The 56172-nt window shown below is 66.1% G+C and carries 52 protein-coding genes and 8 tRNA genes (1 of these 60 only partly in view); 41 read left to right on the top strand and 19 right to left on the bottom strand.

What is annotated here, in order from left to right; genetic code table 11:
• From ftsH to AB6730_RS16340, 7 genes are all read left to right on the top strand, one after another.
• Positions 1-796 carry the 3' portion of an ATP-dependent zinc metalloprotease FtsH gene (ftsH, locus tag AB6730_RS16370; protein WP_371024667.1) on the top strand. 1139 nt of this gene lie to the left of the window's left edge, so 796 of the gene's 1935 nt are visible here — the last part of the coding sequence; the start codon falls outside the window, past its left edge; the stop codon is at positions 794-796.
• A 184-nt stretch (positions 797-980) separates the two neighbouring features.
• A tRNA-Arg gene (locus AB6730_RS16365) sits at positions 981-1057 on the top strand.
• 144 nt (positions 1058-1201) lie between these two features.
• Positions 1202-1278 (top strand) — tRNA-Pro (locus AB6730_RS16360).
• Between the two features lie 24 nt (positions 1279-1302).
• Positions 1303-1379 (top strand) — tRNA-Arg (locus AB6730_RS16355).
• Between the two features lie 14 nt (positions 1380-1393).
• Positions 1394-1470 (top strand) — tRNA-His (locus tag AB6730_RS16350).
• Between the two features lie 26 nt (positions 1471-1496).
• Positions 1497-1572: transfer RNA gene (locus AB6730_RS16345), tRNA-Lys, on the top strand.
• 56 nt (positions 1573-1628) lie between these two features.
• Positions 1629-1713: transfer RNA gene (locus AB6730_RS16340), tRNA-Leu, on the top strand.
• 175 nt (positions 1714-1888) lie between these two features.
• Here the strand turns inward: AB6730_RS16340 and AB6730_RS16335 are convergent.
• Together AB6730_RS16335 and AB6730_RS16330 are read right to left on the bottom strand one after the other, a co-directional pair.
• Positions 1889-2047, bottom strand: a complete 159-nt coding sequence (locus AB6730_RS16335) for a hypothetical protein (protein WP_371024666.1) — start codon at positions 2045-2047, stop codon at positions 1889-1891.
• 123 nt (positions 2048-2170) lie between these two features.
• Positions 2171-2779: a LysE family translocator gene (locus tag AB6730_RS16330; protein WP_371024665.1), complete on the bottom strand. Its 609-nt coding sequence runs from the start codon at positions 2777-2779 to the stop codon at positions 2171-2173.
• A gap of 55 nt (positions 2780-2834) precedes the next feature.
• Between AB6730_RS16330 and AB6730_RS16325 the strand changes: the two genes are divergently transcribed.
• On the top strand, positions 2835-3443 hold the full coding sequence (locus AB6730_RS16325) for a helix-turn-helix domain-containing protein (protein WP_371024664.1): 609 nt from the start codon (positions 2835-2837) through the stop codon (positions 3441-3443).
• 26 nt (positions 3444-3469) lie between these two features.
• Here the strand turns inward: AB6730_RS16325 and AB6730_RS16320 are convergent, their stop codons facing one another.
• Positions 3470-3688, bottom strand: coding sequence for a hypothetical protein (locus AB6730_RS16320; RefSeq protein ID WP_371024663.1), 219 nt, complete (start codon positions 3686-3688; stop codon positions 3470-3472).
• Between the two features lie 183 nt (positions 3689-3871).
• On the bottom strand, positions 3872-5245 hold the full coding sequence (locus AB6730_RS16315) for an MFS transporter (protein ID WP_371024704.1): 1374 nt from the start codon (positions 5243-5245) through the stop codon (positions 3872-3874).
• Positions 5246-5343: 98 nt separating this feature from the next.
• Here AB6730_RS16315 and soxR point away from each other — a divergent pair, with 98 nt between their 5' ends.
• The 9 genes from soxR (at position 5344) to AB6730_RS16270 (ending at position 14808) form a co-directional block, all read left to right on the top strand.
• The gene (gene soxR / locus AB6730_RS16310) at positions 5344-5778 is read left to right on the top strand and encodes a redox-sensitive transcriptional activator SoxR (RefSeq protein WP_371024662.1); all 435 of its coding nucleotides are present in this window, start codon (positions 5344-5346) and stop codon (positions 5776-5778) included.
• 177 nt (positions 5779-5955) lie between these two features.
• On the top strand, positions 5956-7248 hold the full coding sequence (gene tig / locus AB6730_RS16305) for a trigger factor (protein WP_371024661.1): 1293 nt from the start codon (positions 5956-5958) through the stop codon (positions 7246-7248).
• Between the two features lie 68 nt (positions 7249-7316).
• On the top strand, positions 7317-7943 hold the full coding sequence (gene clpP, locus AB6730_RS16300; protein ID WP_371024703.1) for an ATP-dependent Clp endopeptidase proteolytic subunit ClpP: 627 nt from the start codon (positions 7317-7319) through the stop codon (positions 7941-7943).
• A gap of 104 nt (positions 7944-8047) precedes the next feature.
• On the top strand, positions 8048-9343 hold the full coding sequence (gene clpX / locus AB6730_RS16295; protein ID WP_371024660.1) for an ATP-dependent Clp protease ATP-binding subunit ClpX: 1296 nt from the start codon (positions 8048-8050) through the stop codon (positions 9341-9343).
• A gap of 172 nt (positions 9344-9515) precedes the next feature.
• Positions 9516-12026, top strand: a complete 2511-nt coding sequence (gene lon, locus AB6730_RS16290) for an endopeptidase La (RefSeq protein WP_371024659.1) — start codon at positions 9516-9518, stop codon at positions 12024-12026.
• 336 nt (positions 12027-12362) lie between these two features.
• A complete protein-coding gene (locus tag AB6730_RS16285) occupies positions 12363-12635 on the top strand; it encodes an HU family DNA-binding protein (RefSeq protein ID WP_371024658.1) in 273 nt (90 codons plus the stop codon).
• A gap of 17 nt (positions 12636-12652) precedes the next feature.
• Positions 12653-12727 (top strand) — tRNA-Val (locus AB6730_RS16280).
• 9 nt (positions 12728-12736) lie between these two features.
• Positions 12737-12813 (top strand) — tRNA-Asp (locus tag AB6730_RS16275).
• 84 nt (positions 12814-12897) lie between these two features.
• Positions 12898-14808: a SurA N-terminal domain-containing protein gene (locus AB6730_RS16270; RefSeq protein ID WP_371024657.1), complete on the top strand. Its 1911-nt coding sequence runs from the start codon at positions 12898-12900 to the stop codon at positions 14806-14808.
• A 607-nt stretch (positions 14809-15415) separates the two neighbouring features.
• Here the strand turns inward: AB6730_RS16270 and secF are convergent.
• The 4 genes from secF to tgt all read right to left on the bottom strand — a co-directional run bounded on the left by secF (position 15416) and on the right by tgt (position 19983).
• Positions 15416-16381, bottom strand: a complete 966-nt coding sequence (secF, locus tag AB6730_RS16265; RefSeq protein ID WP_371024656.1) for a protein translocase subunit SecF — start codon at positions 16379-16381, stop codon at positions 15416-15418.
• A gap of 13 nt (positions 16382-16394) precedes the next feature.
• On the bottom strand, positions 16395-18269 hold the full coding sequence (secD, locus tag AB6730_RS16260; protein ID WP_371024655.1) for a protein translocase subunit SecD: 1875 nt from the start codon (positions 18267-18269) through the stop codon (positions 16395-16397).
• A gap of 61 nt (positions 18270-18330) precedes the next feature.
• Positions 18331-18678 carry a preprotein translocase subunit YajC gene (yajC, locus tag AB6730_RS16255; RefSeq protein ID WP_306852036.1) on the bottom strand — a complete coding sequence of 116 codons (348 nt, stop codon included), beginning with the start codon at positions 18676-18678 and terminating at the stop codon, positions 18331-18333.
• 174 nt (positions 18679-18852) lie between these two features.
• Complete coding sequence (tgt, locus tag AB6730_RS16250; RefSeq protein ID WP_371024654.1) at positions 18853-19983, bottom strand: tRNA guanosine(34) transglycosylase Tgt; 1131 nt, start codon at positions 19981-19983, stop codon at positions 18853-18855.
• A gap of 148 nt (positions 19984-20131) precedes the next feature.
• Between tgt and AB6730_RS16245 the strand changes: the two genes are divergently transcribed.
• Together AB6730_RS16245 and AB6730_RS16240 are read left to right on the top strand one after the other, a co-directional pair.
• On the top strand, positions 20132-21289 hold the full coding sequence (locus AB6730_RS16245) for a flagellar hook-length control protein FliK (protein WP_371024653.1): 1158 nt from the start codon (positions 20132-20134) through the stop codon (positions 21287-21289).
• Positions 21286-21549, top strand: a complete 264-nt coding sequence (locus AB6730_RS16240; protein WP_371024652.1) for a flagellar biosynthesis protein — start codon at positions 21286-21288, stop codon at positions 21547-21549. The genes AB6730_RS16245 and AB6730_RS16240 overlap by 4 nt, the downstream gene beginning before the upstream one ends.
• A 137-nt stretch (positions 21550-21686) precedes the next feature.
• Here AB6730_RS16240 and murD read toward each other — a convergent pair whose 3' ends face one another.
• The 4 genes from murD to AB6730_RS16220 all read right to left on the bottom strand — a co-directional run bounded on the left by murD (position 21687) and on the right by AB6730_RS16220 (position 27838).
• Complete coding sequence (gene murD / locus AB6730_RS16235; RefSeq protein ID WP_371024651.1) at positions 21687-23039, bottom strand: UDP-N-acetylmuramoyl-L-alanine--D-glutamate ligase; 1353 nt, start codon at positions 23037-23039, stop codon at positions 21687-21689.
• Positions 23026-24375 carry a UDP-N-acetyl-alpha-D-muramoyl-L-alanyl-L-glutamate epimerase gene (gene murL, locus AB6730_RS16230; protein ID WP_371024650.1) on the bottom strand — a complete coding sequence of 450 codons (1350 nt, stop codon included), beginning with the start codon at positions 24373-24375 and terminating at the stop codon, positions 23026-23028. Before murL ends, murD begins: the two co-directional genes overlap by 14 nt.
• Positions 24372-26933, bottom strand: coding sequence for a bifunctional aspartate kinase/diaminopimelate decarboxylase (locus AB6730_RS16225; RefSeq protein WP_371024702.1), 2562 nt, complete (start codon positions 26931-26933; stop codon positions 24372-24374). The genes murL and AB6730_RS16225 overlap by 4 nt, the downstream gene beginning before the upstream one ends.
• Positions 26934-27070: 137 nt before the next feature.
• Positions 27071-27838 carry an RNA methyltransferase gene (locus AB6730_RS16220; protein WP_371024649.1) on the bottom strand — a complete coding sequence of 256 codons (768 nt, stop codon included), beginning with the start codon at positions 27836-27838 and terminating at the stop codon, positions 27071-27073.
• A 133-nt stretch (positions 27839-27971) separates the two neighbouring features.
• Here AB6730_RS16220 and AB6730_RS16215 point away from each other — a divergent pair, with 133 nt between their 5' ends.
• Entirely contained in the window at positions 27972-28775 is an 804-nt protein-coding gene (locus AB6730_RS16215) for an inositol monophosphatase family protein (RefSeq protein ID WP_371024648.1), read from the top strand.
• 153 nt (positions 28776-28928) lie between these two features.
• Positions 28929-29972: a metallophosphoesterase gene (locus tag AB6730_RS16210; protein ID WP_371024647.1), complete on the top strand. Its 1044-nt coding sequence runs from the start codon at positions 28929-28931 to the stop codon at positions 29970-29972.
• 2 nt (positions 29973-29974) lie between these two features.
• Here the strand turns inward: AB6730_RS16210 and hda are convergent, their stop codons facing one another.
• From hda to AB6730_RS16195, 3 genes are read right to left on the bottom strand one after another with little or no spacing between them, the layout of a single operon-like run.
• Positions 29975-30670 (bottom strand): DnaA regulatory inactivator Hda, encoded by a 696-nt coding sequence (gene hda / locus AB6730_RS16205; RefSeq protein ID WP_371024646.1) that lies wholly within the window; start codon positions 30668-30670, stop codon positions 29975-29977.
• Complete coding sequence (locus AB6730_RS16200; RefSeq protein WP_371024645.1) at positions 30667-31830, bottom strand: AI-2E family transporter; 1164 nt, start codon at positions 31828-31830, stop codon at positions 30667-30669. The genes hda and AB6730_RS16200 overlap by 4 nt, the downstream gene beginning before the upstream one ends.
• A gap of 25 nt (positions 31831-31855) precedes the next feature.
• Positions 31856-32842 carry a DUF2066 domain-containing protein gene (locus AB6730_RS16195; protein WP_371024644.1) on the bottom strand — a complete coding sequence of 329 codons (987 nt, stop codon included), beginning with the start codon at positions 32840-32842 and terminating at the stop codon, positions 31856-31858.
• Between the two features lie 137 nt (positions 32843-32979).
• Between AB6730_RS16195 and purM the strand changes: the two genes are divergently transcribed.
• From purM to AB6730_RS16180, 3 genes are all read left to right on the top strand, one after another.
• Positions 32980-34017, top strand: a complete 1038-nt coding sequence (purM, locus tag AB6730_RS16190; protein WP_371024643.1) for a phosphoribosylformylglycinamidine cyclo-ligase — start codon at positions 32980-32982, stop codon at positions 34015-34017.
• 8 nt (positions 34018-34025) lie between these two features.
• On the top strand, positions 34026-34673 hold the full coding sequence (purN, locus tag AB6730_RS16185) for a phosphoribosylglycinamide formyltransferase (RefSeq protein ID WP_371024642.1): 648 nt from the start codon (positions 34026-34028) through the stop codon (positions 34671-34673).
• A 223-nt stretch (positions 34674-34896) separates the two neighbouring features.
• Entirely contained in the window at positions 34897-35598 is a 702-nt protein-coding gene (locus tag AB6730_RS16180; protein WP_371024641.1) for a DUF3108 domain-containing protein, read from the top strand.
• Between the two features lie 12 nt (positions 35599-35610).
• On the opposite strand, the gene murA is transcribed toward AB6730_RS16180, so the two are convergent.
• Together murA and AB6730_RS16170 are read right to left on the bottom strand one after the other, a co-directional pair.
• The gene (murA, locus tag AB6730_RS16175) at positions 35611-36870 is read right to left on the bottom strand and encodes a UDP-N-acetylglucosamine 1-carboxyvinyltransferase (RefSeq protein ID WP_371024640.1); all 1260 of its coding nucleotides are present in this window, start codon (positions 36868-36870) and stop codon (positions 35611-35613) included.
• Between the two features lie 57 nt (positions 36871-36927).
• Positions 36928-37167, bottom strand: coding sequence for a BolA family protein (locus AB6730_RS16170; RefSeq protein WP_371024639.1), 240 nt, complete (start codon positions 37165-37167; stop codon positions 36928-36930).
• A 176-nt stretch (positions 37168-37343) separates the two neighbouring features.
• On the opposite strand from AB6730_RS16170, the gene AB6730_RS16165 reads away from it, so the two are divergent.
• The 12 genes from AB6730_RS16165 to ptsP all read left to right on the top strand — a co-directional run bounded on the left by AB6730_RS16165 (position 37344) and on the right by ptsP (position 47417).
• Entirely contained in the window at positions 37344-38357 is a 1014-nt protein-coding gene (locus AB6730_RS16165) for an SIS domain-containing protein (RefSeq protein WP_371024638.1), read from the top strand.
• A 55-nt stretch (positions 38358-38412) separates the two neighbouring features.
• On the top strand, positions 38413-38961 hold the full coding sequence (locus AB6730_RS16160; RefSeq protein WP_371024637.1) for a KdsC family phosphatase: 549 nt from the start codon (positions 38413-38415) through the stop codon (positions 38959-38961).
• The gene (lptC, locus tag AB6730_RS16155; RefSeq protein WP_306852078.1) at positions 38958-39557 is read left to right on the top strand and encodes an LPS export ABC transporter periplasmic protein LptC; all 600 of its coding nucleotides are present in this window, start codon (positions 38958-38960) and stop codon (positions 39555-39557) included. Before AB6730_RS16160 ends, lptC begins: the two co-directional genes overlap by 4 nt.
• Complete coding sequence (gene lptA / locus AB6730_RS16150; protein WP_371024636.1) at positions 39520-40101, top strand: lipopolysaccharide transport periplasmic protein LptA; 582 nt, start codon at positions 39520-39522, stop codon at positions 40099-40101. The genes lptC and lptA overlap by 38 nt, the downstream gene beginning before the upstream one ends.
• 4 nt (positions 40102-40105) lie before the next feature.
• Positions 40106-40825, top strand: coding sequence for an LPS export ABC transporter ATP-binding protein (gene lptB / locus AB6730_RS16145; RefSeq protein ID WP_371024635.1), 720 nt, complete (start codon positions 40106-40108; stop codon positions 40823-40825).
• A 99-nt stretch (positions 40826-40924) separates the two neighbouring features.
• Positions 40925-42406 (top strand): RNA polymerase factor sigma-54, encoded by a 1482-nt coding sequence (locus tag AB6730_RS16140; protein WP_371024634.1) that lies wholly within the window; start codon positions 40925-40927, stop codon positions 42404-42406.
• A 118-nt stretch (positions 42407-42524) separates the two neighbouring features.
• Positions 42525-42878, top strand: a complete 354-nt coding sequence (gene hpf, locus AB6730_RS16135; protein WP_371024633.1) for a ribosome hibernation-promoting factor, HPF/YfiA family — start codon at positions 42525-42527, stop codon at positions 42876-42878.
• Between the two features lie 208 nt (positions 42879-43086).
• Positions 43087-44037 carry an HPr(Ser) kinase/phosphatase gene (hprK, locus tag AB6730_RS16130; protein ID WP_371024632.1) on the top strand — a complete coding sequence of 317 codons (951 nt, stop codon included), beginning with the start codon at positions 43087-43089 and terminating at the stop codon, positions 44035-44037.
• A gap of 19 nt (positions 44038-44056) precedes the next feature.
• Positions 44057-44938, top strand: a complete 882-nt coding sequence (rapZ, locus tag AB6730_RS16125) for an RNase adapter RapZ (protein ID WP_371024701.1) — start codon at positions 44057-44059, stop codon at positions 44936-44938.
• A gap of 37 nt (positions 44939-44975) precedes the next feature.
• Positions 44976-45368 carry a PTS sugar transporter subunit IIA gene (locus tag AB6730_RS16120; RefSeq protein WP_371024631.1) on the top strand — a complete coding sequence of 131 codons (393 nt, stop codon included), beginning with the start codon at positions 44976-44978 and terminating at the stop codon, positions 45366-45368.
• Positions 45361-45630: an HPr family phosphocarrier protein gene (locus tag AB6730_RS16115; RefSeq protein WP_371024630.1), complete on the top strand. Its 270-nt coding sequence runs from the start codon at positions 45361-45363 to the stop codon at positions 45628-45630. The genes AB6730_RS16120 and AB6730_RS16115 overlap by 8 nt, the downstream gene beginning before the upstream one ends.
• Positions 45631-45662: 32 nt before the next feature.
• Positions 45663-47417, top strand: a complete 1755-nt coding sequence (gene ptsP / locus AB6730_RS16110; protein WP_371024629.1) for a phosphoenolpyruvate--protein phosphotransferase — start codon at positions 45663-45665, stop codon at positions 47415-47417.
• Between the two features lie 267 nt (positions 47418-47684).
• On the opposite strand, the gene AB6730_RS16105 is transcribed toward ptsP, so the two are convergent.
• Together AB6730_RS16105 and AB6730_RS16100 are read right to left on the bottom strand one after the other, a co-directional pair.
• Positions 47685-50156, bottom strand: a complete 2472-nt coding sequence (locus tag AB6730_RS16105) for an acyl-CoA dehydrogenase (protein ID WP_371024628.1) — start codon at positions 50154-50156, stop codon at positions 47685-47687.
• Positions 50157-50211: 55 nt separating this feature from the next.
• On the bottom strand, positions 50212-51090 hold the full coding sequence (locus AB6730_RS16100; protein ID WP_371024627.1) for an alpha/beta fold hydrolase: 879 nt from the start codon (positions 51088-51090) through the stop codon (positions 50212-50214).
• A 139-nt stretch (positions 51091-51229) separates the two neighbouring features.
• Here AB6730_RS16100 and AB6730_RS16095 point away from each other — a divergent pair, with 139 nt between their 5' ends.
• From AB6730_RS16095 to AB6730_RS16075, 5 genes are all read left to right on the top strand, one after another.
• Positions 51230-51820 (top strand): TetR/AcrR family transcriptional regulator, encoded by a 591-nt coding sequence (locus tag AB6730_RS16095; protein WP_306852103.1) that lies wholly within the window; start codon positions 51230-51232, stop codon positions 51818-51820.
• A gap of 98 nt (positions 51821-51918) precedes the next feature.
• The gene (locus AB6730_RS16090) at positions 51919-53712 is read left to right on the top strand and encodes a phosphoenolpyruvate carboxykinase (GTP) (protein ID WP_371024626.1); all 1794 of its coding nucleotides are present in this window, start codon (positions 51919-51921) and stop codon (positions 53710-53712) included.
• Between the two features lie 265 nt (positions 53713-53977).
• Positions 53978-54565, top strand: a complete 588-nt coding sequence (locus AB6730_RS16085; protein WP_371024625.1) for an RNA polymerase sigma factor — start codon at positions 53978-53980, stop codon at positions 54563-54565.
• Positions 54562-54981 (top strand): hypothetical protein, encoded by a 420-nt coding sequence (locus tag AB6730_RS16080; protein WP_371024624.1) that lies wholly within the window; start codon positions 54562-54564, stop codon positions 54979-54981. The genes AB6730_RS16085 and AB6730_RS16080 overlap by 4 nt, the downstream gene beginning before the upstream one ends.
• Before the next feature lie 24 nt (positions 54982-55005).
• Positions 55006-55914, top strand: a complete 909-nt coding sequence (locus tag AB6730_RS16075; protein WP_371024623.1) for a DUF4097 domain-containing protein — start codon at positions 55006-55008, stop codon at positions 55912-55914.
• The last annotated feature ends 258 nt before the right edge of the window (positions 55915-56172 follow it).

The raw sequence follows: 56172 nt of genomic DNA, 5'->3' as shown, positions 1-56172 counted from the left end.
GTTCGCCGCCCGCGAGAACGCGCGCGAAGTGCGCATGAGCCACCTCGACCGCGCACGCGACAAGATCCTCATGGGTTCCGAGCGCCGCTCGATGGCGATGAACGACGAAGAGAAGCGTCTCACCGCCTACCATGAGGCCGGCCACGCGATCATCGGCCGTCTCGTGCCCGAGCATGATCCGGTCTACAAGGTCACGATCATTCCCCGCGGCCGCGCGCTGGGTGTGACGATGTACCTGCCGGAAGGCGACCGCTACAGCATGAACAAGGTCGCGATCGAATCGCAGCTGTGCTCGCTGTACGGCGGCCGCGTCGCCGAGGAACTCATCTTCGGCCACGACAAAGTCACGACGGGTGCTTCCAACGACATCGAGCGTGCGACGAAGATGGCGCGCAACATGGCGACCAAGTGGGGCTTGTCCGATGAACTCGGGCCGGTGACCTATGGCGAGGAAGAAGACGAGGTCTTCATCGGCCGCTCCGTCACGCAGCACAAGAGCGTGTCCAATGAGACGGCGCGCAAGATCGACGAAGTGGTGCGCACCATCCTCGACCGCGCTTACGCGCGCAGCAAGGAGCTGCTCACCACCAATATCGACAAGCTGCACGTGATGGCCGAGGCGCTGCTGCAGTACGAGACGATCGACGCGCGCCAGATCGACGACATCATGAACAATCGCGAGCCGGGTCCGCCGGCCGACTGGCAGAAGCCGGGTTCGACGCCGCCGCCTCCGCCGCCCCGTGGCGACGCCGGCTCCGCGCCGGACAAGGTCGGCAAGCCGGCCACGCAGCTGTAAAGGGAAGGGCGGCCGAGGCCGCCCTTCCTTCGTTCGGACGGCTATTTACAGCGACTGTTACGAATCCGAGAAAAAAAGATGCACAAAAGTGTTGACGCGTGCGTCCGATATCTGAATAATTCCGCTTCTCGGCACGGCGCTAACGCTTCACGGCGATAGTCACCGGGTCTAAGGTTTCAAGTGTGCGCCCGTAGCTCAGCTGGATAGAGTACCAGGCTACGAACTTGGTGGTCGGGAGTTCGAATCTCTCCGGGCGCACCATTTTTTAAGCAGCAAAGCCGGCGCCTTCGTGCAACGGTCGCGGTAGTTGAAAGTGTGGTGTGTTCATACAGATTGACGGGCTTGAGTTTGACCCGTAACATTTGAAGGCTTCACCCCAGTGAATCGGGATAGTGCTTTAAGTTTCGGGGTATAGCTCAGTCTGGTAGAGCGCCAGCTTTGGGAGCTGGATGTCGGGGGTTCGAATCCCTCTGCCCCGACCAGTTGGCGTTCTACATACAGTGCCTGCGCCTGTAGCTCAATCGGATAGAGCATCGGCCTTCTAAGCCGACGGTTGCAGGTTCGATTCCTGTCGGGCGCGCCAAATGGTGTTTTATGGTGGGCGTAGCTCAGCTGGTTAGAGTACCGGATTGTGATTCCGGATGTCGTGGGTTCGAGTCCCATCGTCCACCCCACTTACAACGTAGCTGCAAGTTTTAACGGGCCGTTAGCTCAGTTGGTAGAGCAGTTGACTCTTAATCAATTGGTCGTAAGTTCGAATCTTACACGGCCCACCAATTCAAGACGCCGGTAGCTCCCGCTACCGGCGTTTTCTTTTAGAATGGCTCGCTGCGCGAGAGTGGCGGAATTGGTAGACGCACCAGATTTAGGTTCTGACGCCGCAAGGCGTGCGGGTTCGAGTCCCGCCTCTCGCACCATTCTGTTTCTCCTTGGCTCCCACAGGCTTTCTTTCCCGAGCGACGGTGTAACCGGAGCGACGAGGGCGGCGGCCGACGGCTCCGCCTACCGCGGTTCCCAGACTTCCGTGAAGAACCTATAAAAAACCCGCCTGTGCGGCGGGTTCGTCGAGGTGCGCGGGTACCGACCTGGGCGCTACAGGATGCCCATGAGCTTCACGAAGCCGACGGCGGCAGCAAACAGACCAGCGGTCGCGACGAAGGGATACCAGCGCGCTTCCGAGTTGATCTTCGCGGTCTCCGCCATGAGTTTGCCAATCTCGGCGCGGACTTTCTCCAGCTCGTCGGGTGTCATGGTTCTTGCTCGGGCTTCGGGGACATCACGCCTTCCTAGGTTGTCATTGTGACATGGTAGCGAAGGGGTCGAGGACTTCTGTGGGGGAAAGTTCGACTGCGGGTAAGCGATGCGCGCCGCTTTTTAACCCCTTGTGGCCACGAACAGCCCCAGCGCGATCATGACGACGCCCGACACGCGGGACAGCAGGCGCTCCCGCCGCGCCTTGGCGTCCGATGCGAGGAAGCGGCTGGCGGCGAATACCGCCACCAGGTCGGCGCTTGTATTGAGCAACACGCAGATCGTGCCGAGCAGGATGAACTGCGGTGCGAAAGCATGTCCCGGCAAGACGAATTGCGGAATGAACGCGATGAAGAACATGGCGGTCTTCACGTTCAACGCTTCGACGACGATGCCGTCCCTGAAGGCTTTTTTCGCTCCGGCGCGGGCCAGGTGAGGCACGTCGGTGGCCTTCGGCCGCGCGAGCAGTATCTTCAGGCCAAGGTAAAGCAGGTAGGCCGCTCCAAGGTATTTGATCGCGGCATACAGGACGGGCGATTCCGCGATGAGCAGGGACAAGCCCAGCGCCGACAGCACGACATGCACCATGCCACCGCCGGCCGTTCCCACCGATGACGCGACGCCCTCCGCCCGGCCACCCGCCACCGTGCGGGCCACCACGTAAGCGATGCCTGGACCGGGCACGATCGCCAGCGCCGTGGCGGCAAGCAGGAACGATATCGAAGGAAGCATGACAGGGACCGTCGCTGGGTTAATATATTGACCGCGTGGTTCAAGGTAACGACTAATGACCAAGAAAGTCAATATATCGACCGATCCGGATACGGGCCTCGATGGACTCAGCGCGGCGCTGTCGACGCGGATGAAGACCCTTCGTGCGAACGCGGGGCTGACGCTCGATGCCCTCTCCAAGCGCTCAGGCGTGAGCAAGGGCATGCTCGTGGAGATAGAGAAAGGAACTGCCAACCCGAGCATCGGTACGCTGTGCAAGGTCGCCGCGGCCTTTGGCATGTCGGTCGCGGATATCGTCAGCGTCGCCCAGGCCTCACCCGTCCGCCATGTCGCTGGTGGCGATATTCCGACGTTGTGGACCGGAAGCGAGGGAGGCAGCGCGCGGTTGCTTGCCGGTACCTCGGGCCCCGACATGATCGAGCTCTGGCGCTGGGTCATGCGCCCAGGTGAATCGTACGAGTCGCAGGGGCACCCTGCGGGAACGATGGAGTTGTTCCATGTGGAGAAGGGTGAGCTTCACCTGGTCGTGGGTGGCACGACGCTCGTGCTGCCGAAAGGCGACTCCGCGATCGCCCGCACCGATGTGCCGCACCGTTATGCGAACGAGGGAAAGACCGAACTCGTTTTCACGATGACGGTCGCGGAACTGCATCGGCGCGGATAGCTGGCCGCCGACGCACGCGGGGACGATCAGAACGCCAGTCTGATGAGGCAGGCGATGAGTGCCGTGACGCCGCCAAGGACACCAACCGCGAGGGTTCCCAGGGCGATCATCGGGTAATAACGGCTTTCGGCCTGAATCCTCGCCGTTTCCGCACTGAGCTTGCTCGTCTCCGCGGACAGCTTGCCCGCTTCGTGCACGAGCTTGATCAGGGTCGCGTCGATCAGGCGGTAATCGGTGTCGTTCACGCGTGTCCTTGCCGTGACTGTCCTTGGGAAAGGCATTGTACATGCGTGATTCGCGATGGCTTTGCTGATGCGGCCTGATCGCGCGCCAGCGCGCTTCCCACCCGACGGTAGGTGGGAACTCGCGTAAGAGCGAAGTCCATTAGGGTGGGAAGCGCGCTCGCGCGCGATCGCTCCGTAGCCCGATTACGCCCGAACGCGGCGCGCCACGACCAGTCCCAAAGCCGCCAGCACCACCGTGATAGCGAAATTGGCGGCGAACGCCGCGGTGTGCGAAACATCGAGCAAGGCGCCGAACAACGAGCCGCCGATCGCCAGCGTGGTCGCGACCATCAACGATTCGCACAACTGCAACGCGGAACTGTTCGTGCCTTGTTCGTGCTCGGCGGACATCGACAAGGCGAGCACGGCGACGGTGCCGTAGAGCATGCCCATGCCGAGGCCCGTAAGCAGCCAGCCGGCGACGGAGGCGGTGACCGGCATCCAGGCGAACGTGCTGAGCGACGCGACGATGACGCCGATCACCATCAGGACGGTGCCGCGATTCAGCAGCGCCTGCCGCGAGATCTTCGCGTAATGGCCCTGGTACCACGAACCCGAGAACCAGCCGATCGCGCCCACGCTGATGGCGATGCCAGCCCACATCGGCGACAGGCCGTGCTCACTCGAAAAGGCCAGTGGCAGGAAGGCTTCGGTGCCGAAGAACGCGGAAGCGGCGACGCCACGCAGGGCGACCACGGCGGGAAGGCCACGCGCCCCTCGCAAGGTGCCTGGCGGAAGCAGGCGCCGCCCACAGAAAAACAGCAGCGCGACGGCTGGCACGAACAACGCGGCGGCGAGCCAGCCGTGTTCCTGTCCGGCAACGAACAGCAGGCAGACGCCGAGGGAGGCGCCGAACGCGTTCATCATCCGCCCGGGTGTTTCGCTGGCGATGCCCGAGGGTTTGCCCAGCGAACGAAGCGCGCCCCGCAACCCCGCCGCGGCGGGAATCGCCAGCAGCGGTACACCGAGGAAAACCCAGCGCCAGCCGACATGTTCGACGATGGCACCGCTCACGGCGGGACCGATCAGCGCAGGCACGACCCAGCCCGCCGAGAAGGAGGCGAACACCTTCGGTCTCAGCGATTCCGGATACAGCCGGCCGACGATCACGTAAAGGGCAGGCGAGAGACAGCCAGCGCCCAGGCCCTGGATCAGGCGGCCGATCAGCAAGGTGGGCATGTCGTGGGCGAAGCCGGCGATGAGCAGGCCGACGACGAAGCCCGCCAGGCCGGTCCACATGGCGGGGGCGGGACCCCGGCGGTCGCTCCAGCGTCCGGACAAGGTCATGCCGATCACGCTGGTGGCCAGGACGCCACCGAAGGCGAGGGCGTAGGCCTTCAGTCCATGGAGGTCTCGCGCCACCGTGGGCATGGCCGTGGTGACCGCCAGGGCTTCGAAGGCGACCAGGGATATGAGGGCGACCATGCCGATGGTGGCCGCTCGGTAGGGGGGGGCGAGGATGCCGGGCGGGTGGGGCGTTCCGGTGGCGCTGTAGAGGTCTGGGTCCGACGTTCCCACGTTCATTCTGCTTCCTTGGGGAAAGGGGAGTTTCGCACGCTTGCGTGCTTTGCCCGGGAGGCGCAGCATGAGACCTCAACGTTTGTTGAGGTCAAGCGATGCGCGAACTGAGCGTGGGCGAGGCGGCGAAGCGGTCCGGCCTGGCCGTGTCGGCGCTGCATTTTTACGAGCGCAAGGGCCTGATCCGCAGCCTGCGGACGGCCGGCAACCAGCGCCGCTATGGGTCCGACGTGCTCCGCCGGCTCGCGGTGATCCGGGTCGCCCAGCGGGTAGGCGTGCCCCTGGAGGCCGTTCGCCGGGCTTTTTCCAGCTTGCCGGACGAGAGGACGCCTACGCGCGAGGAGTGGGCGAGGATGTCCGCCGCCTGGCGGGAGGAACTGGAGGAACGGATCGCCCTGCTGGTCAACCTGAAGGATCGGCTGACCGATTGCATCGGTTGTGGCTGCCTGTCCCTGACGGCCTGCGCCCTGGCCAATCCGGGCGATGCGCTGGCCGTGGAGGGTGGCGGCCCCAGGCGCTGGGAACCGGGTTGACGACGGTTGCGGCGGCAGGAGGCCAAAACGTAGAATGGGCAGTCATTTGCGGGGTTTTTCGCCGCCGGGGGGAAGGTCGCGGCGGCCGGCCCCGGATTCGCGGTGAATTCCTTTGTTTCGGTTACGGCGACGGATGTTCGCCATCGCGCCACGTCCGTGGTGGTTTCAGGAGAGGTCATGCAGGTTTCGGTTGAGAATGTCGGCAAGCTCGGGCGCAAGCTCACGGTGAAGTTCCCGGCGGAGCGTCTCGAGTCGCAGGTCAGCGAGCGCATCGCGGAAATGGGCCGTACGGTGCGGCTGAAGGGCTTCCGTCCGGGCAAGGTGCCTGCCAACGTGATCAAGCAGCGCTTCGGCGCGCAGGTCCGTGGCGAAGCCCTGTCCGAGCTCATCGGCAGCACGCTCCGCGATGCCGTCACGCAGGAAAAGCTGCAGCCGATCGCCAACCCGTCCGTCGATACCACGGGCAATGCCGAGAACGGCGAGATCGCCTACACGGCCACCTTCGAGGTGATGCCGGAGTTCCCGGCCGTCGACGTCTCCGCCCTCGAGATCGCCCGTCCGAAGGCCGAGGTCAAGGACACCGACATCGACAAGATGATCGAGACCCTGCGCACGCAGCGCCGCAGCTTCGACGAAGTGTCGCGTGCGTCGAAGGAAGGCGACTTCGTCATGTTCGAATACGCCGCCGAAGCGGGCGACTACCGCTTCCCGGCCGAAGGCCTCGAGCGCGCGGGCAGCGTGCTCGGCTCGGGCACCCTGTTCAAGGCGCTGGACGAGGCCCTGACCGGCCGTAGCGCCGGCGAGGACCTGGTCCAGGACGTGGCCTTCCCCGAAGACTTCCGCAACCCCGACCTGGCCGGCAAGACCGCCAAGGTCACTTTCAAGATCGTGAAGGTGCAGGAACCGAACCTGCCGGCCGTCGACGCCGAGTTCGTGAAGATGTTCGGCGTGGCCGATGGCGACATCGAGACCTTCCGCAAGGAAGTCCGCGCCAATCTCGAGCGCGAACTGAAGGCCACCCTGATGGCCCGCCTGAAGTCCGAAGTGGCGGAAAAGCTGGCCAATGCCTACCCGGGCCTCGACGTGCCGGAGCTCATGGCCAACGCCGAGGCCCACAGCCTCGCCGCCGGCAACCTGCCGCGCGGCCAGGAACCGAGCCCGGAGATGATCGCCGAGGCGGCGCCGTTCGCCCGCAAGCGCGTCATCGCCGCTCTCCTGATGGGTGAGATCGCCCGCAAGAACGAGCTCCGCCTCGATCGCAAGCGCATGAGCGAGATGCTCACGGCGATCGCCTCGACCTATGAGGAACCGGAAAAGGTCATTGAACTGTACAACGGTGACCCCCAACTGATGTCGGGACTGCAGAACCGCGTGATGGAAGACCAGGTGGCCGAGTGGGTGGCGGATAATGCCAAGACCACCGACCAGGAACTGAGCTTCGACGAGGTGATGCGACCGATCGGCGCGTAAGCTCCAACCAGAGCACGCCGACTCACTGGTAACAACCGGGCCCCACACGAAGGAGAGACCCCATGTCCATGGCTCCGATCCAGAATCTCAACCTGGTGCCCATCGTCGTCGAGCAGACCTCGCGTGGCGAGCGTTCGTACGATATCTACTCGCGTCTCCTCAAGGAGCGCGTGATCTTCGCCGTCGGCCCGGTCGACGATTACATGGCCAATGTGATCGTCGCCCAGCTGCTGTTCCTCGAGTCGGAGAACCCGGACAAGGACATCAGCCTGTACATCAACAGCCCGGGTGGCTCGGTCACCGCTGGCATGGCGATCTACGACACGATGCAGTTCGTGAAGCCGGACGTCAGCACGATGTGCATCGGCCAGGCCGCCTCCATGGGCGCCCTGCTGCTGGCCGCCGGCGCGGCGGGCAAGCGTTACTCGCTGCCGCATTCGCGCATCATGATCCACCAGCCCTGGGCTGGCGGTATCTCCGGCCAGGCCACGGACATCGAGATCCACGCCCGTGAGATCCTGACCATGCGCGAGCGGCTCAACGCGATCCTCGCCAACCACAGTGGCAAGACGGTGGAAGAGATCGCCCGTGACACCGAGCGTGACCGCTTCATGAGCGGCGCGGAAGCCCAGGCCTACGGCCTGATCGACTCGGTTCTCGACAAGCGTACGGTCGACACCGTCCGTTCAGCTTGATTGAACTTTTTCGCTTGTGAAAACCGGCACTTCGCCCCTGAGTCCAGGGGCGGAGGGCTGTGCTATTCTCAAAGCGCACCTGGATTCTCAGTAGGGCCCATAGCATGAGCGACGAGCGGCAAAGCCGTTCCAACGACGGCGGCAAGATCCTTTATTGCTCTTTCTGCGGCAAGAGCCAGCATGAAGTGCGCAAGCTGATCGCCGGCCCAAGCGTGTTCATCTGCGACGAATGCGTTGAGCTGTGCAACGACATCATTCGCGAGGAACTGGAAGAAAAGGCGGCCTCCGGTCGCACGCACCTTCCGAAGCCGCGCGAGATCATGGAAGCGCTCGACCAGTACGTGGTCGGCCAGACGCGCGCCAAGAAGGCGCTCTCCGTCGCGGTCTACAACCACTACAAGCGCATGGAATCGCGCCAGAAGAACGACGACATCGAGTTGGGCAAGTCCAACATCCTCCTGATCGGTCCGACCGGTTCGGGCAAGACGCTGCTGGCCGAAACGCTGGCGCGCCTGCTCAACGTGCCGTTCACGATCGCGGATGCCACCACGCTGACCGAAGCCGGCTACGTGGGCGAGGATGTCGAGAACATCATCCAGAAGCTCCTGCAGAAGTGCGACTACGACGTCGAGAAGGCGCAGAGCGGCATCGTCTATATCGATGAGATCGACAAGATTTCGCGCAAGAGCGAAAACCCGTCGATCACCCGCGACGTCTCCGGTGAAGGCGTGCAGCAGGCCCTGCTCAAGCTCATCGAGGGCACGCTCGCCTCGGTGCCGCCGCAGGGCGGCCGCAAGCATCCGCAGCAGGAGTTCCTGCAGGTCGACACGCGCAACATCCTCTTCATCTGCGGCGGCGCGTTCGCCGGGCTGGAGAAGGTGATCCAGCAGCGTTCCGAGACCACCGGCATCGGTTTCGGCGCCGAAGTACGCTCGAAGGAGCGCACGGAGAACGTCGGCAAGATGCTCTCGGAAGTCGAGCCGGCGGATCTGGTCCGTTTTGGTCTGATCCCCGAGTTCGTGGGCCGTCTGCCCGTGGTCGCCACGCTCGACGAACTCGACGAGGCGGCCCTGGTGCAGATTCTCACCGAGCCGAAGAACGCGGTGACCAAGCAGTTCCGCAAGCTGTTCGACATGGAAGGCGCCGAACTGGAATTCCGTCCGGAGGCCTTGTCCGCCATCGCCCGTCGCGCGCTCAAGCGCAAGACCGGCGCACGTGGACTGCGAACCATTCTCGAACAGGTATTGCTCGACACGATGTTCGAACTGCCTTCGCTGGAACATGTCAGCAAGGTCGTCGTGGACGACGCCGTGATCGACGGCCAGGCCGAGCCCTACCTGATCTACCGCGGCAACCTGCAACAGCAGCGGATCGCGGGCGAGGGCGGCGACGCGGCCTGATTCGTCCGGCAGAGCAAGTCATGGCGGCCCCGGCGTTCCACGACGCCGGGGCCGTTTTTCTTTGCACGCCCGGCTCTTGATCGACCCTCCGCGAACCACCACTTGACGTCTATGGCGGCTCCGGCGCAGTGTCGGGGCGAGGCCCAAATCTTCCGAGGGAAACCCCAAGCACATGGCGAAGAATCGCAGCCAAACCACGAGCGGATCCGAACTGGACCTGTTGCCGGTCCTGCCCCTGCGTGACGTCGTCGTCTACCCGCACATGGTCATCCCGCTCTTCGTCGGGCGCGACAAATCCATGCGTGCGCTGGAACGGGCGATGGAAGGCGAGCGGCAGATCCTGCTCGTCGCGCAGAAGAGCCCGGACATCGACGATCCCTCCATCGGCGACCTGCACCAGGTAGGTACGCTCGCTGGCGTCCTGCAATTGCTGAAACTGCCCGACGGCACCGTGAAGGTGCTGGTCGAAGGACAGTCGCGCGTGCAGATCGACGCCTTCGAGGACGAGGCCGGCATGATGAGTGGCCGTGCCCGCGTCATCGAGCCCATTTACACCAGCAACGAGCGCGAGCTCGACGTGGTCTCGCGTTCGCTCGTTTCCCTGTTCGAACAACTGGTGAAGCAGAGCCGCAAGCTGCCGCCGGAAATCCTGGCCACGCTTTCGGGGATCGACGATCCCTCGCGTCTCGCCGATTCCATCGCCGCGCACCTCTCCGTGCGCATGGGCGACAAGCAGAAGGTGCTCGAGACCGCCGACGTCGGCCAGCGCCTGGAGTTGCTCATCGGCCTGGTCGATGGCGAGATGGACCTGCAGCAGGTCGAGAAGCGCATCCGCGGCCGTGTGAAGTCGCAGATGGAGAAGAGCCAGCGCGAGTACTACCTCAACGAGCAGATGAAGGCCATCCAGAAGGAACTGGGTGACGGTGAGGAAGGCGCGAACGAGATCGAAGAGCTGCAGAAGAAGATCGACGCGGCCGGCATGCCGAAGGCGGTGCTCGCCAAGGCGCGCCAGGAATTCAACAAGCTCAAGCAGATGTCGCCGATGTCGGCCGAAGCCACGGTCGTGCGCAACTACCTCGACTGGGTGGTGGGCGTGCCGTGGAAGAAGCGCAGCAAGGTCCGCAAGGATCTCGCGCTGGCCCAGGAGACCCTCGACGCCGACCACTTCGGCCTCGAGAAGGTGAAGGAGCGCATCCTCGAATACCTCGCTGTCCAGCAGCGGGTGAACACGATGAAGGGCCCGATCCTGTGCCTCGTCGGTCCGCCCGGCGTGGGCAAGACCTCGCTGGGACAATCGATCGCCAAGGCGACCAACCGCAAGTTCGTGCGCATGAGCCTGGGCGGCGTGCGCGACGAGGCCGAGATCCGTGGCCATCGCCGCACCTACATCGGTTCCATGCCGGGCCGGATCGTGCAGAACCTCAACAAGATCGGCACGAAGAATCCGTTGTTCGTCCTCGACGAGATCGACAAGATGTCGATGGACTTCCGCGGCGATCCTTCGTCGGCGCTGCTCGAGGTGCTCGACCCGGAACAGAACAACGCGTTCAACGACCACTACCTGGAAGTCGACCTCGATCTCTCCGAGGTGATGTGGATCGCCACGGCCAACTCGTTGAACATCCCCGGGCCGCTGCTCGACCGCATGGAGGTGATCCGCATCCCGGGTTACACCGAGGACGAGAAGCTCAACATCGCGCAGAAATACCTGCTGCCGAAGCAACTCAAGGCCAATGGCTTGCGTGCCGAGGAACTGACGGTGGGCGAGGACGCGCTCCGCGACATCGTGCGCTACTACACGCGCGAGTCGGGCGTTCGCAACCTCGAGCGCGAGATCTCCAAGATCTGCCGCAAGGTGGTCAAGGAGATCGCGCTGGGGACCGTGCCGGCCAAGGCGAAGGCCAAGGTCAAGAAGGCACCCGCGAAGGCCGCCAAGGGTAAGGCGCTGGCGCCTGCCCAGGTCCGCGTCGACGGCGAGAACCTCGATCACTACCTCGGCGTGCGCCGCTTCGACTTCGGTCGCGCGGAGCAGCAGAACGAGGTGGGCCTGGTCACCGGCCTCGCCTGGACGCAGGTGGGTGGTGACCTGCTCAGCATCGAAGCCTCGGTCGTGCCAGGCAAGGGCAGGCTGGTCCACACCGGACAGCTCGGCGACGTGATGAAGGAATCGATCCAGGCGGCGCTCAGCGTCGTCAGGGCGCGCGTCGCGGCGCTCGGTATCGAGCCGGACTTCCACGAGAAGCTCGACATCCATATCCACGTGCCGGAAGGCGCCACGCCCAAGGACGGCCCGAGCGCGGGTATCGCGATGTGCACGGCCCTGGTCTCCGCACTGACCAAGGTGCCGGTGCGTTCGGAAGTGGCCATGACCGGTGAGATCACCTTGCGCGGCCGCGTGCTGCCCATCGGTGGCCTCAAGGAGAAGTTGCTCGCGGCCCATCGGGGTGGCATCACCACGGTGATCATCCCGGAGGAAAACAAGAAAGATCTCGTCGACCTTCCGGAGAACATCACGGGGTCGCTCGACATCCACGCGGTGAAGTGGATCGACGAGGTGCTCGATCTCGCACTGGAACGCCCGCTGAGCCCGAAGAAGACGGGTGAGGGTGGCGAGGACGTGGAGGTGCCGAGCCAGCCGGCCAAGCGTGGCAAGGGCAAGGCATCGCCGTCGCTCACGCACTGAAACGTTTCATCGTTCCTTCTCACGAACAAGGGCACACGTAAGTGTGCCCTTTTCGTTTTCGTCGTCCTGTCATGGCGCCCCCGCGATAATCGTTTTTCCCGCCGCGCGCAAGCCTCCAAAGACCATGCATATGTGCTGAAAGCCTTGGTATTGCTTGTATTGCGATGGTGGGAGGGCACTGGTATAAAGGCGACACCGCAATCGCTCGCGCCGCAAGGGCGCCATGGATAGCGGGGTCGGCGAACGACGCCATCGGGCTTCGATTCGACGATCTGCCGTCTTCTCGTACAGGATCGCTGTCCAGCGATTCGAATTACCTTTGAAGGGAGTTACGTAATGAATAAAACCGAACTGATCGCCGCCATTGCCGACAAGAGCAATCTGTCCAAGGCCGACGCCGGCAAGGCTCTCGAGGCGTTCATCGATGCGGTGAAGGACAGCCTCAAGCAGGGCGACGACGTGGCTCTCATCGGCTTCGGCACTTTCAAGCTGCGCAGCCGCGCCGCTCGCACCGGCCGCAACCCGCGCACCAATGCGGAAATCAAGATCCCGGCGTCCAAGGCTCCGGCCTTCACCGCTGGCAAGGCGCTGAAGGATCACGTAAACTAATCGGTTCTTACCGTAGGGGGTGCTTAGCTCAGCGGTAGAGCGTCGCCTTTACACGGCGCTGGTCGGGGGTTCGATCCCCTCAGCACCCACCAAACGTAAGTGGAGTGGTAGTTCAGTCGGTTAGAATGCTGGCCTGTCACGCCGGAGGTCGCGGGTTCGAGTCCCGTCCACTCCGCCATTGGTCCGCAAAGGCGCCCGCGTGGCGCCTTTGCTTTATCTACCGCCGGTAAGGGTTATCGGCGTCACCTTCGCGAGTCGCATCATGCTGCAAGCCCTGCGTAACAAGATCCATGGCTGGCCCGCCGCCATCGTGCTCGGTGTCTGTGTTTTCGCCGTCGCGTTCTTCGGTATCGAGTCGTACTTCGTGTCGCGAGTCGACACCTACGTCGCGAAGATCGGCGACCACGAGATCTCCCAGCAGGACTGGCAGCAGCGGCTCAACGAGCTCCGCCAGCAGGCAGCGCAGGACCCGCGCTCGCCGTTCACGGCCGCCGACCTCGAAAAGCCCGAGCTGAAACAGCGCGTGCTGGACGGCATGATCAGCCAGGCACTGTTGCAGCAGGCCAACACCGACCTCGGCCTCGTGGTCTCCGATGCGAGCGTGCGCTCGGCGATCGGCAGCGACCCCGGCTTCCAGGTCAACGGCCAGTTCAGCCCTGAAGCGTATCGCGCGATCCTCTCGATGCAGGGCATGAGCCCGGGCATGTACGAGGCCAAGGTGCGCGCCTCGCTCGCCACGCAGATCCTCCCGGAGGCCATCGCGAACACCACGCTGGTCAGCGACGCCGATGTCGACGCGTTCTTCCGTCTGCGTCTGCAGCAGCGCGACCTGCGCTTCGTCGAGCTGCCGCGCCCGTCGCTCACCGACGCCAGCGTCGCCGATGCCGACATCGACGCGTTCTACAAGTCGCACATCGCCGACTACACCACGCCGGAACAGGTTTCCGTGCAGTACCTCGAAGTGAAGCAGTCCGAGCTCAAGGTGGGCGAACCCACCGACGAGCAGTTGCACGCGTTCTACGACAAGTTCAAGCAGCGTTACGCCCAGCCGGAACAGCGCGAGGCGTCGCACATCCTGGTCAACGTGCCCAAGAACGCCACGCCGGAGCAGCAGAAGGCCGCGCTCGAGAAGGCGAAGAAGATCGCCGCCGAAGCCACGCCGGAGAACTTCGCCAAGCTCGCCGCCGAGAACTCCGACGACCTGGGTTCCAAGCGCAGCGGTGGCGACCTCGGCTGGTTGGAGAAGGGCGTCGCGAACGCCGCCTTCGACACGGCGTTGTTCGGCATGAAGAAGGGCGACATCACGAAGGAGCCCGTGCTTTCGCCGGAAGAGGGCTACCACATCATCTGGCTGCGCGATGCGCGCGAGGGCGACGCCAAGCCGTTCGCCGAGGTGCGTGCGCAGTTGGCCGCGGACTGGGCCAAGAACGAAGGCGAGCGTCTCTACAACGAGCGTGCCGGGCAGCTTGCAGATCTCGCCGACCGCAATCCCGGTTCGCTCGAGCCGGCGGCGAAGGAACTCGGCCTCGAGATCAAGACCTCTCCGCTGTTCGGCCGCGACGGGGGTCCCGGTATTCCGTCGGACCCGAAGTTCGTCGCCGCGGCCTTCGCCGACGACGTGCTCGCCCAAGGCAACAATTCGTCGCTGGTGCAGGTCGACAAGGGCGACGCGCTGGTGATGCACCTGGCCAAGCACAACGCCGCCGCACCGAAGCCGTTGGCCGAGGTCGCCGATGCCGTGCGCCAGCGCATCCTCGACGAGCGTGTCGACGCGTTGGCGAAGAAGCAGGCCGACGACCTCATCGCGCAGCTGGCCAAGGGCGGCGACATCGCCACCCTGGCGAAGGCTCCGGTACGCACGCTTGCCGGGCTGGAGCGCAGCAAGCTCGCCAGCATCAACGACGTGCCGCCGGCGATCCTGCAAGGCGCCTTCACCCTGCCTCATCCGGCCAACGGCAAGGCTGCGTGGACCACCGTGCAGACCGGCAACGGCGCCTACGCGCTGGTGGCGGTCGACAAGGTCACCGATGGCGATCCATCCAAGGTCGAGAAGGCACAGCGCGACGCCCTCCGCGGCCAGATGATGGACGCGATGGCCCAGGCCGCCACGCTGGAATACATCCAGGCGCTGAAGGCCCGCGGCGAGATCAAGATCGCCCAGGACCGCATGTAAGCACGGCGAGTACCGGCGCTTCGAGAAGCCCCTCTCCGGAGGGGCTTTTTTGTCCTCCGGGTGGAAGCCGCCCCTGGTGGGAGCCGCTTCAGCGGCGATCCCGCGGCAGCGGGCCGGGTTTATGCATGGCTCGGCTTCGCCTTCGCGTTGGGTGCGGCAAGTGACCAACGGCACGGCGAGCGGCATGCGGCATGCGGCACATCGCACGCGGCGAGCGTTGCTCTTCCCACCAACCCACCGCAGTGTGGAGAGAGCTGCCGGGCGCCACCCTCGGCGCGACATGAGGAGCCGAGGATGGGCGGGAGGACAAGGCCCGCAGGGGATCGGCCTGGACGGCCGATCGTTTTCGCTGAGGCAGGAGCCGAATCGAAAACCCCCGCCCGACCGTCCGAGCCCGAAGGGGCGCCAGCCATCAAACATGGCCGCGCAGCGGCTTCCCTTCCCAAGGGACGGCACCGCCTGTCGCGCCGAGGGTGGCGCCCGGCAGATCCCCCGCGACGCATACACCCCAATGCGAGGGCAAAGCCGAGCCTACTAAGAAAAAAGCCCCTCGATGACGAGGGGCTTTTTCAGTTTCACCTTCGACCTCGCAAGCGAGTTCCGAAAGTTACGGGCGGCGCTCCAGCGCCGGATCTTCTTTCGTGACCGGCATGAGGTCCTTCTTCGACACGCCGAGCCAGAGCAGGATCGGGCTGGCGACGAAGATCGAGGAAAGCGTGCCGACCAGGATGCCGATCAGCATCGTGATGGCGAAGCCGTGCACGACCGGGCCACCGATGAAGAACAGTGCGGCCATGGTGATGCCGGTGAACAGCGAAGTGATGATCGTGCGCGACAACGTGCTGTTGATCGAGCGGTTGAGCACTTCTTCCGGCGTGGCGTTACGACTGGAGCGGAACAGTTCGCGGACGCGGTCGAAGACGACGACCTTGTCGTTGATCGAGTAACCGACCACCGCCAGCACGGAGGCGAGCACGGTCAGGTCGAACTCGCGCTGGGTAAGCGCGAAGATGCCGAGGGTCACCAGCACGTCGTGGATTTCGGTCGCGAGCGCCGCGATGGCGAAGCGCTTCTCGAAGCGTATCCACAGGTAGCCCATGATGCCGACGATGACGAAGATCACCGCCACGATGCCGTCGCTGCGCAGTTCCTCGCCGACCTGCGGACCGACGAAGGACTTGCTCTTCATCGCCACGTCGGGACGGGACGCCTTCAGCGCCGCCATGATGTCGTTCGCCACCTTCGTGGCCGCCTCGTCGTTCGTGAGGTTGCCGGCGGCGGCGACGTCGCCCTTCGGCTGAAGACGGATGGTGAATTCGCGGGTGCCGCCGACGGCCTGCACGAGCGGGTTCTCCAGGTGCGCCTTCTCGAGCGCCGAGCGGACATCGGTGGGGTCCACCGGCGTCTTGTACTCCACCTGGACCGCCACGCCGCCGAGGAAGTCCTGCCCGTAGTTGAAGCCGCGGGTCATGATGAGGGCGATCGAGCCGATCATGAGCAGCACGGCGAGGCCGATGCTGAACTTGCGCAGGCCGAGGAAGTTGAAGTTCGAATTGTGGTTGAAGATTTCCATGGCGTCCCTCCCGTCAGACCGACAGGGTCTTGAGCTTGCGGCCGCCGTGGATCAGCGCCGTGATGGCATGGGTCACCGTCACCGATGTGAACATCGAGGTCAGGATACCGATGAACAGCGTGACGCCGAAGCCCTTGATCGGGCCCGAGCCCATGGTCATGAGGCCTAGCGCCGCGAGCAGATGGGTGACGTTGGCGTCGAGGATGGTCGCCCACGCCTTGTCGTAACCCGTACGGATGGAGGCCAACGGCGACGAGCCGTTGCGCAGTTCCTCGCGGATGCGTTCGCAGATCAGCACGTTGGCGTCGATCGCCATGCCGAGGGTGAGCACGATACCCGCGATGCCCGGCATCGTCAGCGTGACGCCGATCATCGACATCACGGCGACCAGCAACACGAGGTTGAAGAACAGCGCGATATCGGCAACCAGGCCGAACAGCTTGTAGTAGATGGCCGCGGCCACCAGCACGAGGCCGAGGCCGAGCATCACCGCCTTGAAGCCCTTGTCGATGTTGTCGGCACCGAGGCTGGGGCCGATCACGCTCTCGCCGACGATGTCGACCGGCGCGGCCAGCGAGCCGCCACGGAGCAACAGCGCGAGTTCCGATGCTTCGGTATCGCTGGGCAGGCCGTTGGTCGAGAACTGCTTGCCGAAGGGCGAGCTGATATTGGCGTAGTTGATCACTTCCTCGGTGATCTTCGGCGTCTTCACTTCCTTGCCGTCGACCATCTTGGTCTCGACCGTGCGCGTGATGTAGAGCACCGCCATCGGCTTGCCGACGTTGTCGTTGGTGAACTCCTGCATCTTGCGGGCACCGGCGCTGTTCAGCGAGACGCTGACGTTCGGCGTGCCGTTCTGCTGGTCGCGGCCGGACACCGCGCTGGTGAGTTCGTCACCCTTGGCGATGACCTTCTTGCTGAGCAGATAGGGGCGTCCGTCGCGGCCGTAATAGAGCTTGGCGTCGGGCGGTACGCTGCCCGAGCGTGCGGCATCCACGGCTTGCTGCGGCGTGTACAGGCCCGCGCGGTATTCGAGGGTCGCAGTGGCGCCGATCAGCTTCTTGGCCTCGGCGGTGTCCTGCACGCCGGCGAGTTCGACGATGATCTGGTTCGCACCCTGCTGCTGGATGAGCGGCTCGGACACGCCCAAGGCGTTCACGCGCTGGCGCAAGGTGGTGACGTTCTGGGTGATCGTGCTCTGCGCCAGTTCACGCAGCTTGGCCGGCTTCACCGTGGCATTGAGGATGAAGCGGCTGCCGGTGGCCGGGCCATCGGCCACGGTGAGATCCGGGTAGTCCGTGGCGATGAGGGACGCCGCCTGCTGGCGATCGGCATCCGAACGCAGCACCACGCTGACGCCCTGGCCGCGCGCGTTGCGGTTCACGGCATCGTAGGAGACGTTCTTGTCGCGCAACAACGAGCGAATGTCGTCGGCGTAGCGGGTTTCCTGCGCATCGATCACGGCGTTCTGGTCCACTTCCATGAGGAAGTGCACGCCGCCCTGCAGGTCGAGGCCCAGGGGCATCGAGTTCGCATTGATGGCACGCAGCCACGAAGGGACCGTCGAGGCGAGGTTCAACGCCACCGTGTAGCTGTCGCCGAGCCCCGCGCGCAGGACATCGGACGCCTTGGCCTGCGCATCGACATTGCCGAAGCGAGCCAACAGGCGCGTGGCCTTCGCATCAATCTCGACCGATGAAGGCGGCACCTTGGCCGCGGCAAGCATGCCCTCGACCTTTGTCTTCAGCGAAGCGTCGACCGCGGAGCCACGATTGCCCGAGATCTGCACGGCGGGCTGCGGCGGGAAGACGTTCGGCAACGCGTACACGATGCCGAACAGCAACACGATCACGACCAGCGCGTACTTCCAGCGTGGAAAATCACTCATGCCTTACATTCCATGAAAGCGGCCGTGCCGGCCGCGGCTGACGCTATGGCGGTGGGAAGCCTTACGACTTCTTCAGGCTGCCCTTCGGCAGCACCTGGGTGATCGAGCCCTTCTGCACCTGGACGACGGTACCCGGGGCGATCTCGACGCGGACGAACGACTCGCCCACCTCTTCGATGCGGCCGGCCAGACCGCCACCCATGACCACCTCGTCGCCCTTGGCGAGGGCGGCCAGCAGCGCGCGGTGCTCCTTCTGCCGCTTCATCTGCGGGCGGATCATCATGAAATAGAAGATGCCGAACAGCACCGCCATCATGATCAGCGGCGAAAAGCCCAGGGCGCCCTGTGGGGCGGCTCCGGCGGCGGGAGCGGTGGCCTGTGCAATGGCGGCGAACGTCGGAAGGCTCATCGGATTTCTCGCAAGTCATGGAACAGCCAAGGAAAAGCGGCCGTTCACGGAAAAAGATCGTGGATTATGCCACGCACCCCGGCGGTTATGTACCGCGCCGCCCCAAGGGCGGCGACACGGGACACCACGGCCCCGCCAAGGCATTTGGGGCGGTGGAGGACGCCCGCAAGGGGATCAGCCGTCGATCTCGGCCTTCCGCCGCGCCGAATAGAACGCCGCCACGAAGTCCTCCAGCCCGCCCGCCTCGATCGCCGCGCGCAGGCCGGCCATGAGCCGTTGATAGTGACGCAGGTTGTGCATGGTGGCCAACTGGCTGCCGAGAATCTCGTTGCAACGGTCCAGATGGCGCAGATAGGCGCGGGAGAAGCCGCCCGCGCAGGCATAGCAGTCGCAGCCTTCCTCGATCACGCGGGTGTCCATCGCGAACTTCGCGTTGCGGATACGCAGCGTCCCCTCGGCGGTGAACAGGAAGCCATTGCGGGCGTTACGCGTGGGCATGACGCAGTCGAACATGTCCACGCCACGGCGCACCGCCTCCACGATGTCTTCCGGCCGGCCCACGCCCATCAGGTAGCGGGGGCGATCCTTCGGCAGCATGGGCAGGGTGAAGTCCAGCGTGTGGTTGCGCTCGGCCTCGGGTTCGCCGACGGCGAGACCGCCGACCGCATAGCCGTCGAAGCCGATCTCGACCAGGCGTTCGGCCGAGCGTTGGCGAAGATTCTCAAAGGTGCTGCCCTGGACGATCCCAAACAGGGCATTGGGGTTCTTGAGGTCGTCGAACGCCCGCCGTGACCGCTCGGCCCAGCGCAGACTCAGTTCCATGGAGTCGGAGGCGACCTTTTCCGTGGCCGGATAGGGGGTGCACTCGTCGAAGATCATGGCGATGTCGGAATCCAGCACCTTCTGGATACGCATCGACTCCTCGGGCGAGAGAAAGACCTTCGAGCCATCCACGGGAGAGGCGAACGTAACGCCTTCTTCGGTGATCTTGCGCTTATGTGCCAGGGAAAAGACCTGAAACCCGCCGGAATCGGTCAGGATGGGCTTGTTCCAGCCAATGAATTTGTGCAGGCCGCCGAACTCCCCGACGATTTCCAGTCCCGGGCGCAGGAATAAGTGGAACGTGTTGCCGAGGATGATCTCCGCGCCGATGTCGAGGACATCGCGCGGGGTCATGGCCTTCACCGAGCCATAGGTGCCCACCGGCATGAAGGCGGGCGTTTCGACGGTGCCGCGGCCAAAGCAGAGACGGCCGCGCCGCGCCGCGCCATCGGTGGCGAGGAGTTCGAAGGGAAGCTGGGTCATCCCGCCATTCTACCTTGCGGGCCACCAACCTTGCCGGGAAAGCACCTCGTTCCCAGCCACCCCTGCCTAAAGTTTCGTAAGTTTCCGCCGATGTCCTGACTTACAGGAGCGTGCCCATTCGGGACGCCGGACGCCGGGAGGACATCCCTTGATCATCCAGCCAACCAGCCTCGCCGCCCAGCTATGGGCCGGCGCGGCCTCGGGTACGACCGCCGCCGCGGACAGCTGGCGAGTCGGCGCCCTGCTGTCGGCTCGGGTGATGGGCCAGAACGATGTCGGCAAACTACTCCTGGAGATCGGCGGGTTGACGGTGGAGGCCGATACGGCCGGCACGCAACTGCCCCAGCAATTCCAGGTGCGGGTCCTTACCCAGGGCGCACAGCCCCAGCTCGAGGTGGTGCTCGGCAACGCCGACGAGCGGGTGGCCATGCAAGGCCTGCGTGAGCGCCTGCCCCTCCAGAATGGGTACGCGCCCCTTCTTGGCGTACTTGCCGCCCTCGCGCGCCGGCCGATCGCCCGGGCGTTGCCGGCGCCGTTGCGGGCCGCCCTCGCCACGCTCGAAGCCACGATAAACAAGCCCGCCGAGGTCAGTTCGCCGCTGGGCATGAAGGAAGCGATCGCCAAGAGCGGAACCTTCCTCGAAGCCCATCTCGCCGAACCCAAACGGGAGACCCCGGCGGCCGATGATTTCAAGGCGGCCCTGCTTGCCCTGCGCCGCACGCTGGCCGAGATTCCGGCCGGCCGGCCGGGAGTTTCGACACTGTCACGACCGCTCAGCGATACGCCCCCGCCGCTGGCGCAGCGCTCGTTGGTGGCCCAACCGCGAGCCGCAGAACTGGCGGTGACCGAGGACGATGTCGACGGGCTGGTCAACCAGCTGCGCAGCGACACGCGTGCCGCACTGTCGCGCGTCGAAATCGCCCAACTCGAGTCGCAGCCACATGCTGGCCTGTGGATGATCGAGATCCCCGTCGCGGGCGTCCGTGGCTACGACGTACTTCAGTTGCGTATCGAGGAAGGCGAGCCTGCTCCCGGCGAGCAAGAGGGTCCATGGACGGTCGGCTTCGCCATCGATCCTCCGTCGCTCGGTGCGGTACAGGGTGAGATACAGCTACGCACACCACGTGTGTCGGTACGCCTGTGGGCCCAGCACGCGGAGACCGTCAGCCGCCTCGAAAACGAATTCATGTCGTTGCGCCGGCTGCTCGAGAAAAGTGGACTCGTGCTCGACCATTTCGCCTGCATGCACGGCCTGCCCGCATCGACCAGCGCCTATAGCGCGGTGCTGCTGGAAGCGCGCGCGTGACACAGTCGCTGCCCTCGCCTCGCCGTAGCGTCACGCTACGCCTCGCATCGCCGACCAGCAGCGGGACGAACCAGCGTGTGGACGCGGACGCCGTGAAGGCGATGCTGGAGCGTGCGCAGGCGCTGGGGCTGGCGCCGCAACTCGACCCGCAGATCGCCACGCTGCTCGCGGCGGTGCGCCTGCGCGACGATATACCGCCGGAGTTGTATGCGGCGTTGGCGGCGGTGGTGGGGACGTTGCTGGCTGCGACGGACGAGTAGGTTTTCGCGCGCCAATCGCCGACAAGTCGGCTCCCACAAGAGCAACAATCGCCGACAGGGTCGGCTCCCACCAGGGCGGCCCCGACCTTTGTCTGGAATGAGCTTGCTCTTGTGGGAGCCGACTTGTCGGCGATTGGCTAGCCGATGCCGAGGCCCTGGATGCTCGCCACGCGCGGTTCGAAACCCGCCAACGCCGCGAAGAACTTGCCACGCTCGGTGTAGTCGCGAAACTGATCGAAGCTCGGCGCGCCCGGCGACAGCACTACGCAGCCTTCCCCACCGAGGGCGACACGCGCGGCGGCCACGGCGGCGCCAAGATCCGTGGCGCGGTAGACGTTCGCGATACCGGCCGCCTCCAGCGCATCCGCGATACGCGGACCGTTGCCGCCCTGGCAAATGATCGCTTCCGGCTCGTGCCCGTGCATCGCCTCGACGAACGGCGTCCAGTCGAGGCCACGGTCGTGGCCACCGACGATCAGCGCCGTGCGTTTCGCCCCCACGCTTTCCAGCGCGGCCAGGCTCGCCAGCGGCGTCGTGCTGATGGAGTCGTTGATCCAGGCGAGCCCGTCGCGCTCGCCGAGCGGTTGCAACCGGTGCGGCAAGGGCACGAAGGTCGACAGCGCGGGCGCGGCCGCACGTGCGTCGTAACCCAGGATCTCCAGCGCGGCCAGCGCCGCGCAGGCGTTCACCGCGTTGTGCAGCCCGGGAGCGGACACCCGCTCGGCACGAATGACGTCTTCGCCGTCACGCCGAATCCAGCCGTCGGCCACGTGCCACCCGGTGAGATCGCCGAACGTGTTCAATCCGGGATGATCGGCGGCACGCGACAGCAAGGCGGGCTGTGCCGCGTTCACGAGCACCCGTTCGGATGCCGCGAGCAACTTGAGCTTGTCGTCGACATAGCGCTCGCGCGAGCCGTGCCAGTCGAGATGTTCCTCGTACAGGCTGGTGACGACGCCGAGGGACACGCCCGTCGCCTCGCCGGTCTGGAAACTCGACAGTTCGATCACCCACAGATCGGCACGGGCTTCGTCGAGTTCCAGCAAGGGCAAGCCGATGTTTCCCGCCAGCGCGGTACGTACGCCCAGCGAACGCGCCAGGTGGGCGAGCAAGGCGGACGTCGTGCTTTTGCCCTTGGTGCCGGTGACGGCGATCGTACGCGCGTCGCCATGCGCCGCGAACCACAACGCCGTACCCGAGGTGAAGCGCGTGCCGCGTGCCTTGGCGTCCAGCAATTCCGGCTTGTAGGCGGAAATGCCGGGAGACTTGACGACGACATCGAACGCGGCCAGCGCATCGGCATCGGGTGCGGCACCGTGCACACGCACCGAAGGAAAGGCGGCTTTTGCCGCGTCCACCTCGTCAGCCGCGCAATAGAGTTCGATCGCCTGGCCCGGCAGGCGCCGCGCCAGCGCATTCAGCGCCGCGCGACCTTCCCGGCCGAACCCCCAGACGGCTATCCGCCGGCCTTCGAGTTCAGCCCAGCGCATCCAGCGCTCCGAGCAGGCGCTGCGGCACCAGATGCGACGCACCGGATTTGAGCCAGGGTTCGAGTGCCAGCTCGGAACGATCGAGCTGGGGAAGGATTTCGCTGCGGAAGCGCGCGACCAGCGCGTCCTCGCGCCATTCCGGCCGTTCGGCCAGCGCGGCCATGGCGGCGCGTGCCTCGGCACCCTCGCCGACGCACTCGAACGGCTTGTGGTCCTTGTATTCCAACAGCGCATCGAACGCGCCTGCCAGCTCTTCGTCATCGAGCAGGTTGCGACCGAAGATCGACAGCAACCGCGGCTTGGCCATGAAGGGCGCCAACGCCAGGAAAACGAAATGGCACTTCGGACACTGCCCGCACCAGCGATCGGCGGGTTTCGGCCCGAGGATGCGGAAATTGCGGTTGCAGCTGGAGAAGACGTTGAAGTACTCGCCACCCAGCCGGGCGAACGCGCTGGTCACGGCCAGCTCCGACCACGGACGCAGCAGCGAGCAGTAATCGAGATCGGCGGCCACGTGCGTGTGCAGGTAGTCGTGCAAGGTCTTCTCGAAGCCGAAGCCCTTGCTCCACTGGTGGTTCACTTCCTGGCCTTCGTATTCCAGCGTGGCCACCGAGGCGGAACGTTCGTTGGCGAAGACGATGGAGTCGTACCCATAGAGGATCGCCGCCACCACGAGGATCACCGAGTTGATCGCGGTGACGGGGATATGCCCGTTCCACGCGCCAAGGCGGTTCAACTCGAAAAGGCCGGGCGCGAGTTCGCGCGAGATATTCAACGTGGGAAGACCCGTGCGCGCCGCGCACTCCGCGATCAGCGGCGAGTTACCCACCCATACAGCGGCGGCTTCGGCACCGACGGACTTGACCGCTTCGACCGCCACCACCGAATCCTTGCCGCCACCTATCGGAAGCAACGAACGCTTCGGAAGACCGATAGCCGGGGCGGCCACGCGACCCTTGCGCTCGAAGGGAAACGCGATACGCCCGCGCAGGTCCAGGCGGTTGCGATAGGCGAACTCGGCCAGGCCGTGCAGGTACAACGCATCGAGCATCGCTGCGCCGTCCTCGTCGAGCGCCTCGCCCTCGACGACGATCGCAGGAGGAATGCCCGCCTTGTAGTAGCTGACGCCGGCGACCAGGTGAAGCAGGCGCAGGGCCGCGGCGAACGCCGCCTCGCTACCCGCCGGCACCGCGGGGGCACCGGGAAAGGTCACGCGTTCGATCAGCTCCGGACCGCCGTCGAAGGCGTAGACCAGTTCGGCCACGCCATCGACGAACGCATGCCGGACGAAACGAAAACGCTCGCTCGCGCGCGGATCGGTAAGCGTGGCGGTCACGGCAGCAAGACCTCGTCGGCTTCGTCGCGAAGGTTGTAACGGGAGGACATCGCGGCGCCGTATGCGCCACCCTGGGCGATGAGGATCACGTCGTTTTCCTTCGACTCGGGCAGGCGGCGATCGGAACCGAGGATGTCGCCCGACTCGCAGATCGGACCCACCACCTGGTACATCGTGGTCGCGGGCTCGCCGAACCGGGAAAGGTTGGCGATCTCGTGCCAGGCATCGTAAAGCGCCGGGCGGATCAGGCTGTTCATGCCGGTATCGAGGCCGAGGTAGCGCACGTTCGCGCCCTTCTCCTTCTCCTGCGTGACCTTCGCCAGCAAGACACCGGCATCGGCCACCAGGTAACGGCCCGGCTCCATCCACAACTGGAATTGCGGGTACGCCTGGTGCACCGAGGTGAGCACTCGGTCGAGCGCGGCCATGTCCAGTGCCGTCTCGCCAGGATGCGACGGCACGCCGAGGCCACCGCCGATGTTGAGCACCGAGATCGTGCCGATGCGTTCGGCCAGCGCGGCGAGCTGCGAATAGACCTCGCCCCAGTGCGCCGCGTCGAGGATGCCGGAGCCCAGGTGCGCATGCAGGCCGATCACCCGCGCACCCGCCGCGTCGGAGAGGCGCAGGAAGCGATCCAGGTGCTCGATCGGCACGCCGAACTTGCTGCCGGTACCGCCGGTCTTCACCTTCTCGTGGTGGCCCAGGCCGCGACCCAGGTCGACGCGCAGCATGATGTCGCGCCCGGCGAACATATCGCCCCAATGCTCGATCGGATGCAGCGCGTCGATGGTGATCGTCGCCCGTGTCTGCAAGGCGGCCTCGAAATCGCGGCGGGCCGCGAAGTTCGGGGTGAACAACAGTGGCACGTCGTCCGGTACCGCGGCCGAAACCGCCGCCAGTTCACCCGGCGAAACGCATTCGAAGGCGAAGCCTTCCTCCGCCAGCACCTTGAGAATGCCCGGATGAGTGTTCGCCTTCACCGCGTAGTGCGCGCGATCGACGGCCTTCAACGACTTCACGCGGCGTGCCTGCGCGCGCACCGTCGGCAAGTGGTAGACGTAGCGGGGGGTGCGTTCCTGGGCCAGCCGCATCAAGGCGGGCCGTTCGCCCTGCCACCATGCGGCGCTCGGCAATACCTGTTCACCGGCACCGTAGAGCGCCTGCCAGGAGGGACCGAAGACGACGCTGTCGTCCGTACGCAGCGCACCGGCGCCGATCAGCAGTTCGTGCAGGCGAGGCAGCATGTCATCCACCACATCCTCGTCGACGACGAAGGTCAGGTTGAGGTTGTTCGACGACTGCGAGATCAGGTGCACGCGTAACTGGCCGAACTCGGCCAGTACGCCCGACAGCTTGTGCAGCATCGAACGCATCCCGCGGCCGACGAGGGTGATGGCCGCGCACGGCGCGATCACCTTCACCCGGCAGACGCGGGCCAGATCCGCCGCCAGCGCGGCGATCGCATCGGAATCGAGCAGGTTTTCGGTCGGGTCGAGCGATACCGTGACGTTGGTTTCCGCCGAGCCGATCAGGTCCACCGACAGGCCATGGCGCTTGAAAGCGTCGAACACGTCGGCGAGGAAGCCGACCTGCTGCCACATGCCGACCGATTCCATCGACACCAGGGTGATGCCCTTGCGCGCGCTGATCGCCTTGATGCTCGGCGCGTGCTCGCGCACTTCGGGGCCGATCGAGGTGCCTTCCAGCTCGGGCCGGTTGGTATCCTTGATCAGCAGCGGGACGCGCGGTTCGCGCAGTGGGGACAGGCAGCGCGGGTGCAGGACCTTGGCGCCGGTGGAGGCGATTTCCTGCGCCTCTTCGTAGTCGAGCCGCTGCAACAGGCGCGCGCCGGCGACCTGGCGCGGGTTCGCGCTGAACATGCCGGCCACGTCGGTCCATATTTCCACGCGCGACGCCGCCAGCAGCGCACCGAAATAGGCGGCCGACGTATCCGAACCGCCGCGTCCGAGCAGGACCGTGCGTCCGCTTTCGTCCTGCGCGATGAAGCCCTGCGTGATGAACACGTCACCGCGTTCCGCCAGCGCCGCGGCAATCGCCGCATCGTGGTGCGGCTCCACCATGGCCGAAAGCAGGCGCGTGCGTTCGTTCTGGTTGGGCAACACCACCGAACGCAGGCACTCGCGGGCGTCGACCCAGGTGGTCGCCAACCCGTTGGCGGAGAGGAAGGCCGCGCCGAGCGCGCTGGACATCAGCTCGCCATGCGCCTGCACTCGCGCCTGCCAGGCCAGTTCGCCAAGATCCGCGGCACCGGCCTCGGCGAGCAGCGCCAGGTCGGCAAGCCGGGCACCGAGCGTTTGCGGCATCGCCAGCGACATCTCGGCAAGCAGGGCATGGTGGCGATCGGCCAGTGCGGCGGCCGCATCCGAGCGGCGTTTGGGTTCCGTGTGCGTGCAAAGCTGTTTCAGGCCGTCGGTGATGCCGGACAGGGCCGAGACCACGATCAGCACGCGCGCGCCTTCGGCGCGGCGGCTGGCGGCCAGTTCAAGGATATTGCGCCAGCGCGCGGCGGTGGCCACGGAGGTGCCGCCGAACTTCATGACGATCCAGGGCGCGTTGAGGGGCAACGGCGCGTTTGCGTTTTCGCTCACGGGACTCTTTGGGCTGGTGGGGAAAGCGTTGGCCGGCCAAACCGGCAAATCCCCCGAAGTGTTGCGCCGCAACGGCAAAAACGCAATCAATCGCCCTTGTGCGCGATCTGGGCCATGCGCTGGGCATCGGCGAGGATGCCGTGCAGGATGCGCAGCTCGCGCGGCTCGGGGCGGGCACGCAGGAAGAGCTTGCGCAGCTTCAGCATGATCGTCGTCGGCGAGCGGCCCTTGTGGAACTCGATGTCGTCGAGCGCCTGGCCCAGGTGGGTGAAGAACCGCTCCATCTGCTCGGCATCCGCCGGCGCCTCGTCGGGATCGACTTCGGCCACGACCGGCACCCCCGGTTCCTCCGCCAACAGCGCCGTACGCAGTTCATAGGCCACCACCTGCACCGCCTGCGACAGGTTCAACGAACTGAAATCGTCGACGCTCGGAATCCGCACCATGGCATGGCAACGCGCCAGTTCGTCGTTTTCGAGTCCCGTTCGCTCGTTGCCGAATACCAGCGCCACCTGCTCGCCCCGGCGGGCGGCGGCGATCGCCTGGGCCGCTCCTTCGCGCGGGTCCAGTTCCGGCAGGTTCACGCCGCGGCGGCGGGCGGACAGGCCGAGGGCGAAGGTGGCACCCGCGAGGCCGCCGACCAGGTCGTCGTGGATCGCCGCATGGTCCAGGACGTCGTCCGCACCGGCCGCCAACGCCGTCGCCTCGGGGTCCGGGAAGCGGTGCGGCGCCACCAGGGTCAGCCGGTCGAACCCCATCGTGCGGATCGCGCGCGCGGCCGAGCCGATATTCCCCGAGTGGGAGGTGCGGACGAGGACGAAACGAAGGCGGTCATGGAGATCGGAAAGGGCCATGGGTGGCGGACGATTGGCGGGAGGACCGGAAAGTCTACAACGGCAATGACTTGGGCGAGGCGCGACAGGGTGGTAAACTCTGCGGCCGATGCGGCTTCGACCGCCTCCCATGTTCTTTTACCAAGCCGATCCCATGCCCAGACCCGCCGTCAATGTCGCGGCGCGCGCCGCGCGCTCCGCAGGAAACATCATCCTGCGCTATATGAATCGCATCGAAGGCCTTGCGGTCGTCGAAAAGCAGCGTATGGACTTCGCCTCCGAGGTCGACCGCCTCGCCGAAGCCGAGATCGTCAAGGAACTTCGCCGTGCCTATCCCACCCATGCCATCCTGGGTGAAGAGTCCGGGCAGATCGGCAAGGGGCCGCTGACCTGGGTCATCGATCCGCTCGACGGCACGCACAACTACCTGCGCGGCATCCCCCACTTCTGCGTCTCGATCGCCCTGGTCGAGAAGGGTGAACCCGTCTATGGCGTGGTCTTCGACCCGTTGCGCGATGAACTGTTCACGGCGAGCAAGGGCGATGGTGCCTACCTCAACGACCGTCGCATCCGCGTCGGCAAGCGCGAAGGCCTCGCCGGGGCGCTGATCGCCACGGGCTACCCCTACCGGGCGCGCAACCACCTCGACGCGCAGCTGTCCATGACGGCCGCCCTGCTCAAGGACGCCGAGGACATCCGCCGCATGGGCTCGGCCGCGCTCGATCTGGCCTACGTGGCCGCCGGCCGCGTCGACGGTTTCTTCGAGCCCGGGCTCAACGTGTGGGATATCGCCGCGGGCGCCCTGCTCGTGCGCGAGGCCGGCGGCGTCTATGGCGATTTCGCCGGCCGCGAAGGCCTGCCGGAGAGCGGCAACATCATCGCCGCCAATCACAAGGTGGCCGCCGCCATGACCGAGGTCATCGGCGCCAACGCCACGCCCCGTCTCCTCGGCGTGTAGTCAGAAGGCGTGTAGTCGGAAGGCCGGCGCCACGGGATAAACCCTCGCGCTGGCCCCTTCCCCGCGCCTACATACTCACGTGGGCACCGCCTCCTAATCTGTCGCTGGCGAACCGGATGTTCGCTTCCCCTACGACGGATCAAGGAAAAACCCGTGCCATCCCCCACTCAAAACCTCGGCCGCCTGTCGGCCGTGCTTTCGCTCGCCCTCGCTTCGACCTGTCTCGCCCCGACGGCCATGGCCGAGGTACGCACGATGATCGTCACGTCCGATCCCCAATATCCCTGGACGGCGAAGACGGACGCCCGCATACCCCAGGACGATGCCGAACGCGACGCGGAATCCCAGGCATTGATCGAAGAGCAATACCGCAGCATCGTCGCTTACCGCGCGGCCCGCCCGGGCCAGGACATCCCCGTGTTCGTCAATGGCGATCTCACCGCCTATGGCCACGGGGCGCAGCGCGCCACGATGGAGCGCTTGCTGAAGATCCTCGGCGACAACGTCCACCTCGGCCTCGGCAACCACGATTACGAGAACAACATACGCAACGACCAGGGCGAAGGCTGCTACAACAACGGCTGCGCGCGGGACAGCATCACCGACCTCGTTCGCCATGTGACGAAGAAGCGGGGCGTCGTCTCGTTCGACTTCGCGGTCCAGCCGGGCGCGTTCAGCACCCGCTACGTGGGCAGCCTCGCCTACGCCGTGCGCACGCCGGGACTCGACCGCGTGCTGCACATGCAACTCAACAACCGCCCGACCTACGCGGTTTCGTTCGACACGACCGAAGGCATCGTCCCTGCACGGTACGACATCGAATCCTCGGTGCCATGGCTGTACAACCTGCTTGGCGAACACCTGAGCGTGCCGCCCTTCGGCACGCCCTCGGATCGTGCCTATGACTTCGCCATCGTCCACATGCACAACCCCGATGCGTTCAACGGCGACTTCGCCCGCACCGTGTCAGGCGTCGACGTGGCGGCCATCTTTGCCGGCCACTTGCACCGTAACTTCGGGTATTACAGGAACATCGGCAGCGTGCCGGTCTATCTCAGCGGCTCCGCTTCGCAGCGTACGTACCTGGTGGTGGAACACGATACCGACGAGGCGGTGCTTCGGGTATACGGCGTGCGCGACAACGATCCGGAGCGCAAGACGCTGATCGACACCGTGCCCACCCGGCGTGCGGGCTGAACTCAGTCGTCCTTGAGCAGGTTGCGCAGGAAAGGCACCGTCACTCGCCGCTGCGCGGCGAGTGACGCGCGGTCCAGTGTATCGAGCAGGTCCAGCAAGGTACCCAGGTCTCGCGCGTGATGCGCGAAAAGCCAGTCCAGCACCACGTCGTCCAGCTCGATGCCACGCGCCGCGGCTTGCTCGCGCAGCACGCCGCGGCGTTCCGCGTCGGCCAGCGGTTTCAGCACCGCCTGGGTCAACGAACCCAGCCTCGAACGCAGGTCGGGCAAGGCGATATCCAGCGATACCGGCGCACCCGCCGCCGAGAACAGCAGGGTGCATCCGTCCGCACGATACCGGTTGAACGTGTCGAACAACGCATGCTCCGCATCGTCCTCGCCGGCGATGGAATCGATGTCGTCGATCGCCAGCACATCGCTGCCCGCCATGCCGCGAATCGCCACCGCGCGCGATCCCCGCAAACCGGCCAGCGGCAGGTACTGGGCCGTGCGGCCAGCGTCGATCGCCGCCTGGCATGCGGCGATCAAGAGGTGGGTACGGCCACTGCCCAAGGGGCCGGCCAGGAACACCCATGGCGCGGAGCGGTCCACCGCCGCGGCGCGAACGGCTTCCACGGCCACCGCGTTATCGCCAGGATGGAAGTGCTCGAAGCGCTGGCGTCGCGGCCAGCGCAATGCGAGGGGAAGCTGGGCCGTCATGGATGGCCGTCGCCGGGCAACGGAGGCTGGTCATGCCGCGTATTCACGGTGACATCGACATCCACATCGACTTCCACCTGTTCGGTGGACGCGTCCGCGGCGGGTTCCATGTAGAGGTCGCTCTCACGGTAACGCGCGAAGACATAGCGCATCAGCACCACCACCACGGAGGCGGCGGGCAGCGCCAGCAGCACACCGAGGAACCCGAAGAGGTGGCCACCCGCCAGCACGGCGAAGATCACCGCCACCGGATGCAGGCCGATCTTGCCGCCAACCAGGCGTGGCACGAGTACGTAGCCTTCGAGCAACTGGCCGATGGTGAACACCACTCCGACGAGGATCACGTGCGTCCAGTCGCCGTATTGCACCAGCGCCGCGATCAGCGCCGCGACGAAGCCGATCATGAACCCCAGGTAGGGAACGAAGCTGAGCAGGCCCGCGACCATGCCGATCAGTGGACCGATGGAGATACCCACCAGGGTGAGGCCCAGTCCGTAGAACACGCCCAGCGCCAGCATCACCAGCAGCTGGCCGCGGACGAAGGCACCGAGCACCTGGTCCGATTCGCGCGACAGGTGGACGACGGTCGGCTCGATCGAGCGCGGCAGCAGGCGCTGGATGTGCGCGATCATCGTGTCCCAGTCGCGCAGGAGGTAGAACGCCACGACGGGAATCAGCACGGCGTTGGTGATCCAGGTGACCACGCCCATGCCCGACTGGGTGACCTTGGCGACCGCCTTGGCGGCGATGCTCCCCACCGAGCCGATATGCTCGCGGATCGTCGCCAGCAGGCTGTCGGTATCGAACACGTTCGGGTCCAGCCGCAGGCGTGTCTGGATCCACGGCAGGGCCGTGCCGCGCACCCAGTCCACGTAGTGCGGGAGGTTCTCGGCGAGGTTCTCGAACTGGTGCTGGATCAGCGGGATGAGCAGGAGCACCACGCCGACGAAGACCAGCGAGATCACGGTGAACACGATGCTCACCGCCCAGGTGCGGCCCATGCCCAGCCGCTGCAGGCGATCGGCGAGCGGGTCGCCGAGGTAGGCGAGCATGGCCGCGATGGCGAACGGCATCAGCACCGGTGCCAGCAACCAGATCACGAAGATGATGACGGCGGTGATCGCAAGCAGTTGCCAGCGGCGCGAGGTGTCGTGGTTCATGCGAATCCTGATTCGTCGTAGGGGGTCACGGGACCCAGCGCACGGCGAGGTCGGCGCCATCGTGTGCATCGGCCGCCAGTATGTGGCCACCGGCCGCGTAGGCCGCCACCAGGCGTGCCAACGGCGCGCTGGCGTTCACATTGAGCAGCACGCCGTCGGCCGTGGCACCGACGGGTGCCACCGACTTGACCGAAGGATCGTTCTGGAAGGTCGCCAGCAAACCGGCGTAATCGGCCGCCGAACGCAGGCCGGTCACCCAGACCTTGCCGCTGGAACTGCCACCCTGGGTGGCCGCGAACTGCCGGTCGAGCTTGTCGGCCATGGCATTCGCGCCATTGGCGAGCAGCGCGGCGCGGGCCTCGCCACTGTCTTTCCAGGTGCCGGTGCGGCCGGCGGAAACGAGGGTCCAGTCGGCCTGGTCATCACCGATCTTGCCGACCAGGACCATGGCGGTGTTGTACCGGCGGGCGACGGTCGCCACGGCACCGGGATCGCCCTGGGCGATGGCCGCCGGATCGGGGAGCGAGTCGGCCTTGGGCACGACGATCTGGTAACCACGGGTATCGGCCATCTGCGCCAACGGCACCAGGTCCTGCTGGCCGAGAAGCTTGCCGCTCGCATCGCGGGCGATCACCAGGACGGGCGGCTTCGGCGCCGCGACCGACGCGTCGCCTACCGCCAGCACCCGGCGGATCGCGCCGGGATCGAAGACGATATCGAGACTCAACGGGGCCCCATTGGCACCGCCGGTGCGTGCGTACTGATACTGCTGGACGAGCCCACCAGGCTGCTTCATGGCCTCCGCATAGCCGGGTTTCCCCCGGGGATCGGCCCCGTTGGAAGCCCGGGCGAGCACCTGGGTGAGCCCCGTGGCGAAGGCCTGGTCGCGTACGGCGGCGCTGGTATCGGCCACCGGCACCGTCACCGTGTAGATCGATGTCTGCGCCAAGGCGGAGCCGGCGCAGGCCACCACGATGAGCATCCATAAAGCGAGGAAACGGGCTGGGCGCATGGTCGTGGCATCCCTTTGTGAAGGCGGGAAGTCTGCCCAAACCTTGGCATGGCGTCCATCCAGGCCATGTGCAGGAGCCGGCCGCACCACCGCTTGCTGCTATCATGCGCGGTTTCCAATACGTGCCGGAACCGCTTATGTCCTCCGACCAGGGCTCCCTCACCTACCGCGACGCGGGCGTCGACATCGATGCCGGCAACGCCCTCGTCGAGCGCATCAAGCCGATGGTCAAGCGGACCTTCCGGCCCGAGGTGATGGGCGGACTCGGTGGCTTCGGCGGGCTGTTCGACCTGTCCGGCCGCTACAAGGAACCGGTGCTGGTCTCGGGCACGGACGGCGTAGGCACCAAGCTCAAGCTCGCCCAGCAACTCGGCCGCCACGACACCATCGGCATCGACCTCGTCGGCATGTGCGTCAACGACGTGCTCGTGCAAGGGGCCGAACCGCTTTTCTTCCTCGACTACTTCGCCACCGGCAAGCTCGACGTCGACACGGCCGCCTCGGTCATCAGCGGCATCGCCCGTGGTTGCGAACTGGCGGGATGCGCCTTGATCGGCGGTGAAACGGCCGAAATGCCGGACATGTATCCGCCCGGCGAGTACGACCTCGCGGGTTTCACCGTCGGCGCCGTGGAAAAGTCCGCGATGAACGACGGTTCGTCCATCGTCGCGGGCGACGTCGTCCTCGGCGTGGCCTCGTCCGGTCCGCATTCGAACGGCTACTCGCTGATCCGCCGGATCCTCGAGCGCGCCGGTTCGCCGCTGGACGCCGAGGTCGGTGGCGTGAAACTGGTCGATGCGCTCATGGCGCCGACCACGATCTACGTGAAGCCCATGCTCGAGTTGATCGCCAAGGTGGACGTGCACGGCATGGCCCACGTCACCGGTGGTGGGCTCAAGGAAAACATCATCCGCGTGGTGCCCGACGGCCTCGGCCTGTCGATCGACGCTTCCTCCTGGGAACTGCCGCCGGTGTTCCAGTGGCTGCAGCGCGAGGGCAACGTGGCGTCCGAGGAAATGTGGCGCACGTTCAACTGCGGCATCGGCTTCACGGTGCTGCTCGCGCAGGACCAGGTGGCGGCGGCGAAGGCATTGCTTGCCGGTCACGGCCTGGACACCTGGGTCATCGGTTCGGTCGTCGCCGCTTCGGGCGACGAGCGCGTCCACATCGCCTGACACCTCGCGTGGAACGCCGTCTGCGCATCGCCGCGCTCGCCTCCGGACGCGGCAGCAACCTTGCCGCGCTCATCGCCGCCCGTGACGCCGGCCGGTTGCCGGTGGAGTTCACCCTCGTGGGCAGCGACAAGGCGCAAGCCGGCGCGTTGCGTGTCGCCGCGGCGGCGGGCATCCCCTCGGTCGCGCTGAATCCCAAGGACTATGCCAGCCGCGCGGACTTCGACGCCGCCCTGTTCGGCCGCGTGGCCGACAGCGGGGCCGAATTGCTCGTTCTCGCCGGTTACATGCGGATCGTCGATGCCGCGGTCGTGGACGCCTGGGAAGGCCGGGCGATCAACGTCCATCCTTCCCTGCTGCCCAAATATCGCGGCCTGCACACGCATCGCCGCTGCCTCGAGGCGGGCGACGTGGAGCACGGCGCCAGCGTGCACTTCGTCACCGCCGAGCTGGACGGTGGTCCGGTGGTCGCCCAGGCGCGCATTCCGGTGCATCCGGGCGATAGCGAGACCGATCTCGCCGAACGCCTGCTGGTCGAGGAACACCTTCTGCTACCCGCCGTGGTCGGCGCGATCGCCTCCGGCCGCCTGCGCTGGGACCGCGGCCCCGTGTTCGACGGCGCGCCCCTGACCCAGCCCCTGGCCCTGACGGACCTCTGACACCCCGCCAGGGGTAAGACCAGAGGTAGGACCCATGTTGGCAAGGCCCATGTGGGAGCCGATTCATCGGCGATGGGTGCTTGCTCCAGCCTGGCCCGCCGCCGCGGGATCGCCGATGAATCGGCTCCCACAGTAAAAATCGGGCTCCCCTTGATCGCCGGGAGCTCCCTCCGACCGCCAGGCTGTCGCCCCGCATTCAGCCGCCCCGGCTAAACTCGGTGGCATGACGACCAAGACCCTTCTCCGCGCCGGCCTCGCGCTGGCCTTCGCCCTGCCCGCCGCCGCTTTCGCCGCCGACGTGCCGCAGTCGTTCACCGCTACGTATCAGGTGCTCAAGGATGGCGGCCCGCTGGGCGAAGCCACCGTCACGCTGAAACCGGCGGGCAACGGGCAGTTCGAGTATTCGAACCAGACCAAGGGCACCTCGGGCCTCGCCGCCATGCTCGGTGCCAATGTGGCGGAGACCTCGCGCTTCACGTGGGCCGGACAGGTGCCCCAGGCGGTGAGCTACCACTACCAACTGGACGCCGCGGTGAAGTCGAAGACCCGCGACCTCACCGTGCAGGGCGGTACCGTGCAGGTGCAGGACAACAAGAAGAGCTTCAGCTATGCCGCCGTGCCGGGCATGGTCGAACGCAATACCTTGCCGCTCGCGCTCGGGCTCGCGCTACGTTCGGGCCAGCAACAGGTAGCGCTGCCGGTGGCGGTGAAGCAGGCGGTGGAGAACCAGCAGTTCAAGGTGTCGGGCAAGGAAAAGGTCACCGTGCCCGCCGGCTCGTTCGACGCCGTCCGCGTGGATCGCACCGATGCGGACCGCGGTTTCAACGCGTGGTACGTGCCCGCCAAATTCCCGGTTCCGGTGAAGCTGGCGCAGAAGGACGGCGGCGACCTCACCATGGAACTGGTGAAGTTCGAGGGCCGCTGATCGCCGACAGGGTCAGCTCGGCAGGCGACGAATCTTCGCGCCCAGCACGCCGAGCTTTTCCTCGATGTTCTCGTAGCCGCGATCGATGTGGTACACGCGATCGACCGTGGTGTCGCCCTCGGCGACGAGGCCGGCCAGCACCAGGCACGCCGAGGCGCGCAGGTCGGTGGCCATGATCGGCGCGCCGCTCATCTTCGGCACGCCGGTGATGATCGCGGTGTTGCCTTCGAGGCGGATATCCGCGCCCAGGCGCTGCAGTTCCAGCGCATGCATGAAGCGGTTCTCGAACACCGTCTCGGTGATCACGCCCACGCCTTCGGCCACGCAGTTGAGCGCGGTGAACTGCGCCTGCATGTCGGTGGGAAACGCCGGGTAAGGCGCGGTCACCAGGTTCACGGCCTTCGGCCGGCGCCCCTGCATGTCGAGTTCGATCCAGTCCTTGCCCGTGCTGATGTGCGCGCCCGCTTCCTCGAGCTTTTGCAGCACGGCATCCATGGTGTCGGCACGTGCGCCACGTGCACGGACCTTGCCGCCGGTCATCGCGGCGCCGACCAGGAAGGTGCCGGTCTCGATGCGGTCGGGCAGGACCTCGTAGTGGGCGCCGTGAAGGCGCTCGACGCCTTCCACGATGAGCGTGGAGGTACCGATGCCGTCGATCTTCGCGCCCATCGCGATCAGGCAGTGCGCCAGGTCGACGACCTCGGGCTCCTGCGCCGCGTTCTCGATGACCGTGGTGCCTTCCGCGAGCGTCGCGGCCATCAGGATGTTCTCGGTACCGGTGACGGTGACCATGTCCATGACGATGCGCGCGCCCTTCAGGCGGCCGGCCCGCGCCTTGATGTAGCCGTTCTCCACGGTGACCTCGGCGCCGAGCGCCTGCAAGCCGCGGATGTGCTGGTCGACCGGACGCGAGCCGATGGCGCAGCCACCCGGCAGCGAGACCTCGGCCTTGCCGTGCCGCGCGACCAGCGGGCCGAGCACGAGGATCGACGCACGCATGGTGCGGACGAGTTCGTACGGGGCGACGCAGGAATTCTCCGGGCGCGGATCGATGTGCATCTTCATGCGGTCGTCGAGGACCACGCGCACGCCCATGCGGCCGAGCAGCTCGATGAAGGTGGTGACGTCGTGCAGGTGCGGCACGTTGCCGATGCTGACCGGTTCGTCGGCGAGCAGGCAGGAAGCGAGGATGGGCAGGACGGCGTTCTTGGCGCCGGAAATGCTCACCTCACCGTTGAGCGGCTGGCCGCCGCTGATAAGGATCTTGGCCATGGAGGGGGAATGCCTTGGGAAAGGAAACGGGCGGAGGATGGCGCCCGGCGCGCTGGTTCAGCGGCGGCCGGCGGCTTCTTCGGGGGTGAGGGTCTTCAGGCCCAGGGCGTGGATGGCACCGCCCATGAGGTCGCCGAGGGTGGCGTAAACGAGGCGGTGGCGGGCCAAGGGCAGCTTGCCGGCGAACTGTTCCGAGACCACGTCGGCTTCGAAATGGACGCCGTCGTCGCCACGAACTTCTACCCGCGCGCCGGGCAGGCCGGCTTCGATCAATGCCTGGATGCGCGCAGCGTCCATGGAGTCTCCGGTGATGGGGGGTCGCCGCGCCGGTGAGGGTTCCGAAACGGACCCTGAACCACCCGTCGATGGCAGCGACTATAAAATGAGAATATGTAATGGTAATGGAAATCCGGTGTCGCAGAAATGGACATCCCGGGTAACCAGGGACTGCCCCACCCGGACAATGAGGTCACATGAACGCCCGCACCGCCCCACCCGCCGACGCCCTCCATGTGAACGCAGACACCGTCATCCGTAGCGCCCGCAACGTCATCAAGACCGAGGCGGCGGCCATCCGTGCCCTGGAAGCGAAGGTCGATGCCGCCTTCGTCCAGGCCTGCCAGATGATCCTGGCCTGCAAGGGACGGGTCGTGGTCTCGGGCATGGGCAAGTCGGGCCATATCGCACGGAAGATCGCCGCGACGCTCGCGTCCACCGGCACCCCGTCCTTCTTCGTCCACCCTGGCGAGGCCAGCCACGGCGACCTCGGGATGATCCAGCCGGACGACATCCTGCTCGGCATCTCCTATTCGGGCGAGACCGACGAACTCCTCTACATCCTTCCGGCGATCAAGCGGCAGGGCATCGGCCTGATCTCGATCACTGGCAATCCCCGGTCGTCGCTGGCCACCCAGGCCGACCTCAACCTCGACGCCAACGTCGCCTCGGAAGCCTGTCCCCACGGCCTGGCCCCGACCGCCAGCACCACCGCCGCCCTGGTCATGGGCGACGCGCTGGCCGTGGCGTTGCTCGAAGCACGCGGCTTCACCTCGGACGATTTCGCCCGCTCGCATCCGGCCGGCAGCCTGGGCCGCCGCCTGCTCCTGCACATCGCCGACGTGATGCACTCGGGCGACGACGTACCTCGCGTGCGCCTGGAAGCCACGTTGAGCGAGGCGCTGGTCGAGATGTCGCGCAAGCACCTGGGCATGACCGCCGTGGTCGATGCGGAGAACCGCCTGCTGGGCGTGTTCACCGACGGCGACCTGCGCCGCGCGCTGGACGACGACGACGTCGACCTGCGCAGCGCCTCCGTGGCCCAGCTCATGACCCGCGGGCCCAAGACGATCGGTTCCGACAAGCTCGCCGTCGAGGCCGCCCAACTGATGGAAAAGCACCAGATCAACGCCCTGCTGGTGGTGGATGCCGACGGCCGCGCCGTCGGCGCGCTGAACATCCACGACCTGCTTCGTGCCCGCGTCGTCTGAACGACCGGGCCCCGGCGCGCTCCCGTCGCGCCGCATCGTCCCCATATAGCGAACCATGGCCTACACCCATTACACCGAGATTCCCGCCGACGTGGCCGAGCGCGCCTCCCGCGTGCGCGTGGTCGTGTTCGACGTCGACGGCACGCTCACCGACGGACGCCTCTGGTACGCCGAGGACGGCCGTGAGACCAAGGTCTTCCACGTACACGATGGCCTCGGCCTGAAGGCGCTGGAGCGCAACGGCGTGAAGGTCGCGATCATCACGGCCCGGATCAGCCATCCCGTGTCGCTGCGCGCCGAGGAACTGGGCATCGCCCACGTCTACCAGGGCCAGAAGGACAAGCGCGCCTGCCTGACCGGCCTGCTCGAGGCATTGCGCCTGTCGCCGGAGGAATCCGCCTTCGTCGGCGACGACCTGCCCGACCTCCCGGCCATGGGCATCGCCGGGCTCGCCGTGGCCACCGCCAACGCCCATCCCTGGGTGGCCGAGCGCGCCCATTGGCGTACGCGCCTTTCGGGCGGCTATGGGGCCGCACGCGAGGTGGCCGACATGATCCTCGCCGCCCAGGGCAAGGCCGAGGCGGAAAGGGATCGCTGGCTGTGAGCGTGTTCAACCTGCTGAAGGACCGCGGTGCGACGGGCACGGCCGGCATCCTCGCCGTCGTCCTCGGCGCCAGCGTATTGCTTTACTACTGGGCGGCGCCGGAGAAGAAGGTCCAGGATTTCGTGGGGCCGCCACGTTCCGGCTACGTGCTGACCAATTTCGACCTCGATTCGTACAACGAGGAAGGCAAGCCGGCCTTCAAGCTGATCGCGCCCCACCTCGAGCGGCGCGAGGGCGACGATTCGCTCTACATCAACGCCCCGGATTTCGTCCTTCCTTCGACCAAGGAAGCCGATATCCCGCCGTGGAAGGGCCACTCCCAGTACGGATGGGTGAACAAGGATGGAAGCCTGCTGAAGCTGCAGGGCAAGGTCCACATGGAGCGACCTGCCTTCGGCACCACCCAGGCCGCCAGCATCGATACCTCCGAAGTCACCGCGTGGCCCAAGGAGAACCGCCTGGAGACCGCCGAGGCGGCGCGGATCGTGCAGGGAAGCTCTACAATGGATGGCGTTGGCATGCGCGCCAATCTCGACACCAAGCACCTGGAGCTCCTCGATGCAGTCCATAGCACGTACCTGCCGCGCAAGCGCTAAGGCCGCCCTGTTCGCGGTGCTCGGCATGGCACTCGTGGCCAGCCTGCCCGTCGTGGCGAAGCAATCCGACCGCAACGAGCCGGTCGACGTCCATTCGAAGTCGTTCGACGGTTCGCAGCAGCCGGCCGGCAAGGTCATCTGGACCACCAACGTGATCCTCACCCAGGGCACGCTGAAGATCACCGGCGACAAGGCCACCGGCTACCTGGATGCCGACAACAACATCACCCGCGTGGTGGTCGACGGCAAGCCGGCCACCATTCACCAGCTCGACGAGCAGAACGAGCCGATGGACGGCCAGGCGCTGAACATCGACTACAAGGTCGACCAGGACTTCGCCGTCCTCACGGGCAACGCGAAGGTCAAGCAGCCGGCCAAGGGCAGCGCCGAAGGCGACAAGCTCACCTACAACACCAAGGACAGCACGATGACCGGCGAGAGCAATGGCGCCGCCCCCGTGCACATGACCTTCCAGCCGAAGAACAAGCCGGCCGCCGCACCGGCGACGCCCGCGACGCCGGCACCCGACACGAAGAAGCCCTGACCCGATGCTTTCAGCCCAAGGCCTGCAGAAGCGCTTCCGCGCGCGCCAGGTGGTTCGCGATTTCGCCTTTTCCATCCGTGAAGGCGAGGTGGTCGGCCTGCTCGGCCCCAACGGCGCCGGCAAGACCACCTGCTTCTACATGGTGGTAGGCCTCATCCAGGCCGACGCCGGCTCGATCAAGCTCGACCAGCAAGACATCACCGGCCTGCCGATGCATGCGCGCGCCAAGCTGGGTATCGGCTACCTGCCACAGGAAGCCTCGGTGTTCCGGCGGCTCAGCGTGTCGGACAACATCCTGGCCGTGCTGGAATTGCGTGAAGGCATGACCCAGAAGCAGCGCGAGGACGAGTTGGAGAGCCTGCTGGACGAGCTCAAGATCTCGCATATCGCCGAGCAGAAAGGCATCAGCCTTTCCGGCGGCGAGCGTCGCCGCGTGGAGATCGCCCGCGCCCTCGCCGCGCGTCCTCGCTACATGCTGCTCGACGAACCGTTCGCGGGTGTCGACCCCATCTCGGTGGGCGAGATCCAGCGCATCGTCCGCCACCTGAAGGAGCGCGGGATCGGCGTGCTGATCACCGACCACAACGTGCGCGAGACCCTCGGCATCTGCGATCGCGCGTACATCCTGAACGACGGCGAGGTGCTGGCCCGCGGGACGCCGCAGCACATCCTCGCCGATGAAAAGGTACGGGAAGTGTATCTGGGTCGTGAATTCCGCATTTGACCGGCCATCCGTCAGGCTGGTGGGCATAGCTCGCTTCGCCGCTGGTTTGCGGAGCCCGTAAGGGGTTACGATGGATCGGGAACCCCAAGCGTCGAAGGCATGAAACCCGGACTCCAGTTTCGCCTCCATCAGCAGCTCACGCTGACGCCGCAGTTGCAGCAGGCCATCCGCCTTCTGCAACTGTCACAGCTTGAGCTCGAGGCCGAACTCCGCCAGATCGCGGAAAGCAACCCCTTGCTCGAGTTCGCGGAAGACGCCGAGTCCGAAGCCGAGACCGCGGACGACGCCGGATACGAAGCACCCGAGTTCCCATCCCGCGAAGAGATTCCGGTGAAGGCGTCGAAGGAGGATGAGGAATCCACCGTCACGCCGTCCGAGGAACTCGCTCCGGAATGGGACGACGACCGGTTCCACGGCGATGCCGGCGACTATGCCGGTGCGTCGTCCCGCAGTGGCAGTCTCGACGAAGACGGCTTCGAGCCACAGAACGCCGCGCCGGAAAGCCTCCAGCAGCACCTGGAGTGGCAGCTCAACCTGTCGCAGTTCTCGCCGCGCGACCATGCCATCGCCACCGCGATCATCCACGCGCTCGACGAGGACGGTTACCTGCGCGATGGCGTGGAAGCGGTGGAAGCCGCCTTGCCCAACGAATTGCATGCGACCGCGGCGGAGATCGAGGCCGTGCGCCAGCGCGTGCAACGCTTCGACCCCACCGGCATCGCCAGCCTCGACCTGCGCGACTGCCTGTTCTGCCAGCTTTCCCAGTTCTCGCTCGACACGCCGCATCGCGAACTCGCGATCCGCATCGTGAACGAGGAACTGGAGCTGCTGGCACGCAACGACGCCGCCAAGATCGCCCGCCGGCTCAAGGCGCCCGAGGCCCACGTGGCCGCCGCGGCGGGCCTCATACGCAGCCTCGACCCCCGCCCCGGCGCCGCGCTGGATGCCACGCCCGTGGAATACGTGGCGCCCGACGTCTATGCCCGGCGCGAGAACGGGCGCTGGCAGGTCAGCCTCAATCCCGACTCCCAGCCCCGGCTGGGTCTCAACCAGCACTATTGCAACCTCATCGCGCGCGCCCGTGGCGACGACGCCACCTGGATGAAAGGCCAGCTGCAGGAAGCGCGCTGGCTGCTCAAGAGCCTGCAGTCCAGGGCCGAGACCTTGCAGAAGGTGGCCGATGTGATCGTCCGCCGGCAAAGCGCGTTCCTCGACTATGGCCCCGAGGCCATGCACCCGCTGGTGTTGCGCGAAGTGGCCGAGGAAGTGGGCATGCACGAGTCCACGATCTCCCGGGTGACCACGCGCAAATACATGCATACGCCGCGCGGCACCTTCGAACTGAAACATTTCTTCTCCAGCGGCGTGGCCACCGAGGATGGCGGCACCGCGTCCGCCACCGCGATCCAGGCCATGCTGCGCAAGCTCATCACGGCCGAGGACGCGCGCCGGCCCCTGTCCGACCAGGCCCTGGCGGAGGAACTGCATCGACGCGGTATTCAGGTGGCGCGACGTACGGTGGCCAAGTACCGCGAGGCCATGCGTATCCCCAGTTCCAGCGAACGCGTCCGCGCCAGTTGACGCGCACGGAACCCCACCGGAGGTCTACGGTCCCATAGGTTCAAGGCTAGAGGAACGGTACCTCGCCGTTCCGATCTCGTCGCCACAAGGCGGCACCCTCAGCAAGAAGGAGGCGTCAATGCAAATCCAGATCAGCGGCCAGCACATCCATATCACCCCCGCCCTGCGTGAGCGCGTGGAACAGCAAGTCGGCCGCTTCGAACGCCTTTTCGACAACATCAAAGCCCTCGACGTGGTCCTTTCCGTCGACAAGAACGAGCACAAGGCCGGTGGCACCCTGCACTGCGCGGGCACCCGCCTACACGCCGACGGCATCGCCCGCCTCGAGGACGACAACAAGAACGACACGATGTACACCGCGATCGACGCGATGATCGCCAAGCTGGCCGACCAGCTGAAGAAACACAAGGAAAAGCTGAAGGACCACCACAACCACGAGGTCCGCGACGGCCGCGTCGCCAGCAGCAGCTGACAAGGCTCCGGGCGGGAAGCCCGCCGGTGGGAAGCGCGCTGGCGCGCGAAAAGGCTTGCCGCAGCCCCCATCGCGGCCCAGGCCGCTTCCCACCCCCTTACGGGGCGCTACAAGCCCCTCCTGGCCGGGGCGCTTTCCACCCTTGTGGCACAATATAAGCAAGCCGGCCCGCCCCGCGGGCCGGCTTTTCTCTTTGAAGGGACCAAGCGTGGACCGGCTTACCGCCAGACAACTCTTCGACGGGGTACACGAGCGCATGGCCCTGCGCTGGGCCGCCGGCATGCGCGGCGAATCGCGCGTGCTCGAGCCCAATACCAAGCAGAGCCGCCGGCCCTCCCTGGTCGGTTATCTCAACGTGATCTACCCCAACAAGGTGCAGATCATCGGCACGGAGGAACTCAATTTCCTCGACGGGCTCGACTCGCGCCAGCGTTGGGAAGTCATCCACAAGATCGCCGCCTACCAGCCCGCCGCCCTGATCGTCACCAAGGAACAGTCCATCCCCGCCGACCTGCGCGAAGTCGCCGAGGAAACGGACACGCCGCTGTGGCAGAGCACCAAGCGCGGCCATGAATTGCTCACCTACCTGCAATACCACCTGGCCCGCACCCTGGCGCCGCGGGTCACCCTGCACGGCGTGTTCCTGGAAGTGTTCTCCATCGGCGTGCTGATCACCGGCGAGCCTGCCTCGGGCAAGAGCGAACTGGCCCTGGAACTGATCAGCCGCGGTCACCGCCTGGTGGCCGACGACGCCACCGAATTCACCCTCATCGCCCCCGATGTCATCGACGGCGCCTGCCCTGAACTGCTGCAGGACCTCCTGGAGGTGCGCGGCCTGGGCGTGCTGAACATCCGCGAGATGTTCGGCCATACCGCGGTGAAACCGTCCAAGTACCTGCGCCTGGTCATCCACCTCAAGCCGCTGCGCGAGGGCGAGGAAACCGACGCCATGACCCGCCTCACCGGCGATGTGAGCCGGCGCAACGTACTCGACGTCGACGTGCCCAAGATCACCATTCCCGTCGCGCCGGGCCGCAACCTGGCGGTGCTGGTCGAGGCCGCGGTGCGCAACCACGTGCTGAAGGCCAAGGGCATCGACCCCGCGCAGACCTTCATCGACCGCCAGGCGCACCAGATGCGCCGTTTCTCCCCGTGGTGACCCCGTGAGCGACGAAGTCATGAGCCCCATCGTCGAGCCCGATGCCATCCACCTGGTGGTGCTGACCGGCATGTCCGGTGGCGGCAAGACCGTCGCGCTGCGCGCGCTGGAGGACCTCGAGTTCTATTGCGTCGACAACATGCCGGCGGAGCTGATCCCGCAGCTGGTCGCCGCCGTGAGCCAGGGCGAGCACGGGCCGCGCAAGCGCATCGCCGTGGGCGTGGACGTGCGCAACCGCCGTATCGATCTCTCGCGCATGCCGCACGTCTTGTCGGAGCTCTCTTCGGCCGGCGTGCACGTGCACCTGATCTTCCTCGACAGCCGCGACGATGTCCTCATCAAGCGCTATTCCGAGACGCGCCGGCGCCATCCGCTGGCGGCCGAGAAGCTGTCGCTGGCCGATTCCATCGCCCAGGAACGCAAGCTGCTTCGCCCGCTGGTCTCGATCGCCGAGAAGGTCATCGACTCCAGCGACCTGAACGTGCACCAGCTGCGCCGCCTCTTCGCCACCGGCTACGCCGCCGCCTCCGACGGCACGACGCTGCTGTTCGAGTCCTTCGCCTACCGGCGCGGGCTCCCTTCCGATGCCGATTTCGTCTTCGATGCGCGCTGCCTGCCCAACCCCCACTGGGACCCGCGGCTGCGTCCCTTCTCGGGCAAGGACCTCCCGGTCCGGGAATTCCTCGACGCGAACCCCCTGGTAGGCGAATACTATGCCGACGTCGCCCGCTGGCTCGACACCTGGTTGCCGCGCTTCGAGGGCGAAGACAGAAGCTATGTCACGGTTTCCATCGGCTGTACCGGCGGTCGTCATCGCTCGGTCTACCTGGTGGAGAAACTGGCCCAGCATTTCCGCTCGGAACGCGGCAACGTACTGACTTTCCATCGCGAGCTCGAGTGACCATGACCCAGCCGAAGCCATCACGAGACACCGGGCGATGAGCGTCGGTGTCCTCCTCATGACCCACGAAGCCGTCGGCAAGGCGCTGATCTCGGCGGCGCGGCACGTCATGCCCAAGCTGCCACTGGACATCGACGCCGTCGAGGTGCCGCCCAGCGCGGACCCCGACGTCATGCGCACGCTCACCGCCAAGCACGCCCGCGACCTCGACCACGGCGAGGGCGTGCTCGTCCTGGCCGATCTCTACGGCGCCACTCCCTGCAATATCGGCCTGTCCCTGGGCGAACTCGGCGTCCACCTTCGCTGTGTCTCGGGCCTCAACCTGCCCATGCTGCTGCGGGTTCTCAATTATTCGGAAAAATCGTTGCCCGAACTGGCCGAGATCGCGGCCAGCGGTGGCCGCGGAGGGATCTTCATCGACCATGCTTGAACGAGACATCGTGGTATCCAACCGGCTGGGCCTGCACGCGCGCGCATCAGCCAAGCTCGTCCAGCTGGTTTCAGGTTTCAAGTCGACGGTCTGGCTCGTCAGCAAGGGGCGCGAAGTGAACGCGCAAAGCATCATGGGCGTCATGATGCTGGCCGCCGGCATGGGCACGGCGCTGACGGTGCGTGCCGAAGGTGCGGACGAAGAAGCCGCCCTCGCCGCCGTCATCGACCTGTTCGACCGCAAGTTCGACGAGGGTGCCTAAAGCATGAACCACGTGCGCAGAACGAGGGCCGCATGAGAATCGTGTTGACCGGCACGCCGGCCGCGCGGGGCATGGCCCTCGGCCGGGCGCGCCTGGTCCAGCCGAACATCCTCGCCGTGGACATGCGGATGCTCGAGGACAAGGAGATCGGGCCCGAGATCGAACGCCTGCACCAGGCCCTCGACACCGCCCGTACGGAACTCCACGAGTTACGCGGCAAGCTTCACGGCGCCCTTGCCCGTGAAGTCGGCGACTTCATCGATGCGCACAGCCTGCTGCTCGACGACGAGGAACTGCTCCGTGGCCTCGACGAACTCGTCACCGTCGGCCATTACACCGCCAGTGCCGCGCTGAAGATGCAACGCGACCGCCTCGCGGCGGTGTTCGACGCGATGAACGACCCCTACCTCAAGAGCCGTGGCGAGGACATCGACCAGGTCATCGGCCGCGTCATGTCCGCGCTCAACCAGCAGTCCAGCCGTGAAGAACGCAAACTCGCCGCCCGCGTCGGCGAGATCGTCGTCAGCGACACCATCGCACCGGCCGACATGGCCGCGATGGCCGGGCAAGGCATGCTCGGTGTCATCGCCAGCGCGGGAAGCATCTATTCCCACAGCGCGATCCTCGCGCGCAGCTTCAACCTGCCGATGCTGGTGGGCACCCGCGACGCCCTTGCGACCGTCAACGACGACGACCTCGTGCTCATCGACGCCGAGCATGGCGAGGTCATCGTCCACCCTACCGCGCAAGACCTCGCGCGTTATCGCCAATGGCAACGGCAGGCGGCCGCCGAGGGCCGTCGGCTCGCCGCACTGGCGACGGCGCCCACGCTCACGAAAGACGGCGCACATGTACGTCTCTTCGCAAACGCGGAACTGGCCGGCGACGTGAACCTCGCCCGCTCGCGTGGAGCGGATGGCATCGGCCTCTACCGTTCGGAATTCCTGTTCCTGCGCCAGCGCGGCCTGCCCTCCGAAGACGAGCAGTTCGCCGCCTACCGGGATGTCGTGCTCGGCATGGGCGGGCTTCCCGTCACCATCCGCACGCTCGACCTCGGCGCCGACAAGGCGGACGCCGCCGGGCTGGCCATCCGTGGCGAGGACAATCCCGCGCTGGGCGTCCGTGGCGTTCGCCTCTCCCTGCGCTATCCGGACATCTTCAGCGTGCAGCTGCGCGCCATCCTGCGCGCGGCCTGCTACGGGCCGGTGCGCATCCTGGTGCCGATGATCACCCACCTCGGCGAAATGACCGAGGTGCGCCGCCTGATCAAGAAGGCGCGCGAAGACCTGGCGAGGGCTGGCCAGGAATTGCCGGAGCGACTCGACGTCGGCGCCATGATCGAAGTACCGGCCGCCGCGATCGGGGTCACCTCGATCCTGGAGAAAGCCGACTTCCTCGCCATCGGCACGAACGACCTCGCCCAGTACGTGCTCGCCGCCGACCGCAACAACGATGCGCTCGAAGGCATCTACGATCCACTGCAACCCGCGTTCCTGCGCCTGATCGCCCACGTGATCGCCAGCGCGCGCCGGGCGAAGAAGCCGGTGAGCCTGTGCGGTGAAATCGCCGGGGATACCCAGTTCACCGCGCTGCTCCTGGCCATGGGCCTGGAGGAATTCAGCATGCATCCGGGCCAGCTGCTGCAGGTCCGCGACCGCCTCACCCAGCTCGACTGCGGCGCCCTCCGTCGCGCGGCGCCTCGTCTGTTCCGTGCGCATTCGCGCGACGAAGTGGAGGAACGGCTGCTGGAAGTCGTGGCCTTGCAGGACGGCTGCGCCGAAACCTGATAGCGAAACCCATTTGGAAGCCAACAGATGGGAAGCCGGTTGGTGGGAAGCCATTGGGTGGGAAGCCGCTTCATGCTGTGGTGGGAAGCCGCTTCAGCGGCGATGGGTGCTTGCCGCAACCTGGCCCGCTGCCGCGGGATCGCCGACAAGGTCGGCTCCCACCATGCAAAAGGTCTGGCCCCCACCAGGCAAAAGGGTCGGCTCCCACCAGACAATAAAAAAGGCCGCGATCGCTCGCGGCCTTTTCATTGCCAACGATGCGCTCGATTACGCCGCGCGTACCGGCTTCATCGCTTCGGCATTGCGCACGACGTTCGCCCGCAGTTCCTCGCTGTCGAAATCATCCACCGAGATGAATTCGGCGACGCCATCGCGGACGCGCTGCAGCAGCTCGCGCTCGGCAGGCGTGATGGCGCCGAGCTTCTCGGCTTCCGCCAGTTGCTCGTTGTACGTATGCGAGCGCAGCTGGCCGCCCTTGAACGCCTTGAGGAACTTGCGCTCCACCGGCTCCGCGGCGATGACGTCCGGCAGGATCGCGTTCATGCGGCCCACCGTGTTGTTCGCCGTCGGGGTGAGGTAGCTCCATGTGGTGAGGCGGTCGCGGGCTTCGTTCGGTGCCGTGATCAGCGCGGCGACACGACGGCCCAGGCGGTCAGACGGCGGCACTTCGCGACGGCCGAACGGGAACACCAGGGCGCGCAGCAGCCAGGCCACCGGGCGGACCGGGAAGTTACGGATCACGCCATCCAGCGCCATCTGCATCTTCCACACGCACTCATGGAACGCCCAGGCCAGCAGCGGACGGTCGGCTTCGGGACGGCCGGTGTCTTCGTAGCGCTTGAGCATCGCGCTGGCGATATACAGGTAGGAAAGCGTGTCGCCAAGACGGGCCGACAGCTTCTCCTTGAACTTCAGCTTGCCGCCGAGAACGCCCATGGAAACGTCCGCGCAGAGCGCCAACGCCGCGGAGTAGCGGTTGAGCTTGCGGTAGAAGCGGCGGGTGTAGGCATCGCCGGCGGTATCGCCGATCTTCGCCGCGGTGATGCCGAGGACGAAGCTGCGCACCGCGTTGGAGAAGCCGAAGCCGATGTGGCCGAACAACGCCTTGTCGAAGGTGGTGAGGCGCTCGCGGTAGTCGGCGATGTTCAGCGCCTGCATTTCCTTCAGCACGTAAGGATGGCAGCGGATCGCGCCCTGGCCGAAGATCATCAGGCTGCGCGTCATGATGTTCGCGCCTTCCACCGTGATGGCGATGGGCACGCTCTGCCAGCCGCGCCCCATGTAGTTCTTGGGGCCCAGGATCACGCCCTTGCCGCCATGGATGTCCATCGCGTCCGACGCGATCTGGCGGCACCATTCCGTGGCGTGGTACTTGGCGATGGCCGAAGGCACCGCCGGCTTCTCGCCGCGGTCGACCGCCGCGGCCGTGGCGCGCGACAACGCCTGGGTGGCATAGGTGAGGCCGCCGATGCGGGCCAGCGCTTCCTCCACGCCCTCGAAGCGACCGATGGCCAGTCCGAACTGCTTGCGCATGCGCGCATAGGCGCCCGTGGCGGCCACCGCCATGCGCGACGCGCCGGTGGCGTTCGACGGCAGCGAGATGGCGCGGCCGACCGAGAGGCACTCCACCAGCATGCGCCAGCCCTGGCCAGCCATGTGCGGACCGCCGATCAGCACGGACAACGGCACGAACATGTCCTTGGCGTGGACCGGGCCGTTCTGGAACGGCGTGTTGAGCGGGAAGTGCCGGCGGCCGATCTGCATCCCCGGCGTCTCGCGCGGAAGCAGGGCCAGGGTGATGCCCAGGTCTTCCTTGTCGCCGAGCAGCTTGTCCGGGTCGTACATGCGGAACGCCAGGCCGACGATCGTGGCGACCGGTGCCAGCGTGATGTAGCGCTTGTCGAACGTCAGGCGGATACCGACCGTTTCCTCACCGTTCCACATGCCCTTGGTGACGATGCCGAAATCGGGAATCGACGTGGCGTCCGAGCCGGCGTACGGGCCCGTCAACGCGAAGCAGGGGATTTCACGCCCATCCGCCAGTCGCGGCAGGAAGTGGTTCTTCTGCTCGTCGCTGCCGTAGTGCATCAGCAGTTCGCCTGGTCCGAGCGAGTTCGGCACGGCGACGGTGGAAGCCAGTGTCTGCGACATGCTGGACAGTTTCTGCAGCACCGCCGAATGGGCCAGCGCCGAGAAGCCGAGACCGCCGTAGCTCTTCGGGATGATCATGCCGAAGAACTTGTTCTTCTTGATGAACTCCCAGACGTTCGGCGGCAGGTCGGCCAGTTCATGGGTGATCTGCCAGTCGTCGATCATGCCGCAGAGTTCTTCGACGGGGCCATCGAGGAAGGCCTGCTCTTCGACCGAGAGTTCCGGCTTCGGCTGGCGAAGCAGCTGCGACCAGTCCGGCTTGCCCGAGAACAGCTCACCCTCGAAACCGACGGTGCCGGCTTCCAGCGCGGTCTGCTCCGTGTCGGAGAGCTTCGGCGTCACCTTGGCGAACATCGACAGCAGCGGCGCGCTGATCTTCTTCCGGCGGAAGTCGACCATCAGCAGTGGCACCGCCACGACCGCGAGCAGGATGAGCAGCACGATGGTGGTCGCCGGCGCGCCGGCGAGGAAGCCCACGACGACGATCGTCGCCGCCGTCGCGACGGCCCACGTCTTCAGGGACGCGCGGTGGTAGGCACAGGCACCGGAGGCGATGAGCGCCGCCAGCACAACTAGGATCGCAGACATCGGTATCACCTCGTCACAGTCGGGTCGTTGCTACGTGTTTCGTGAAACGGTTGGATCAAAGGGTTTCGAGGAACGTCGCGATCTCGCGGGTGAACGCGTCGTTCGCGTCGCCCGCCACCATGTGCGTGGCGTCGGGCAAGGCCACGTGGTGCGCGTGCGGCACGAGGCGGAGGAATTCGTCGACGGTATGGCTGGACACCACGTCGCTGCGTGCGCCGGACAGCAGCAACACGGGCACCCTCACCCGGGCGGCGGCCGCGAACAAGCGGGGCTGGTACCGCTCGCTCTGCTGGATCGGACCGTCGAGGAGGGCGGGGTCCCAATGCCAGCGCAGGCGCCCATCGTGGTCCTGGCGAAGCAAGGGTTTCAGCTGCGCCTCCGTCTTGCGTTCGCGACGGTGCGGCAGGTATGCCTCGATCGCCGAGGCCGCCTCGTCGTAATCCGCGAAACCGTTCGGATGCGCGCGCATGAAACCGAGGATACGTTCCACGCCGGCGGTTTCCCACCGTGGCGTGATGTCGACCAGGACCAGCGCGGAGAAGGGCTCCTTGCCCTCCTCCGCCTCGCCCGCGGCCAGCAAGCCGAGCAGGCCACCCATGGAGGCGCCGACCAGCACCGGCGCGCGGCCATCCCCCGATGGGGTGCTGGCCGCCACCGCGAGCAGGTCGGCCACGAACTGCTCCATGTGGTAGTCGCCACGTGGCACGCGTTCGCTCTCGCCATGGCCGCGCGCATCGAACGTGGTGGCATCGAATCCTTGTGCGGCCAACGCACGCGCCGCGCCGTTCCACGCATGGCGGGTCTGGCCGAAGCCGTGAGCGAAGAGCAGCGACGGCGAGCGCTCGCCACGCCAGTGCTGGGTGGCCAGCGCGATGCCGTCGAACGAAACGAGGCTGGCGCGAGCCGAATGGACGGGGGACGGGATGGCTACCATACGGTTGAGTATGTAACCCAGGACGGGGTGCGTCAATACGCCAGCGTACGGTCATGTAACGGCTGGCAAGTCAAGGTCTTATGCAACATGCGGAGGCCCTCCCAATTGCAAACCGCCGCGTCTCCGCTACCATGCGTCGATGAACGACGGTGCCAAGAACGAACGAGTCCGCCTCTCCGCCGAAGATTGGGAAGACGGCGCCCTAGCCCTCATCGCCGAGCAAGGTGTCGGTGCCCTCGCGGTCGAAGCCCTGGCGCGGCGCCTCGGCGTCACCAAGGGTAGCTTCTACTGGCACTTCCGCACCCGCGAAGCCCTGCTCCAGGCATCGCTCGAACGCTGGGAAGAGTATGGCGAACGCGAGGTGCTGGCGGAAATCGAACGTATCCCCGATCCCCTGAAGCGCTTCCCGGAACTGTTCCGCCGCGTCGCGCACGAATTGCAGCCGCATCGCGTGTATGCCGCCTTGCTCAAGGCACTCGACCATCCGCAGGTGGTGCCGGTGATGTCGCGCGTCTCGCAGCGGCGCATGGAATTCCTCACGCGGCTCTACCAGGAAGCGGGCCTCGAGCCGGTCGTCGCCCTGCATCGCGCACGCCTCACCTATGCGGCGTACGTCGGGTTCCTGCAGTTGAACTTCACCCTCGGCCTGCCCCGCCTCAGCCACGAGGAATTCGACGCCTACGTCGAACACATGATCGCCACGCTCACTCCGGCGCGATCCACCGATTGATCCTGAATGGCACGGGCGCTTTTGCTGCGCCGTGCCTTGCCAATACCAGGCAACGCAAACTACTGTCTCCGCTTGCGTTTAACTGGAGACCACCAAGGATGCGATCGCACGGCAGTTCACTGGAAGCATTGAATCGATGGGTCGACGAGGTCGCCGCGTTGACGGAGCCCGCCTCCGTTCACTGGTGCGATGGCTCGGAAGCGGAGTACGCCGAACTCGTCCAGACGATGCTAGCCAGTGGCGACCTCCTCCCGCTCAAGGCGGAGAGCAACCCCCGCAGCTACCTGCATCGCTCGCACCCTTCGGATGTCGCGCGCGTGGAACACCTGACCTTCGTGTGCACGCCGGACGAGGAAGACGCCGGCCCGAACAATCACTGGATGGCACCCGCCGACGCGCACGCGAAGATCGATGCCCTGTTCGCCGGCGCCATGCGCGGCCGCACGATGTACGTGATCCCGTATTGCATGGGTCCGATCGATTCGCCGCTCGCGCGCTGCGGCGTCGAGATCACCGACAGTCCCTACGTGGTCGCCAACATGCGCATCATGACGCGCATGGGCTCGCCGGCACTCGCCCGCATCGAGCGCGAAGGCCAGTTCGTGAAAGGCTTGCACTCCACGGGCGACCTCGATCCGGAACGCCGTTTCATCATGCATTTCCCCGAGGAACTCTCGATCAAGTCGATCGGCTCGGGCTACGGCGGCAATGCGCTGCTCGGCAAGAAATGCCACGCGCTGCGCATCGCGAGTTACCAGGCGCGTCGCGAAGGATGGCTCGCCGAGCACATGCTCATCGTCGGCATCGAGAATCCCAAGGGCGAAAAACATTACATCGCCGCCGCGTTCCCTTCGGCATGCGGCAAGACCAACCTCGCCATGCTCATCCCCACCGAGGGCTACCGCAAGGCGGGCTGGAAAGTCTGGACGGTCGGCGACGACATCTGCTGGATGACCCCAGGAAAGGATGGACGCCTGTGGGCGATCAATCCCGAAGCCGGCTATTTCGGCGTGGCCCCCGGTACCAGCGCGAGCACCAATCCCACCGCGCTGGAAACGCTCGGCCACGATGCGATCTTCACCAACGTGGCGTTGACCGCCGACAACCGTCCCTGGTGGGAAGGTCTTGGCGAAGGTGAGCCGGTAACGGACTGGCAGGGCCGTCCCTATGACACGGCCAACGGTCCGGCCGCGCATCCGAATTCGCGCTTCACCGTGAGCGCGAAGCAATGCCCGAGCTGGGCGCCGGAATCGGAAGATGCCGCCGGCGTGCCGATCTCCGCGATCGTCTTCGGTGGACGTCGTCCCTCCTTGGTGCCCCTGGTGTTCGAAGCGAAGGATTGGGCGCACGGCGTTCTCGTGGGCGCGGCCATGGGGTCGGAAACCACCGCCGCCGCGACCGGAGCCGTCGGTGTGCTTCGTCGCGATTCCATGGCGATGAAGCCGTTCTGCGGCTACAACTTCGCCGACTACTTCGCCCACTGGCTGTCGTTCGACAAGCCGGGTGCGAAGCTGCCGCGCATCTTCCACGTGAACTGGTTCCGCAAGGATGCCGACGGCCGCTTCATGTGGCCGGGCTACGGCGAGAACCTGCGGGTGCTCGACTGGATGATCCAGCGCGTCGAAGGCTTGGCCAAGGGCGTGGACACACCGATCGGCACCGTGCCCGCCAAGGGCGAACTGCATACCGATGGCCTGTCCCTGACGCCGGGCACGCTGGAGGAACTGCTCCGCGTCGATGTCGCGGGCTGGCAGGAAGAACTGCGCGCCATCGGCCTGTACCTCGACGGTTTCGGCGAACGCATGCCGGAGCGGTTGAAGGCCGAGCGTGAGCGTGTAAGCAAGGCGCTCGATGCCGCCTTCGCGGGGAAGCGCGCGGCGCACGTGGCCTGACCTTGCGTTCTTACGGCCCGCCCCCGGCCTCGGGGCGGGCCGTATCGCCGCTGAAGCGGCTCCCACAACAGCCCCACCCTTACGGAAACCCGCTCTGGTGGGAGCCGACTTGTCGGCGATCCCGCGGCAGCGGGCCGGTAACAGCAAGCACCCATCGCCGCTGAAGCGGCTCCCACAAAAGCCGGGCCCCCTCCCCCCTCCTTCTTGGCGGACCAGCCCTCCTTGCTTAAACCGTTTCCCCCTTGCCCGCATCCAAGCTGGCAAGATGAACGCCCTATGCATCGCCGCCACGTCCTTCATGCAGCCTGAGCTGCCCGCCGCCTCGTCGGACGACGACACCGTGCGCGCGGCCGTGGCCGGCGACCGCAAGGCCTTCGAAGCCCTTTACCGGCGCCACGCCGACCGCGTGTACGGTGCGGTGCTGCGCCTGGCGGGCTTCGATCATGCGCGTGCGGAGGACCTGACCCAGGAAGCCTTCATCCGCGCCTGGCAGAAGCTCGACGGTTTCCGTTTCGAAAGTGCCTTCGGTACGTGGGTCTACCGTCTGGCGGTCAACGTGGCGCTGATGTCCATACGCGCCCGCAACGCCGACCCGGTCAGCATCGTCGACGACGAGCACCTGCCGGAGATCACCGACATCGACAATCCCGTCCGCGCCTTCGAGCGCGGCGAACTGGAAAAGGCCATCGCGTGCTTGCCGCCACGGGCCCGTGCCGTCCTCGTGCTACACGACGTGGAAGGTTGGAAACACGAGGAGATCGCCATCGAGCTTTCGATGGCGGTGGGCTCCTCGAAAGCACAGTTGCACCGTGCGCGCGGACTGCTCCGCCGTGCGCTGGGAGATAAACCATGAACGAACTCGACTACCTGCGCCAGATGCGCTCCCTCAACCGCCCTGTCGTGCCCCATCGCGACCTGTGGGCCGGTATCGAAGCCCGTCTCGACGAGTCACAGGGTGCTTCCGCGATACGACATCGCCGGGCTCGCCCCTGGCTGATGGCCGCGGCTATCGCCGGTGTCGCCGTCCTCGGCGGCGGCCTGGGCCTGCACCTGGTATCACCCACCGACCGTGCCGGCATAGCTGCCGGGCCCGCCTGGAAACCGTCCGATCCGCGTCTTTCCGGCGCGGCGGTCGAACTCGACGCCGCACGCATGGAGCTCACGCAGGCCATGCAGGATTCCCCCGATTCAGCCGCGTTGCAGCGCCTGCTGCTACGCACCGAACGCCAGCGCGACCGTCTGCGCAACCTCGAAAAGCAAGCCGGCTAAACGCGAACAGCCAGGACACTACCCATGAAAACGCTCTATCTCACCCCCCTGCTGCTGGCGCTCTCGATCGGCGAGGCCTTTGCCTCGACGCCGATCAACCTGTCGAAAGACATCCGCCCCAACGCGAAGATCAGCATCGAAAACGTCAAGGGCGAAGTCACCGTCACCGCCTGGGACAAGAACCAGGTGCAGGTCTCCGGCAGCCTCGGCGACGGCGCCCGTCCACTGGAACTGGAAGGCGACGACCGCAACGTGGAGATTCGCGTCGAAGGCGACGAGAAGAAAGGCAACTGGTTCAGTTGGGGCAACGACTCGAGCATGCAGCCGACCGTCCTCAACGTGCGCGTGCCCAGGGCCGTCGAAGTCAACATCAACGTGGTCAGCGCGCCGGTCAGCATCGATGGCCTGGATGGCGGCAAGATCGACGTCGAATCGGTCAGCGGACGCATCCGCGCGAACTTGCGCTCGCCCCGCGTCAGCATGCAGACGGTCAGCGGCACGATCGACCTCGCCGGCCGTGCCGGGGAAGCCGAACTGCAGACCGTTTCCGGTGACATCACGGCGCCGAACATCGGCGACAAGATCGAAGCCCAGACGGTTTCGGGCCGCATGACCATCGGCGGTGGCCCCTGGAAGGAAGCCAGTTTCAGCACGGTGTCCGGCGACACCCAGGTCAACGGCGCTCCCGCGCGCGGCGGCAAGCTCGACGTCGATTCCATGAGCGGCGACGTGCAACTGCAACTGCCAGCCGACGCGTCGGCCCGGCTCGAGGCCTCCACCTTCAGCGGCGACCTGCGCAGCGACTGGGGCAACCCCTCGCGTGGCGACGATGGCCCGGGCAAGGAACTGAAGACCACCGTCGGCGGTGGCGACGCCTTCATCCACGTCGAGTCGTTCAGCGGCGATGTCCGCATACGAGGCGCAGGACGCTGAGAAACGATGAAGCCGCCTCAAGGGCGGCTTCTTTTTTGGTTCTTCGCGTATTAGCGTTAGCGGTATGCCGGCTCGGCTTCGCCCTCGCATTCGTTGTGTGGGTCGCGGGGGAGCTGCCGGGCGCCACCCTCGGCGCGACAGGCGGAGCCGTCCCTTGGGAAGGGATGCCGCTGCGCGGCCCTGTTTGATGGCTGGCGCCCCTTCGGGCTCGGACGGTCGGGCGGGGGTTTTCGATTCGGCTCCTGCCTCAGCGAAAAC

This window comes from Luteibacter sp. RCC_6_2, assembly GCF_041360655.1.
GTDB lineage: Bacteria > Pseudomonadota > Gammaproteobacteria > Xanthomonadales > Rhodanobacteraceae > Luteibacter.
This window is presented reverse-complemented; position numbering and strand designations above follow the sequence as displayed.

What these genes read in the sequence shown, in the direction of transcription:
- AB6730_RS16090 (WP_371024626.1), top strand. Translation starts at nt 51,919, where the DNA reads ATGCGATCGCACGGCAGTTCACTGGAAGCATTGAATCGATGGGTCGAC.
- secF (WP_371024656.1), bottom strand. Translation starts at nt 16,381, where the DNA reads ATGGAAATCTTCAACCACAATTCGAACTTCAACTTCCTCGGCCTGCGC.
- tgt (WP_371024654.1), bottom strand. Translation starts at nt 19,983, where the DNA reads ATGACCCAGCTTCCCTTCGAACTCCTCGCCACCGATGGCGCGGCGCGG.
- AB6730_RS16160 (WP_371024637.1), top strand. Translation starts at nt 38,413, where the DNA reads ATGGCCTACACCCATTACACCGAGATTCCCGCCGACGTGGCCGAGCGC.
- AB6730_RS16285 (WP_371024658.1), top strand. Translation starts at nt 12,363, where the DNA reads ATGAATAAAACCGAACTGATCGCCGCCATTGCCGACAAGAGCAATCTG.
- AB6730_RS16225 (WP_371024702.1), bottom strand. Translation starts at nt 26,933, where the DNA reads ATGAAGTTCGGCGGCACCTCCGTGGCCACCGCCGCGCGCTGGCGCAAT.
- AB6730_RS16140 (WP_371024634.1), top strand. Translation starts at nt 40,925, where the DNA reads ATGAAACCCGGACTCCAGTTTCGCCTCCATCAGCAGCTCACGCTGACG.
- secD (WP_371024655.1), bottom strand. Translation starts at nt 18,269, where the DNA reads ATGAGTGATTTTCCACGCTGGAAGTACGCGCTGGTCGTGATCGTGTTG.
- clpP (WP_371024703.1), top strand. Translation starts at nt 7,317, where the DNA reads ATGGCTCCGATCCAGAATCTCAACCTGGTGCCCATCGTCGTCGAGCAG.
- purM (WP_371024643.1), top strand. Translation starts at nt 32,980, where the DNA reads ATGTCCTCCGACCAGGGCTCCCTCACCTACCGCGACGCGGGCGTCGAC.
- murD (WP_371024651.1), bottom strand. Translation starts at nt 23,039, where the DNA reads ATGCGCTGGGCTGAACTCGAAGGCCGGCGGATAGCCGTCTGGGGGTTC.
- lon (WP_371024659.1), top strand. Translation starts at nt 9,516, where the DNA reads ATGGCGAAGAATCGCAGCCAAACCACGAGCGGATCCGAACTGGACCTG.
- AB6730_RS16220 (WP_371024649.1), bottom strand. Translation starts at nt 27,838, where the DNA reads ATGGCCCTTTCCGATCTCCATGACCGCCTTCGTTTCGTCCTCGTCCGC.
- AB6730_RS16080 (WP_371024624.1), top strand. Translation starts at nt 54,562, where the DNA reads ATGAACGAACTCGACTACCTGCGCCAGATGCGCTCCCTCAACCGCCCT.
- lptA (WP_371024636.1), top strand. Translation starts at nt 39,520, where the DNA reads ATGCAGTCCATAGCACGTACCTGCCGCGCAAGCGCTAAGGCCGCCCTG.
- AB6730_RS16170 (WP_371024639.1), bottom strand. Translation starts at nt 37,167, where the DNA reads ATGGACGCTGCGCGCATCCAGGCATTGATCGAAGCCGGCCTGCCCGGC.
- AB6730_RS16200 (WP_371024645.1), bottom strand. Translation starts at nt 31,830, where the DNA reads ATGAACCACGACACCTCGCGCCGCTGGCAACTGCTTGCGATCACCGCC.
- AB6730_RS16115 (WP_371024630.1), top strand. Translation starts at nt 45,361, where the DNA reads ATGCTTGAACGAGACATCGTGGTATCCAACCGGCTGGGCCTGCACGCG.
- AB6730_RS16195 (WP_371024644.1), bottom strand. Translation starts at nt 32,842, where the DNA reads ATGCGCCCAGCCCGTTTCCTCGCTTTATGGATGCTCATCGTGGTGGCC.
- yajC (WP_306852036.1), bottom strand. Translation starts at nt 18,678, where the DNA reads ATGAGCCTTCCGACGTTCGCCGCCATTGCACAGGCCACCGCTCCCGCC.
- AB6730_RS16085 (WP_371024625.1), top strand. Translation starts at nt 53,978, where the DNA reads ATGAACGCCCTATGCATCGCCGCCACGTCCTTCATGCAGCCTGAGCTG.
- AB6730_RS16330 (WP_371024665.1), bottom strand. Translation starts at nt 2,779, where the DNA reads ATGCTTCCTTCGATATCGTTCCTGCTTGCCGCCACGGCGCTGGCGATC.
- murA (WP_371024640.1), bottom strand. Translation starts at nt 36,870, where the DNA reads ATGGCCAAGATCCTTATCAGCGGCGGCCAGCCGCTCAACGGTGAGGTG.
- AB6730_RS16105 (WP_371024628.1), bottom strand. Translation starts at nt 50,156, where the DNA reads ATGTCTGCGATCCTAGTTGTGCTGGCGGCGCTCATCGCCTCCGGTGCC.
- AB6730_RS16165 (WP_371024638.1), top strand. Translation starts at nt 37,344, where the DNA reads ATGAACGCCCGCACCGCCCCACCCGCCGACGCCCTCCATGTGAACGCA.
- lptB (WP_371024635.1), top strand. Translation starts at nt 40,106, where the DNA reads ATGCTTTCAGCCCAAGGCCTGCAGAAGCGCTTCCGCGCGCGCCAGGTG.
- tig (WP_371024661.1), top strand. Translation starts at nt 5,956, where the DNA reads ATGCAGGTTTCGGTTGAGAATGTCGGCAAGCTCGGGCGCAAGCTCACG.
- rapZ (WP_371024701.1), top strand. Translation starts at nt 44,057, where the DNA reads ATGAGCCCCATCGTCGAGCCCGATGCCATCCACCTGGTGGTGCTGACC.
- AB6730_RS16075 (WP_371024623.1), top strand. Translation starts at nt 55,006, where the DNA reads ATGAAAACGCTCTATCTCACCCCCCTGCTGCTGGCGCTCTCGATCGGC.
- AB6730_RS16270 (WP_371024657.1), top strand. Translation starts at nt 12,898, where the DNA reads ATGCTGCAAGCCCTGCGTAACAAGATCCATGGCTGGCCCGCCGCCATC.
- soxR (WP_371024662.1), top strand. Translation starts at nt 5,344, where the DNA reads ATGCGCGAACTGAGCGTGGGCGAGGCGGCGAAGCGGTCCGGCCTGGCC.
- AB6730_RS16120 (WP_371024631.1), top strand. Translation starts at nt 44,976, where the DNA reads ATGAGCGTCGGTGTCCTCCTCATGACCCACGAAGCCGTCGGCAAGGCG.
- AB6730_RS16100 (WP_371024627.1), bottom strand. Translation starts at nt 51,090, where the DNA reads ATGGTAGCCATCCCGTCCCCCGTCCATTCGGCTCGCGCCAGCCTCGTT.
- AB6730_RS16215 (WP_371024648.1), top strand. Translation starts at nt 27,972, where the DNA reads ATGCCCAGACCCGCCGTCAATGTCGCGGCGCGCGCCGCGCGCTCCGCA.
- AB6730_RS16180 (WP_371024641.1), top strand. Translation starts at nt 34,897, where the DNA reads ATGACGACCAAGACCCTTCTCCGCGCCGGCCTCGCGCTGGCCTTCGCC.
- clpX (WP_371024660.1), top strand. Translation starts at nt 8,048, where the DNA reads ATGAGCGACGAGCGGCAAAGCCGTTCCAACGACGGCGGCAAGATCCTT.
- hpf (WP_371024633.1), top strand. Translation starts at nt 42,525, where the DNA reads ATGCAAATCCAGATCAGCGGCCAGCACATCCATATCACCCCCGCCCTG.
- AB6730_RS16335 (WP_371024666.1), bottom strand. Translation starts at nt 2,047, where the DNA reads ATGACACCCGACGAGCTGGAGAAAGTCCGCGCCGAGATTGGCAAACTC.
- ptsP (WP_371024629.1), top strand. Translation starts at nt 45,663, where the DNA reads ATGAGAATCGTGTTGACCGGCACGCCGGCCGCGCGGGGCATGGCCCTC.
- AB6730_RS16095 (WP_306852103.1), top strand. Translation starts at nt 51,230, where the DNA reads ATGAACGACGGTGCCAAGAACGAACGAGTCCGCCTCTCCGCCGAAGAT.
- AB6730_RS16325 (WP_371024664.1), top strand. Translation starts at nt 2,835, where the DNA reads ATGACCAAGAAAGTCAATATATCGACCGATCCGGATACGGGCCTCGAT.
- hda (WP_371024646.1), bottom strand. Translation starts at nt 30,670, where the DNA reads ATGACGGCCCAGCTTCCCCTCGCATTGCGCTGGCCGCGACGCCAGCGC.